This is a genomic window from uncultured Porticoccus sp. (assembly GCF_963975625.1).
Lineage (GTDB): Bacteria > Pseudomonadota > Gammaproteobacteria > Pseudomonadales > Porticoccaceae > Porticoccus.
This window is the reverse complement of record NZ_CAXBHS010000010.1, coordinates 57,554-115,224: the sequence shown is the minus strand read 5'-3', so window position 1 is coordinate 115,224 and position 57,671 is coordinate 57,554. Positions and strand designations below refer to the sequence as shown.

Genomic DNA, 57,671 nt, shown 5'->3' with positions numbered 1-57,671 from the left:
CCTCAGCCGAGAGAAGGGGCGCATAGCCAATTTCTTTTAGATACAGACTCGCCGCATCCAACACTTCTTTGTTCTGACTGTGAACAGGAATCGCTTCAGCCTCAATCGCTTCTTGATCGACTTCTTCAGGGTCGAGAAAATCATCATCGTCCGACACAAGCAGGCGTCCTTATTCAACAAAAATTCTTAATACGCAACAAGCACAACAACCTACGTTTCCGCCTAGATTAATTCAAGTAGAAACAACTCAACTAGATTAACGCGTTGTCTCTCATTAGGCCACGTCATCTTATCCCGAAACAATGCCCCCAATAAATATTCAGCATACATCAGTGCTTGTTAAATCATCATTTCCGTGGAAGAAAGTTCAGTGGATTGACCGGTTTACCTTTTTGGCGAATCTCAAAATAAAGTCTTTTACTATTCGCGGGATCTCCCCCCACTTCTGCAATTTTTTCACCCCCTTTAACCATTTGCCCCTCCTTAACAAAAATTTGCCGGGAATGTGCATAAGCACTGAGAAATTCCTCACTGTGCTTGACGATAATGAGCTCCCCATAACCACGCAGACCACTGCCTGAATAAACGACCACTCCGGGTGCCGCAGCCACTACTGCCGTGCCGGAATGACTCTCTATATCAATCCCCTTGAACAACTCTGTACTATTGAAGTATCGGACCACACGTCCTTGTGTAGGCCACTGCCAGCGCCAGACTGAAGGTAACGATTCAGGGAGCTTAGGGGCTGGCTTCGTCACTTTAACCGGCGACGGAGAAGCCTTTCTTTCTGTCGAGGCAGGAATAGCCGCTTTTTTTGGTTGTTTTTTTACCGGAGGGGCAGCACTGACAACCGGCGGGAGGCGATTGGTGTCCAACGTTAGACGCTGACCACGGTAAATGGTATAGGGTGGTGACAGCCCATTGGCGCGAGCAAGTTTTTCCAGGTCTTTTTCATATCGCCAGGCAATAGCAAAAAGCGTCTCGTCACTGGACACCACATGAAAGTTGATTTTCTGGCTGGGCGGTGGCGGTCGCTGGTCCACTGGTGCAGGCGGTGGGGCATGGCAGGACGACACCAGGAAAAATCCAACACAGAGGAGAAAAAAACGCAGTCTGATTCCTCGGCAAGACGGATAGATCGAACGCTCACTTCTCCCTCTAATGTCACACCTCTCGATTCAGAGTTTTTTGCGCTGCTGGCCACCAAGATATTCCAGGCCCAGAACCAAAAGCAAGCCCGCGACCATACAGAGTGTTGCCATCAATGTCTTTGGGTCCAAACCTGTCACACGGGCAAATTCTGCCGGCAGCAGCAATCGGGACGATAATATGGTTTCACGACCACGGCTATCAATAAGCACTTCCAGTGTCTCCCGCCAGGGCCAGACAATATACAGCGAGCCAAGAAGGAATCCGGTCAACAGGGCAATGGTGCACGAATGATAATGGCGCAAAAGCCAAGACAGGAAGCGAGAAAAAGCCATCAGACCTGTCACGCACCCCAGCATGAAAATCAATATAATCTGCCATTGAAAATCGCTGATGGCGTCAATCATGATGGGATACATACCCAGCAGCAGCAGGATAAAACTACCGGAAACACCCGGCAGGATCATCGCACAAATGGCAATGGTTCCCGCCATAAAAACCATCAGCCAGTCGGTGGACCCCTGGATCGGGGGCGTCAGAGAAATACCAAGGGCCATCAGGGTTCCCACCCATAAAAAAGTCCATTCCGGCCATCGCAGACGAGGCAACTGACGAAATATATAAACAATAGACGCGACAATTAGACCAAAGAAAAAGGACCAGACCAGGATGGGCTGACTCTCCAGAAGATGGCTAACCAGCGAGGCAAAAGATGCAATACTCAGTAAAATGCCACTGAACAGTGCCAGCAGGAAATTACCATTAATGGCTCGCCAAAATGCGGTGGGGCCTTCATTTTTCAGCAACTTCAGTGAGTGGAGATTAATCGAGCGGATTGAGTTCAGTAAGTCTTCATAAATACCGCTAATGAAGGCAATCGTTCCGCCGGAAACCCCGGGCACGACATCTGCGGCTCCCATCGCCATACCTTTCAGGAAAAGCAACAGCCAGCGCTTAAATAAAACCATCAAAAAACCCGGAAACGTTAACGGCTGAGGCCACTGAGCAAGGGTACAAACCGCACCTGTTCAACTACTCGCTCTTCAAAATTTCTGCTATCCCCTTGCCGAGTTATAACCCGTAATTCCTGAACCTCTCCAGAGCCAACGGGGATAACAAGAACACCGTCGGGGGCTAATTGATGTAACAGTTCATCGGGCACCTCGTTCGGGGCCGCCGCACTGAGAATGCCATCATAAGGCGCATTTTCAGGCCAGCCAAAACCACCGTCACTATGAGATAATCGCACATTTCTAAGCCCAAGCAGGCGCAACCGAGCCCGCGCTTTATCAATCAGCGGTTTAATTCGCTCAACACCGTAAACCTGGTCGACCAGCTGGGCAAGAATCGCTGTCTGGTAGCCGGAGCCAGTGCCGATCTCAAGCACCTTGCGACGCGGTCCCAAAGATAAAAGCAATTCCGTCATCAGCGCAACGATGTAGGGCTGTGAAAGCGTTTGCCCATAACCGATAGGAAGTGCCGTATCTTCATAGGCACGATGAGACAGGGCTTCGTCGAGAAATAAATGACGGGGGGTTACACGCATCACGTCCAGGACTTTCTGATTGGATATACCCTGCTCCTTGAGTCGCTGGATAAGGCGTTCGCGAGTCCGCTGAGAGGTCATACCAATGCCACCTAACTCAATCGAATTCACCCTTGTACCCCTGATAAAAATAAAATCGAACTATACCACAGCACTCAAATGGCGCCATTGCCGCAAATCGGTCGAAGTGTCACCAGCTCTCGCAATACCGAAGTGGCAAAACAACCCGAGGGCAGCTCAAATGACAGCTCGAGGTCAGTGTGATCATTACAGTTCAGCCATCGGTATTGCATATTGGAAGGCATTAACAGCAAGGACCTTCGCTCTTGCTGCAGTCCACTGTATTCCAGTGAATTCGTCCAATCAGCCCAGGAAGAGAGAACCTGATCTTCGAGCAACTGAACTGATTGAGGCGCTGCACTCCGTCCGCGCCCCCAGAGCGGGCCTTCAGGGACAGTTTCTCCGGGCATTGTCAACTTCCAATGTCCCGACCTCACCCTTTCAGCCAGCACCAAATTAAACAGGTAGGCACGGGCCGCCGACAGATAGATCCCGTCGATGGGAGATCGTTGTCTTCTGCGGCCACTGTGCTGCTTTTTATTAGAAGGGGTATCACCCCACACCGACAACAATCGATTGGCTTCGACAAGATTGCCAGCGGCCCAACCAAAACGCTGTTCGCCAAAATAATTCGGAACACCATTCACGACTTGCTGCAGGGAATGTTCCAGCGCAGAAACGTCCCCGTCAATTTGGCGCAACCGGATAACGAACTGATTGCCTGCATGTTGCCCCCGCCGCAACTTTTTAGGGTGGCGACGCTGCGCAAGTACCTGACAACCTTCCAGTACCGGTGGTTGCTCGAGGCTTTCCGGTAATTTCCCGGGGAGATGTACACTGAACCACTGCCGGGTCACAGCATGCCGGTCTTTCATACCACAGTGGCCTACAGCCATGTCATCAACACCAAAATACTTCGCCAGTAATCCGGCTACCCAGCGTGTGTTTTGACCCCGTTTTTCTACATAAAGGCAGAGATGCTCTCCCTCTCCCGACAAGTCAAAACCCAGTTGCTCCGTCACTTGAAAATCTTCGGGGACACTGCGAAACAGCGCGCTGGCAGAGGGCGGAGCAATAGCATAAGGGAATTCGAGGGAAAACTGTCGGTTGTTCATATTGTCTCGGGACACGGTTGGAGTGGCGGCAAGTTTACAGCCCACTCCCGGCAACACAAAGATAAATGGCAACGGTTTAAACATGCCTGAAGAGCGCGCGGGCCAACGGATTTGCACCGACGCGGTAAATTGTTTTACCAGCATCAATACGTTGACCCGGGTTTCTTGCTGAAGCAGCTGGTAATAAATGATGGTCCGGTAATAAAGCTCAATACTGGCCGTCGGCCAGTCATTTCTACCTATCACCTTGCTCTATATCAATCCTGGACGGTTGATCTGCCAACACTGTCAAGCAGGACCACTGCCTGGCAGCCAATCCCTTCGCCACGCCCCTCAAAACCGAGTTGCTCTGTAGTGGTGGCCTTGATATTTAACTGATCGCGATCACAATCCAGATCCTGGGTCAGATTGACAAGCATCGCCTCAAGATATGGCGACATTTTCGGGGCCTGGGCAATCAGGGTAATATCAGCATTGATCATGCGGTAGCCTTTTTCTGCCACCAGTGATTTAACCTGTCGCAGTAATCCGCGACTATCCGCATTGCAATAGCGGGAGTCAGAGTCGGGGAAGTGCTGCCCGATATCGCCGAGCGCCGAGGCACCCAGAAGTGCATCACACAATGCGTGAATCAGCACATCACCATCTGAATGCGCAATCAGTCCATGGTCAAAGGGAATAGTCACACCACCTACAATAATATGATCGCCCACTCCAAAGGCATGAACATCATAACCCTGACCGACTCTCATATCATGGCAACTCCAATTCGCCGGACTGCCTCGGAGACTCGCCCTGAAATTTAATAATTGCCTCAGCGATGGCCAGATCTTCGCGCCGGGTAATTTTGATGTTATCACGGCTACCCTCGACGACGAGAGGAGAATGGCCCAGTTTCTCAACCGCAGCCGCCTCATCTGTGGGCTGCCATTGTTGTCGATAAGCCGAGTTTAAACTCCAGCTGAGCAGACCATAACGAAACATTTGCGGTGTCTGAGCGAGCCACAAATCAGCGCGGCTGACAGTCGCACTTATACCCGCCTGCTGATCAACCCGCTTTACAGTGTCGCTGACCGGTACCGCCAGTATTCCACCAACAGTGTGCGTTTTGAGTGCATCCATCAACTTGTTGATATCCGTGACACGGATACAGGGTCTTGCCACATCGTGCACCAGCACCCAGTCGTCCACGTGTGCCTCGCGCTGGAGGCAGTCGAGGGCCAGCCTAACGGAATCCGGACGCTCTTTTCCCCCGTGCACTGTGCGGATACGGGGGTGCGAAAAGACGGGCAATCGCCGCCACTGGCTATCGGCTGGATTAATCGCTACGACGACAACCGACTGGTCAATCTGTAGTAGGCGTTCAAGAGTATGTTCGATTACCGTTTTGCCCGCCAGCAACTGGTATTGTTTTGGGAGTATCTCACCAAAGCGTCTACCCTGCCCTGCCGCTGGCACTACAATCCAGTTAGCGCTCATTTTACTGCCCCGACAGCAGGAACATAGGCTGGAGACAAAACCATTGGGAAGAAAAAAAATAATGAATCACTGATCTTCCTTTTCAACGACCATATAAAACGTTTCACCTTCTTTAATCATGCCAAGATCTTTTCTGGCTCGCTCTTCAATACTGTCAAAACCGTCTTTCAGGTTGGCAACCTCATTTTCCAAAATACTGTTTCTCAGTTGCAGCCCCTGATTTTCCTGACGCTGTTGTTCGACTTGACGCTGCAGCATCAACTTTTTAGAGAAACCGCCCTCACCCAACCACAATTGATATTGGAGAACGGCAAGAAGACCTGTGAGAACAATTAGGAGCCAGCGCATGACGGGATTCTACAGAACAAAATAAACGGCGTCAGCGGAAAGCTGTCCCAACCCAATGACAGCGGGCCAACCGAACTATTCAACCGGTTGCCAGTATGTGCCTTTTCCAAAGGCTATCCCGGCAAAACCATCTGACACAAAACTCAAGATTAACCAGTCATGCTGAAGGATCGCTCAGTAGATTAGGACGAGTCGACCTCATCCAGACGCAATCCAACCAGCACCGATTTGTCCTACGCTAAATTTGTGGGACAAATGGCGTAATGCTGAGCATGTCGGGAGTGAACTGGTAAGCTCAGTGCGGGCTGGAGACACAAAAAAGGGGTAGCCATTGGCCACCCCTTTTTTACTCAGTGTCCACTGATTCAGACTTTGAATTCTGCACGACCATTGTAAGGAGCCAGACTGCCTAGCTCAGCCTCTATACGCAACAAGCGGTTATACTTGGCCACCCGGTCAGAACGGCACAAAGAGCCGGTTTTGATCTGACCCGCTGCCGTGGCCACAGCCAGATCGGCAATAGTTGTATCCTCAGTTTCACCCGACCGATGAGAAATAACGGCAGAATATCCAGCATTTTTAGCCATTTTTATGGCGTCCAGCGTTTCGGTGAGTGACCCGATTTGATTGAACTTAATCAAAATGGAATTTGCCACACCCAGCTCAATACCTTTCTTCAGAATTTTGGTATTGGTCACGAACAAATCATCCCCGACCAGCTGTACACGACTGCCCAGTTTTTCTGTCTGGTATTTCCAGCCATCCCAATCTGATTCATCCTGACCATCCTCAATGGAGATTATCGGGTATTGATCACAGAGCTCCGCCAGAAAATCACTGAAGCCCTCGGCACTATAGCTTTTTCCCTCACCGGACAGGTTGTACTGACCATCCCGGTAGAATTCTGACGCGGCACAGTCCAGCGCCAGCGTAACATCGACACCCAGTTTGTAGCCCGCTGCCTGCACTGCCTCCTTGATAACGGCCAATGCTTCCGCATTCGATGAAAGATTCGGCGCAAAGCCGCCTTCATCACCAACCGCCGTATTCAAACCTTTGCTACTGAGGACTCTTTTGAGCGAATGAAATATCTCTGCGCCAACACGCAATGCTTCCTTGAAGGTTTTTGCCGATACCGGCTGTATCATAAATTCCTGAATATCCACGTTGTTATCGGCATGCTCTCCACCGTTCAGGATGTTCATCATCGGCACCGGCATGCTGTAGCAGCCGGCCGAACCATTCAATTCAGCAATGTGAGCATAGAGCGGCATGCCACGGGATACTGCCACCGCTTTAGCCGCCGCAAGTGACACGGCCAGAATGGCATTTGCACCGAATGTCGACTTGTTCTCGGTGCCATCCGCATCGATCATCAATTGGTCCAGCTCCCGTTGCTGGCAGGCATCTTTGCCCAGCAGTAAAGTACGGATAGGACCGTTAACATTCTCCACCGCCTTCAGCACGCCTTTACCCAGATAACGCGACTTGTCACCATCACGCAGCTCCAGCGCCTCCCTTGAACCGGTAGAGGCGCCGGACGGTGCACAGGCACTGCCAACACTGCCATCTTCCAGGATGACATCAGCCTCGATGGTAGGGTTGCCCCTGGAATCGAGCACTTCATAGGCGCGAATGTCAGAAATTTTAGTCATAGCTGTTTCCTCAAAAGATGACAACCGTAGTCAACACGTTCGACACGGGGATTAAACACACCGGGCGGTGCTAGACGATAGTCAGTTCAGGCTGTGATTTGATCAGATCATCAATGGCTTTTATTTGTTGTAAAAAAGGTTCAAGGGCATCCAGCGGCAATGCACTGGGACCATCACAGCGAGCCCGGTCCGGATCGGGGTGTGCTTCCAGAAATAAACCAGCCAGACCAACGGCAATACCGGCCCGCGCCAACTCGACAACCTGATGGCGACGGCCACCGGACGCAGCACCCATGGGGTCACGACACTGCAGGGCGTGCGTGACGTCAAAAATAATTGGCAATCCCTTAGCCACTTCTTTCATGGTACGAAAGCCCAGCATATCCACCACCAGGTTATCGTAACCAAATGTGGAACCCCGCTCGCACAGCATTACCTTATGATTGCCACACTCCTTGAATTTCTCGACGATATTGCCCATTTGCCCGGGGCTGAGAAATTGCGGTTTTTTGATATTGATCACAGCGCCTGTTGCCGCCATGGCTTTCACCAGATCCGTCTGCCGCGCCAGAAAAGCCGGCAACTGAAGAATGTCACAAACCTCCGCCACAGGAGCCGCCTGCGCAATCTCGTGAACATCGGTAATCAGGGGCACACCAAATGTTTCTTTAATTTCCTGAAATATCTTTAGTCCCTCATCGAGGCCGGGACCACGAAACGAGTGGATTGACGAACGGTTCGCCTTGTCAAATGAAGCCTTGAACACATAGGGAATACCCAGTTTTCGGGTAACGGCTACATAGGTCTCAGCGACACGCAAAGCGAGATCGCGGGATTCCAGTACATTCATGCCCCCAAACAGAACGAAAGGCCGGTTGTTTGCAACAGGGAACCCTCCCACCTCAAGGGAAACGCTGGATATACTCACAGGTCAGTTTTCTCCAGCATGGGTCAATGCCGCTTTTACAAAACTGCTGAACAATGGGTGACCATTGCGAGGTGTGGAAGTAAATTCCGGGTGGAACTGGCAGGCAAAAAACCACGGGTGTTCTGGAATCTCTATCGTTTCCACCAGGGTCTTGTTTTCAGACCAGCCACCGACCTGCATGCCGGCTTCCTGAAGTGTTTGTACATATTTGTTATTCACCTCGTAGCGGTGCCGGTGGCGCTCAAATATCACATCCGTCCCATAAATTTCCTGCGCCATACTACCGGGCACGAGATAACTGTTCTGGGCACCGAGCCGCATTGTGCCACCCAGATCTGAATCTTCATCACGCACCTCAACTTTCCCGTCAATGTCGATCCACTCTGTGATCAGACCGATAACCGGATGAGGCGTATCACGATCAAATTCCGTGCTGTTTGCTCTGGCCAGACCGCAGACATTGCGGGCAAACTCAATCATGGCCACCTGCATACCAAGACAGATACCCAGGTAGGGAATTTTGTGCTCCCGGGCATACCTGACGGCTTTGACTTTGCCCTCAACACCACGGATTCCGAAGCCACCTGGCACCAGTATGCCATTGACACCGGTCAGCAGCTCCAGGTCATTATCGAGATCCTCGGAATCAATGTAACGAACATTGACCTTGGTCTGGTTACGAATACCCGCATGAACCAACGACTCATTGAGAGACTTATAGGCGTCCAGAAGCTCCATATATTTGCCAACCATGGCAATGGTCACCTGATGTTTTGGATTAAGCTGATTCTCTACCACCCAATCCCAGGAACTGATATCAGCCTCGCTGTATTCCAGGTGAAGTTTCTCCATCACGATTTGATCGAGGCCGCGACGCTGTAAATCCCTGGGGATGGCATAAATCGTTCGCGCATCCAGCAACGGCACCACAGCTCTCTCTTCCACATTTGTGAAGAGAGAGATCTTTTTGCGCTGTCCTTCATCCAGCTCAACCTCGCACCGACACAGTAAAATATCCGGTGACAGGCCTATGGAGCGCAATTCTTTGACGGAGTGCTGGGTCGGTTTGGTTTTTGTTTCCCCCGCCGTTGCGATATAGGGTACCAGTGTCAGATGAATAAGGATCGAACGACTGGAACCCAGCTCCAGCTTCAACTGGCGAACGGCTTCAAGGAAGGGCTGTGATTCGATATCGCCGACCGTGCCACCAATTTCCACAATGGCAACATCGACACCTTCGCCACCGGCCAGCACCCTGCGTTTAATCTCATCCGTCACATGGGGGATGACCTGAACAGTACCCCCCAGGAAGTCGCCACGGCGTTCGCGACGCAGAATTGTTTCGTAGACTTTGCCGCTCGTGAAATTGTTGCGCTTGTTCATCTTGGAGGAGAGAAAGCGCTCGTAGTGACCTAGATCGAGATCTGTTTCAGCACCATCTTCGGTGACAAAAACCTCGCCGTGCTGAAACGGACTCATAGTGCCGGGATCGACATTGAGATAGGGATCGAGCTTCAGGATAGTGACACTGAGACCATGGGCCTCCAGAATCGAGCCCAGTGATGCCGAAGCGATACCCTTCCCCAAGGAAGATACAACACCGCCGGTAACAAAAATATAACGTGTCATTTAGACCCTTCCGAACATTTTGGATACTGCGTCAAGAATGCCGAACTCATACCAAGCAGAACAGGTATGCTTATGAAAAATAGAGCGATTTTTTATTCAATCAGGAGATGATTCAGAGTGACGCCCACCGGTTTCGAGATGGGGAATCAGACTACCAGAAACCCTTGAACCGCTCAATGAAATATTACGATCTGAAGTCCCACTGCACCGAGCAACCCCGCTCATCCGGGGACACCTGAAAGCCCTCGCAAACCCACAAATCTCCAACTGCCACTAATACATCATCGCGATAGAGCAGGGGTACCCGGCCACGCAACCAGGGCTCCAGACCATACTCCTGAAACAACTTCTTGAGTGTATTGGATGCGCCGCGCCCGACCGGCTTGCAGCGTTCACTACCATTGCGAAAACGCACTTCAAAGTTATCAATATCTGCCGTCAACCTGATTCCACGTCCCTGCTCCAGGCGAAAACTCAATGTGCTCTTATCTGGCAAGTCCAACGTGCCCCTGCCATCCCATTGAAGCGAGACTGGTAAATGGTCAGGGATATCGGGGTCCCCGGGCAGCAAAAAAAGACGGCGCTGGTACCGGCGCAACTGAATGCCCGCCCAGCTTACCAGCGGTTCGGCATCAGCTTTTGCAGGCAACAACTCGTGAAGTACAGCATCAATGATTTTATGACCCGGCTGTGCCAGATCATGTCGGCTCGCCCAGTGTCGCAACAGGTTTGCCTGGCGCAACTCATCAAAAGACATCAATGCCTCGAGACTGATACTCCACCCCAACCGCTCGCTGTGTTCATAGACGGCTATCAAATCCTGTGCTGCCAGCATATCGGATAACTGATCACTCTCACGGCACAATCGGGCGCTGTGGGCGACCCTTGTGGCATAATCCGGCCAGTGCTCAGCCAGAGCCGGGATCACTTTGTGGCGCAGAAAGTTGCGGTCAAAGGACACATCTTCATTGCTCTCATCTTCTATCCAGACCAATCCTTCAGTAAGGGCATATTGCTCCAGGTCCGATCGGGAAAAAGGTAACAGTGGTCTCAATAACTCTGCATTACCCAAGTGGCGCGAGGCAGGCATTCCGGCCAGACCTCTGGGCCCACTGCCTCGCAGCAGCCGATAGAGCACTGTTTCAACCTGGTCATCGGCATGGTGACCCAGCAGCAACAGGGAATCCTGTGGGAGAAGTTTTTCAAAAGCCCTATAGCGGGCAGTTCGGGCTGCCTCCTCAACACCCTGACCGCTCACAATGACAGAAGCCTGCTCGATGCTTAAGGTCACTCCGAGCCCGTCACAAACCTTCTGACAATGCTGTTCCCAGCTTTCCGCATTTGCCGATAACTGATGATTGACATGAATGGCACTGACCGCATTTTCCCCCAAAAGCCTGACGAGCGACACGAGTAGAACATGAGAATCGAGACCACCGCTATAACCTACATAGCAATGGCTGGCCCCGCGCAGCCTGGGCAAATAGGGAACAAGGAGGTCTGGGGTATAGGTCATGGTTGATATCTGTGGAAGTCAGTTCCCCACGTTAATGGCTAGCGTCAGCCAAGGCAAGGCTACCGGATATGGTACCACTGGCAATTTCGCCACAATCCTGTCTGGCAAATGAACGCTGTCAACGATAAGCGAGCTTGCTAGTCTATACTTTTACAGAGACGTAAATTTTTATATGGTTTACGTTGGGCTAGAGGTATTTCCCCATGTCTGCCAATTATTCACAAAAAGAAGAGAGCAAGCCCTCAAAAAAAGGGCGGAAACTCTACAAAGGCGAACTAACAGTCGAAGCACTGCGGGATGAAAATGATGCATTCCGCGGCACCGGGGGCATCAGCGAAGAAAGCCAGGCCTGGGGTTTCAAACCGGCGTTTTACGATATGGAAACTGCCACGGTTCACCCTTCAAAATTTCCCAACGGCAGCGAGGCACCCATGCATGTTCTGGATGGCCTGCCCGCCGAACTGATTGTTTCCCGCCAGAAAAATGGCAAGGTCAACTCAGTGAAACGCGGTGTAATTTCCGGCTTCGTCCAGAATAATCGTTTTTATACCCGAGAGCAGGCCGCCTTGGCCACTGCACAAATGCGTGATCGCACACAGATGCTGAGCAACCCGGAACAGCACAATCAACTGTTGTCGGTCTGGGAAAAATTTGTCGTCGACCAATCTTATCCCAGTGATTTTATCAGGCCGGTGGTCGAGGATTCCTGGCGCCGTTGCCAACAATCACATATTGATCCGGAGTTACAACATGCACCCTTGATTGGCGATAACAGTCTGCTTGAATATCGTCGTTTTCTACAGACAGATCTCATGCGTGCTGCCCAACCTATCATGAAACGTGCTTCGGAAGTGCTGTTTCGCTCGAACAGCCTTATCCTTCTGGCCGATTCAGAGGGACTCATTCTCGATATTCATGCGGATGACAATGTGCTGAGTCATGCCAGCGACATCAACTTGATTCAGGGTGGGGTCTGGGATGAAAAAACGGCGGGGACCAATGCGATCGGCACGGCATTGGCGGCGGCCGAACCTGTTCAGCTGTATGGTGCAGAACACTTCTGTGCAGGTATCAAGCACTGGACCTGCTCCGCAGATGTTATCAGGGATCCACACGATGGCCGGGTGTTGGGAGCAGTCGACTTATCCGGACTGACGGACAGCTATCAGAGCAATGCCCTGGATTTTGCCATTATGGCTGCGCGACTCATTGAGTCCAATCTGGCGAAGGAGTATTTTAAATCCCGCAACCACGTTATCGAAGCGACCAAGACCATGTTCTTGGGCTGGAAAACTGAAGGGTTACTGGCCTTTGATCGCCGGGGTCGGCTGGTAAAAGCTAACAACCAGGCACATACCACGCTAAAAATACTCGGAGCAGACCTGGTTCTCACGCCTCAATGCAGATTGCCTGCACTGGATCTCGAGATGCCGGATGCCCCCGCCCATACACCTTCCTGGCTCCTCGAACAGTTACGCCTTCCGATAGAATTGAGAGGGCAAAGGGTTGGCACACTGGTTGTACTCTCCGCCCACCACAAATAAGCGATACAACGCTCGAATCCACCAAGAGAAAGTTGCCCGATATAATGCATTGTATAGCGAATAATATTTTCAGGAGTTCCCGTAACTCATCAGCCTCTCGTAGCGTTTTTCCAGAAGAGCATCTATTGGGGTCTCCAATAGTTGATCAACTTGCTGGGATAACCGCTCCCTGAGCGTATTGGCCATGGCCTCAATATCCCGATGCGCGCCACCCATTGGCTCTGGGATGGTTTCATCAATGATGCCCAATTCCTGCAACACAGAGGATGTTACACCCATCGCTTCAGCGGCATCCGGGGCCTTGGCAGACGTTTTCCAAATAATATTGGCACACCCCTCGGGCGAGATCACAAAATATGTAGCGTATTGCAGCATGTTCAGGTAATCGCCAACACCAATCGCCAACGCACCACCAGAGCTGCCTTCACCGATAACCGTGCAGATAATCGGTGTTTTAAGGCGTGACATTACTGCAAGGTTTTGAGCGATCGCCTCACTGATACCGCGTTCTTCAGAGTCTATACCGGGGTATGCCCCCGGCGTGTCAATCAATGTCAGCACAGGCATTTTAAAGCGTTCAGCCATTTCCATCAGGCGCAATGCCTTGCGATAACCTTCCGGTTTTGGCATTCCGAAATTGCGATAGACTTTCTCTGTCACACCGCGACCCTTCTCCTCGCCAATAACCATTACCGGTTTGCCGTCGAGGCGGGCAACCCCCCCGACAATGGCTCTGTCATCGCCAAAGTGCCGATCACCATGCAACTCCTCAAACTCCGTAAAAATCCGACTGATGTAGTCCAGGGTATACGGGCGCTGGGGATGACGAGCCACCTGTACAATCTGCCAGGCCGACAGGTCGGAATAGATCTTCTCTGTCAACCGCCGGCTTTTGTCACGGAGTTTGGCTACCTCGTCGGTAATATTCAGCTCGTTGTCATTGCCAACCAGCTGCAACTCTTCAATCTTTGCTTCAAGTTCTGCAATGGGTTGCTCAAAATCGAGGTAATTGAGATTCATAGATTTTTTGTCCGTGGAATTGGATTACAGCCATCTCAGGGCAGACATAAGGCAATTGTAATGGCAGCGGGAAGTTATGCATACCCGGCTAGAATCGAAGATGAATGCCATTGTTACCCAACAATTCCCTTAATTTGTGCAACAAATCGTCCTCCGGCGATACCGCCCAGTGCTCCCCCAGCATAATTTCTCCCGAGGCGGTACTCGATTGATAGTTGATTCTCACCGGGCAGTTTCCATCACTGAACGGCAACATAATGTCGGCCAGCTGATCGAGACAGGTGCTGCCAAGTTTCTCCTGATTGATATCCAGGGAAATGGCTTTGAGGTAATTGACCCGGGCTTCGAAAAGGTTTCTGACATGATCAGCCCGCATTTTCAGGCCACCGGTGTAGTCGTCTTCAGCGACCTGACCTTCGACTACCAACAAAGCATCCTTCTCAATTTTATCGCGATGGGCCTTGTAGGCATCAGCGAAGATGGCCACCTCAATACGCCCACTGCGATCATCCAGTGTAATCACAGCCATGTTGTCTCCCCGTCGGGTTTTAATGACACGCATACCGACCACCAGACCGGCCACCAATTGGCTCTTCTTATCTGGTTTAAGATCGGCTATACGGCTGTGCACAAAATGCTTCAACTCTTCCAGGTATTCATCAACCGGGTGCCCGGTAAGATAGAGTCCCAGCGTTTCTTTCTCACTCCGCAGGCGCTCCTTGGCACTCAGCCCCCGCTGCTGCTGAAAGCTCTGATAGCCAATTTCCGGGGCACTTTCCCGGGGTGTGTCACCGAATAGGTCTGTCATGCCAGAATCGGTATTACGGGAATTTTGCTCAGCCATTTTCACAGCTTCTTCACTGGCTGCCAGCATCACTGCCCGGCGATAGCCGATCTCTCCCGTTGGTCCGATAGCGTCCAGAGCCCCGCACCGTATCAAAGCCTCCAGGGCTCGCTTATTGAGCTTGTGGCCATCAACGCGGGCACAGAAATCAAACAGGTCGCTGAACGGGCCGCCCTCCTCCCGCGCAGCTATAATGCTGTTGACTGGCCCCTCACCAAGCCCCTTGATGGCACCGAGCCCGTAGATCACTTCATTGTCATCAGAGACAGTAAAGGCAAATCGGCCGCGATTGACATCCGGTGGTAACACAACGAGATCCATCGCCCGACATTCATCAATCAAGGTCACCACTTTGTCGGTATTCTGCATATCGGCTGACAACACGGCCGCCATAAATTCTGCAGGATAATGGGCTTTCAGCCACGCCGTCTGGTAGGCCAGCAAAGCATAAGCGGCGGAGTGAGATTTGTTAAAACCGTAGCCGGCAAACTTTTCAACAAGGTCAAAAATCCTCACTGCAAGCTCGGGATCTATCCCCTGTTGGCGAGCACCCTCTTCGAAAATACTGCGCTGCTTGGCCATTTCTTCGGGTTTTTTCTTACCCATAGCGCGGCGCAACATATCAGCACCACCCAGCGTGTATCCAGCCAGTACCTGAGCGATCTGCATGACCTGTTCCTGGTAGACAATCACACCATAAGTCGGGCCCAGTACCGGCTTCAGCGACTCATGCTGAAATTTTGCATCCGGGTAGGCCACCTGAGCGCGACCGTGCTTGCGATTGATGAAATCATCCACCATACCGGACTGCAGTGGACCGGGCCTGAACAACGCTACCAACGCGACAACATCCTCAAAACAGTTAGGCTCCACCCGCTTGATCAGATCTTTCATTCCCCGGGATTCAAGCTGAAACACCGCGGTCGTTTCCGCACGGCGCATCAATCCATAGGTTGCCGCGTCATCCAGCGGAATGGCGTCAATCGCAATGGGGGGGGTACCGACCTTCGCCAGACGTTGATTGACCATTTTAATGGCCCCGTCAATAATGGTCAGTGTTCGCAAACCGAGAAAGTCAAATTTCACCAGACCCGCTTTCTCCACATCATCCTTGTCAAACTGGGTTACCAACCCCTCGCCGTTTTCATCGCAATACAGAGGCGCGAAATCTGTCAGGGTGGTTGGCGCGATCACAACACCGCCGGCATGCTTGCCCACATTGCGGGTTACACCTTCGAGCTGGAGCGCCATCTCCCAGATTTCCTGAGCTTCTTCATCACTTTCAAGAAACTCTCGCAGGACCTCCTCCTGAGCAATCGCTTTTTCCAGAGTCATTCCGATATCCGGCGGAATCATTTTTGATAGTTTATCTGCCAGGCCATAGGCCTTTCCCTGCACGCGCGCCACATCACGAACAACTGCTTTGGCCGCCATGGTGCCAAATGTGATGATCTGGGAAACCGCATCCCTGCCATAGCGATCCGCCACATAGGCGATCACCCGATCGCGATTATCCATACAGAAGTCAATATCAAAATCGGGCATCGATACCCGCTCGGGGTTGAGAAACCTCTCAAACAGTAGGTCGTATTCAAGCGGATCGAGATCGGTGATGCCCAGCGCGTAGGCCACCAGTGAACCAGCACCGGATCCCCGTCCCGGGCCGACTGGAATATCGTTATCTTTGGCCCACCGGATAAAATCCATGACAATGAGGAAATAGCCGGGAAAGCCCATCTGGATGATGATATCCAGTTCAAAGCGCAACCGGTCAAGATAGACTTGACGTTGAGACCGATAATCCGGAGCAGACGGGTCCAGCAGTCTGCCCAGACGTTTATCCAGGCCGTCGAAGGAGACCTTTTCGAAAAAACTGTCCTTCGTCATACCCTCTGGAATCGGGTAATCCGGCAAAAAGTGCTCACCCAGTTTTAAATCCAGTGTGCAACGTTTGGCAATCTCAACACTGTTTTCCAGTGCTTCCGGCAAATCGGAAAACAATTCGGCCATCTCTTCCGGTGAACGCAGGTATTGTCGATCACTGTAACGTCGCTCCCGGCGAGGATCACCGAGTACTCGGCCCTCGCCAATGCATACCCGCGCCTCATGGGCTTCAAAATGCTCACTGTCAAGAAAGCGGACATCATTCGTTGCCACCACAGGACACTGGTACGTTGTGGCAATGGGTAACAATTCATGGATAAAATTTTCCTCATCCGATCGACCGGTTCTGGTGAGCTCCAGGTAAAATCGATCCGGGAAATCGGCCAGCCAATCCTGCAGCAGCTCTTTGGCATAATCCGACTTACCTGAAAGTATGGCCTGGCCCACATCGCCCAGGCGACCTGACAGAACAATCAAGCCCTCACTTGCCTCACTAATCCACTGGCGTTCAACATAGGGGACGCCCCGGTGCTGCCCCTCCTGGAAGGCTCGTGAAATGAGCTTGGTCAGATTGCGGTAGCCCTGCTGATTCATTACCAGAAATGTGAGGTTGGCAGGCAAACCATCGGGAACCGGGTTGCTCATCTGCAAATCTGCTCCGCAAATGGGTTTAACTCCGACGGCCTGAGCGGCCTGATAAAACTTGACCAGTCCGTAAAAGTTGGTGACATCCGTCAATGCAATTGCGGGCATACCCAGCTTAACCACCTGTTGCACCAGCGGCTTGATCCTGACCATTCCGTCAACCAGCGAATATTCACTGTGCAGGCGGAGGTGCACAAACGATGTTTTCACGTTGGATATTCTCTCCTGTGTTTTGATCGGCACTGACTTCGAACTCTAATCATCTTCAGGAACCGGTTTTGCTGGCATTTGGTTTGCGCTTGGCAGTTTTGGGAATTCTGACCTTACGGATAACCTGTGCACCTGCCTCATCACACTGTTGAGTCGCCGCACAGCGCAGCTCATCCAGAGAGCGCTGCCAACAGTCCTCCATAAACTGGGGATCGGGCAGGATGTCCCTGTCTGACTGGAATGAGACGCTAATGCGACCATCGTAGCTCACGGCGTTGAACATCAGTGTCAGCCCTTCCACCAACGGCGCCAACGCAGACACATAGACCAGCTTCGCCCCACGCATATAAAGTGGACACTGTGGGCCCGGAACATTGGTCATGACACAGTTGCCGATCCCCGCCAGTTTTTTTCGCGACAAATGGCTGTGCGTGGCCATGCCAATACCCAGCGCCATGGTAAAGGATGGCATGTGCCGAGTAATGTCGGTCATATCTTTTGCTCCCTGTGCTTCCTCGAGAGCAGCACTGGTGGACGTATCCCATTGAATCGCTTCAAGCCTCTCCAGTGGGTCAACCACCTGCGTATGTAGCGGCGGTGTCATCACCGCCATGGTTTGTTTGCCTCTGTGGTCTTTTTTGTTCTGTCTGACCGGTACTATCGCGCGCAGGGAATGATACGGCAGCTCGTCTTTGTCTTGCAGGTAATGGTGCAATGCGCCCCCGCACAAGGCCAGCAATACATCATTGACGGTGGCACCATTAACTGCACGCTTGATGGAGCGAACATCCTCAAGGGAAAAATCCACACCACCGAATACCCGGTGAGGACTAACGTGATCTCGATTGAAACGGGTTTCAGGCCTAACAACCGTTTCCTTCGGCTCCATATCCTGTCTCAGGGTTTTCGCGAGCAGTTTTTTGCCAAATGCCGGTAACATGTTGACCAAATCAAAGCTGGTTTCAAAATTATGCCGGGTATTGTTCACCAGGGTATTGACCAGCAGCGTCCCCAATTTCGGCTTTGGCTGTGGTTTCCATTGCCGCTCTACCATTTCTCTACCCGGTTCCGGTGACTTGTCATGGAACAAGCCAGCCAGATCAATGGCCGCCGCACCGTCCACAGCACAGTGATGAATTTTGGTATAGATAGCGAACGAGCCCTTGGGCATTGAGGGAATATTGTCCAGACCTTCTATAACATACATCTCCCACAAGGGCCGGGACATATCCAGGGGCCGGGAGTGCAATCGGGCAGCGAGGATGCAGAATTGTCGCCAATCCCCAGGCTTTGGTAACGCAAGATGCCGAACATGGTATTCGAGATCAAAATTTTCATCATCCACCCAGTAGGGATGATCAACATCCAACGGCATTCTCATTAAGCGGGAGCGGAAGACGTGTGATATATCCAGGTGTTCCTCGATATGTTGCAATATACTTTTGAAACGAACCGTTCCGGTTTCAGCAGTGGATTGATCATAAATATAGAGCAACCCCAGATGTCCGGGTGTAGAGGGTGTCTCAGCGTAGAGATAAACCGAATCGTGACCACTTAACTGTTTCATTGAAATTCCCGTATTAAAGCCAATATATCAACTGGGGATTGACCAGCAGCGATAGTCATAGGGATTTTGCGGGCAGACAAGCACTTCTTTTGTAGGCTATTGCCACTTTCCAACCAAATAGGTGGCGGGCGTGGGCAGGCCTGCCTGGCTCTAGAAATAAAATTACGGTGGTTACCTACTTGCGTGCTGCCCCCTAGCATAGCAAAAAATCCCGCTTCGCAGAGTCCGACAGCCGATATCGATCTGGGAAGATTCACTGACGATCAGGTCAACACGCCCTGACGGGCTGACAATAAACTTTTTACCGGTTCAAAAGATTTTCGATGAATTAGGCAAGGGCCCAGCAAAGCAATAGCCTCGCGGTGCGCTCTGGTTCCGTATCCTTTATGGGAGGCAAAGCCGTACCCCGGAAAAGCTTGCTCCGCCAGACACATTTCAGCATCGCGACAGACCTTTGCCAATATAGATGCCGCGCTGATTGCCGGAACTTTATCATCGCCGCGGACAACCGCTTCAGCTGCATAACCCCAGTCTGGGAGCCGGTTTCCATCGACGGCCACATACTCAGGTCTCAGTGTCAGACCATCGACTGCCCGCACCATGGCCATCAGGGTAGCGCGAAGAATGTTGTATTGGTCAATCTCGTCCACAGAAGCTCTGGCGACATACCAGCTGAGCGCTTTTTCCCTGATCTCCTCAGCCAACTGATTTCGACGGGTAACAGAAAGCTTCTTGGAGTCGGCCAGACCAGCCACTGGCCTGCGGGGATCGAGAATCACGGCAGCCGTAACAACATCGCCTGCCAGTGGCCCTCGACCAACCTCATCGACCCCGGCCAGCAATTTCCCCTGATAACGAAGCTGGTAGCCAGTCATCGCCCGCGTTTCTCCAACAGGTCCACTAATGCCTGTGCCGCGGCTCGGTTGCCACCGTGGCGAAGCGTTTGGTGAAGCTCAGCAAATCGGTGTTGCAGCGCTAGAACTTTTTTCTCGTCCAGGAAATACGTCAACACGGCTTCGCTTAGATTATCCACAGTGGCCTTATCCTGAAGCAGCTCTGGCACCAGTGTTTCCGACGCAAGCAAATTCGGTAACGATACCCAGGGAACTTTCAGCATTCGGGAAACCAGTGCATACGTCCATTTACCCAGACGGTAACTCACTACCATGGGCTTGTTGAGCAACATTGCTTCTAATGTCGATGTGCCGGACGATAACAGCACCACATCTGCCGCGGCCATGGCCAGATGGGATTGGCCTTCGAGCAACGTGACCGACAGCGCAGGGTAATCATTCAGCAGGGCATTTAACTGTTCCAGACGGTCATGGCTGGCGGCGGGGACAACCAGGTGCAAACCGGGCAACTGCCGACGACAGCTTTGTGCCACCTCAAGGAACAGTCGACCCAGAGAATCGACTTCAGAGGCCCGGCTACCCGGCATCAATGTCAATATACGACCGGCTTCCGGAAGATTGAGCGTCTTGCGGGCCTGTATGCTGTCTGTAACGAGAGGGATTTCCTCGGCGAGGGGGTGGCCGACAAAAACCACCGGGACATCATGCTGTTGATAGAAGTCTGCTTCAAACGGCAGAAGTGTCAGCATTAAATCCACGGCACTGGCTATTTTTTTAACCCGACTCTGACGCCAGGCCCAAACGGAAGGGCTGACATAATGTGCCGTCAACAATCCCTGTTGCCTGAGTTTTTTTTCAAGCCCCAGGTTAAAGTCCGGAGAATCGATACCCACCACCAGATCAAATCGGTTGTTGGTAAAGTGTTGATAGAGATGGCGACGTATCCCGAGTAATTCAGGCAACCGTTTCAGTGGCTCAATGAAGCCCATAACTGACAGACGATCCATAGGGTATAAAGAGCGGAAACCCTCGAACAACATCTTATCACCACCAATGCCCTCAAATTGTGCATCCGGGTAGTGTAATTTTAGAGATCTGATGAGGCCCGCACCCAATTGATCGCCGGATGACTCCCCGGCAACCAGTCCAATTTTCAGGGGTGATGACATGGGCTAACGAAGAATACCGCGTGAAGAGGCGCGAACAGAGTCAACCAGTAGTTTTACCGCAGGCTGCTCCCTGGCCAGGCTGTTCAGTAAATCAATAGCTTCCTGCAGGCCATACCCCTGCCGGTAAAGAATTTTGAAACCCTGTTTGATGGCCGCAATCGCTGCCCTGTCAAAACCGCGCCGTTTGAGTCCTTCAACATTGATGGTTCTCGCCTCAGCTGGTGAACCAGCTGCCATGACATAGGCGGGCAGATCCTGAGTTAGGTAGGCGGCAGCACCGGTAAAGCTATGGGCACCAATGGACACGAACTGATGGATCAGCGCATACCCGGAAATAATCGCCCAGTCACCCACGTGAACATGTCCCGCCAAAGACGCATTATTGACCAGGATACAGTTGTCACCTACAACACAGTCGTGACCTATATGTACATAGGCCATCAACAGGTTATTGCTTCCAATTGAGGTTAGGCCCTTGTCCTGAATGGTACCCCGATGGATAGTCACGCCCTCCCGAATGATGTTGTTATCACCAATTTTTAGACGGGTCGGTTCACCTTTGTACTTCAGGTCAGGCGTATCTTCGCCAATCGTCGAGAACTGAAAAATTCGATTGTTTTCGCCAATCGTAGTCAGACCCCGAATCACCACATGGGAATGAATCACCGTGCCAGCCCCGATAATGGTATCGGGGCCAATCAAGGTCCAGGGGCCGACCTGAACGCCTTCACCCAACACAGCGGAGGGGTCAATAATGGCGCGGGGATCAATGAGAGACATAAGCTAATAGGTTTTCAGGGCGCATAAAATCGTCGCCTCGCAGGCCAGTTCACCGTCAACTGTTGCGCGGCATTTAAATCGCCAGATTGTCCGCTTGACGGAATCAACTTGGGCCTCAAGCATCAACCTGTCCCCTGGAATCACTTGCCGTTTAAAGCGGACCCCATCAACGCCAGCGAACAAATACAGTGCGTTGTCATCCGCATATTTATCCTCAGTTACGAACCCCAACACACCGGCAGCCTGAGCCATGGCTTCAATAATCATCACACCGGGAAAAATCGGGACGTTGGGAAAATGTCCGTTAAACACTTCTTCATTGGCGGTAATATTTTTGTAGGCAAGAATCCGCTTTCCTAGATCAAGCTCTACCACCCTGTCTATCAGTAGGAAGGGGTAACGGTGCGGCAACCGCTTCTTTATTTCAGTAATATCCATCAGCTTTTCTCAATATTCTACAGGGCGACAATAACAGTGGCGGCTATAATTTTTTTTCCAGCTTCCTGACTCGCTGAGCCAGGTCATCCAATTGGTTGAACCGAACTGCATTTTTTTTCCATTCACGGGTTTTACTAAACATTGTGCCGGATGAATATGAACCTGGCTCTAGGAGCGATTTTGTCAGTATGGTTCCACCGGTTAAATGGGAGCCGTCACAGAGTGTGATATGGCCCACACAACCGGCTCTGCCGGCAAAAGTACAGTTTTTTCCGATAATTGTACTGCCTGATATGCCGGTGAAGGCTGCCATGGCAGTATTTTCGCCCACCTGAACGTTATGAGCTATCTGAACGTGGTTATCTACAATAACACCATCTTTAATAACCGTATCAGCAAGTGCACCACGATCTATGGTAGTACAGGCACCTATTTCGACATTGTTGCCAATCACAACACCACCAAGCTGATGAATTTTGATCCAGCGCCCCTGATGTTGAGCAAAACCGAAACCATCCGCACCGATAACGGCACCACTGTGAACCGTCACAAAGTTACCCAAGACAACACTGTGATAGATACTGACATTAGCGGCAATTCGACAGTTTTCGCCAATCGCGACGTTGTTATCGATAATGGTACCGGCGCCAATCCGGGTGTTGGCACCGATCTTTACGCCTTCACCAATCACCGCTAACGGGCCAATCGATGCGCTTGGATCGATATTGGCACAGTCCGCCACAACAGCGCGGGGATGGATGCCCACGGCGGCAACCGGTGCGCGATCGAATAAGGCGGTTGCCAATGCATAACCGAGATAGGGGTTAGCTACAATCAGCATTTGGCCGGAATAGCATTCCGCCATTTCCGAACTCAGGATGACGACCCCGGCCTTTGTTCTCTCCAAGTCTTGGCGATAAGCGCTGTTGGCAAGAAACGCCAATTCATTCGCACTTGCCAGACGGAGTGTGTTGATACCGGAGATGCGGAAATCATTGTCGCCGCACATGTCGGCACCAATATGCTCGGCGATATCCTTAAGAGAATAACTGACTGTCACCCTCAAGAACCCTCTATTTGATAATCAACAGACTTACTTTGTCTTTTTATTCAAGCGATCGGTAAGCTTGTCAGTGATATCCAGTGAGGGAGCCGCAGTGACCACAGCCTCAGCGTTGATCAATAATACGATCCCTTCCTCATCGACGACTTCCTGGAGAGCCTCGGCAGCTTTTGGACGCAATTCCTGAACAATACTGTTCTGTAGATCTTTTTGGTCCGCCTTGATTTTTCGGGTTATCAGCTCCAGGTCGGCACGGTAGTATTCCATTTTCTTCTGTGCCTCTTCTGCTTGCTCCTGTGACCAAGTCATGCTTTTGCTGTCAACTTCCTGTTTCAGTGACTTCATGTCGGCAACCGTACTCTCATATTTTGCTTCAAGACCGGCGTAATCCGACTCACCCTGCTTCTGTTTCAGGCGGGCCTTGGCCACATCAGTGCCAAAGATTGCCCTGCCAAAATCCACAATGGCAATATTACCCTCCGCCGCATTGCCTTCAGCCGAAAATGCAGAGACGCTACACAGGGCGACGGTGATAATGAATAACTTTTTTACTAGGCGCACATCTATTCTCCATTCGTTTTAATTAAATTATCAGAAAGTCTGGCCAAGCTGAAACTGAAAGACTTCACGCTCGTCCTCTTCGCCAGCATTCAGCGGGAAGGCGATACTGGCCGTTATGGGCCCGAAGCCACTGATCCAGGTGCCGCCGATACCCACCGAGTAACGGAGTTCACCGACATCCGGTTCCTGACAGAAATCTTCATCTCTGTCACCGCAGTCAGTATCAAAAACATTACCCGCATCAAGGAAAACAGCCGCCTGCAAAGATCGCTGGTCCTTGATAAAGGGAACAGGGAACATGACCTCTACACCGCCAGCAACCAGTACGTTACCACCAAATGGGTCATCGTCCGTTTCACAGGTACTCAGGTCATTAGCATCTGCGCAATTGAAGGGATTTACCGAGATATCTCGTGGGCCAAGTGTATTGTTCTTGTAGCCGCGCACTGAACCATTACCACCCCCATAGTAATGTTTGAAGAACGGAAATACCGAGGTGCCACCATAGCTCTCACCGTAACCTACATCGGCCCGCACTCGCATGGTAAGTGAAGAAGTCAGTGAGCGGTAATGTTGCCCTGCATAGGATGCCTTGTAATATTCCAGATCACTTCCGGGAATAGCCAGCTCTCCAGTCACCCTGTGAGAGGTCCCCGTGGTTGCGAGCCTGCCACGGTTAAGGGTGGAATAACCCCAGGATAGGCTGGTCGTAAAAGTATTAAAATCCTCGCCGTTCCGGTCAATAAATTCCTTTACCCCTTCAGAGGCAAATGCCCCCTCATCAATTTTCAGGTTTTCGAAGCCAAGGCCAAAACCGACGCTTGAAATCTCGGATATGGGGTAACCAAACGTCAGGTTGCCACCAAAGCTGTCCGTGGTGAAACTGGACAGATTCACCTCACCATAATCGGTCTTGCGGTAAAAAACCCCAAACCCCGCAGAGATTCCATCCCGGGTAAAATAGGGGTCAGTGGCACTAAAAGAGAAGTTGGTGGAATATTGACTACGGTTGACACCTATTCCGACATTGTTGCCGGTACCGAGAAAATTGCGCTCCTGAATATTGCCACCGATCACCAAACCGTAGGTTTGGGCAAAACCCAGACTCGCGCCAATACTTCCCGACGGCTGCTCTTCTACCGTGTAAACCACATCAACCTGGTCATTCGTGCCCGGTACCTGCTGGGTATCTACGGTCACTTCTTTAAAAAAGCCGGTACGGTTCAGACGGGTTTTGGACTGCTCTATTTTCCTGGTCGAGGCAGATGCACCCTCCATCTGCCGCATCTCACGACGCAAGACTTCATCCATGGTTTTAGTGTTACCACGAAACTCAATCCGTCTCACATAGGCACGCTTACCGGGATTGACAAAGAATGTCACCGTTGCGGTTTTGTCATCCTCATTAATCTCTGGAGAACCGTTAACCTCTGCAAATGTGTAGCCCTCGTTACCCAAACGCTGGGTAATGAGCTCTGATGTATTGGTCATCGACACTTGGGAAAATGTCTGTTCTTCTTTCAGCATGACGAGACGGCGAATTTCAGTCTCGGACACAATCAGGTCACCGGCCAGCCTGATTTCATCCACCGTATAAATATCACCCTCATTGATATTCACTGTAATAAAGACCGATTTGCGATCCGGACTGATGGTGACTTGCGAGGATTCAATACTAAACTTCAAATAACCGCGATCAAGATACCAGGATTCAACCCGCTCAATATCACCAGCCAGTTTTTCTCTGGAGTATTTGTCATCGCCAAACATCCAGGAAAGCCAATTCGTGGTTTTCAGTTCGAACAACCCCAGCAACTGATCTTTTTCAAAAGCACGGTTACCAACAATGTTGATTTTTTTGATTGAAGCGACCTGGCCTTCGTCCACAACAATATTGATAGCAAGACGATTTCTTGGCATTTCCTGAAGATCAGTAGTCACTTTCGCGCCATATCTACCCTGTGACACATACTGACGTTCAAGCTCTTGGGACATCCCGTCAAGAATGGATTGGCGAAATATCTGCCCCTCGGCCAGACCATTATCCCGCAGTGCTTTTAGCAGTTCTTCTGTTGGTATGGCCTTGTTGCCTTCCATCGTTATTTGAGCGACAGCGGGTCGCTCCTTGACAGAAACAATCAGAATGCCACCATCTCGCGATATACGAATATCGTCAAAATAGCCCGTGCGAAAAAGCGCCCTCGTGGCACGGCGTACCGTATCGTCATCGACCAGATCGCCTACACTGAGCGGCATAGAAGCAAACACGGTGCCGGAAGATACCCGCTGCAAACCATCGATACGAATATCTTCGACCTGAAACACTTCTGCTCGAACCGAGACAGCCAGGAAAAAAAGGCACAACAATAGATAAAAGTGTTTCATTGGAGACTGATTTTCTCTCGATTCTTGTTGGTTACAGCAGCTACAGCCGCATCAGATCATTGTAGAGGGCGAGCAACATCAACCCAATCACTAGGAACATCCCAATCCGGAAGCCAATCATCTGGATTTTTTCGGACACCGGTTTCCCTTTTATTGCTTCTATCATGTAATACATCAGGTGCCCCCCATCCAGAACCGGGATGGGGAGCAAATTCAAAACACCCAGGCTAACACTGAGAAAGGCCAAAAATCCGAGATAGGCCGTAAACCCGTATTGGGCAGAAGCGCCCGCCACTTTAGCAATGGTGATGGGCCCACTCAAGTGTTTTGAGGAAATCAGTCCTGTCAGCATCTTTTTTACCGAGTCGAGTATCAACACAGACATATTCCATGTCTGCTCGACACCCCGACCGAGCGCCCCAAACAGGCCGTAATCAGTTTTTCTGACCATATGCTCAGGCCATTCCGGCATGCGGACGGACATACCCACCTGACCTATTGCCTTACCATCATCGTCATTGACCTGATTGGGCACCAGGTTCGTTGTAAAAATGTCCTCACCTCTCTGCACACTGAGCTCAATGGCAACAGCCGGTCTGGCCCGGACATAATTTACCCAACTGATCCAGTCGCCCATGACGGTACCATCGGCCTCTAATATTCTATCGCCGGCAACCAGACCCGCCTGATCTGCCGGACCACCGGAAGTAATTTCCTCGGCAACAGGAAGAATTGGAGGCGTGTAGAGCGTCAGCCCCAGTCCGCCGATAGGGTCTGGCTGATCGGCTTCCATCAACCAGGTTTCCAGCTGGCCTCGATACTCATAGGTCTGGATCGTATCAGGCTGTTTAGCCGTAAAGCTTATTGAACCCGTTTCACCGATCCGGCCGACCAACTGCTCATTCAGTGCTTGCCAGGTAGGCGTAGGCTTGCCATCGACTGCAACAATTTCCTGGCCCTGCTGCAAGCCCGCGCGCTCCGCCACTGAACCCGGGGTAACCGAATCAATAACTGGCGCCATACCGGTAACGCCCAGGCTGTATATCAACCAGTAGACCAGAATGGCCAGCACAAAATTCGCCGCTGGGCCGGCAATAACCACGGCCATCCGCTGCCAAACGCTCTTTTGAGTAAACGCATAGGGCAAGTCTTCAGCAGCCACATTACCCTCACGTTCATCCACCATCTTCACATAACCGCCGAGAGGCAACGCGGCAATGACAAACTCTGTACCCAATTTATCGTGCCAACGGACCAGCGGTGTGCCGAATCCGACGGAGAAACGCAATACCTTGACACCACAGCGGCGGGCTACCCAGAAATGGCCGAACTCATGAAAGGTGACCAGTATCCCAAGCGCCACCAACATGAAAAAAATTGTCTGGAGTAAATCCATTCTTGCTTCCTGAAATAGATGTTTTTTGCCATTTCTGTATGCTGGCAATTCTGCTTGCTGTAAACCTAATCACAGTACTAACGTGTTGAACGGATCAGTGTTAAGGCAACTTCTCGGGCTTTTGTGTCGAGCTGTTGGACATGCTCAAGAGAATCCAGTTCAGACACTTCATGCTTTTCAAGCGTATCGGCAACGATACGAGCAATATTGATGAACGAAAGCTGTCCCTGCAAAAATCCTTCGACTGCAATTTCGTTTGCAGCATTCAGGACTGTCGGAGCACTGCCCCCTTCTTTTGCCGCCTGTATTGCAAGCCCCAGACAGGGAAAGCGCTTTAAGTCTGGCGCCCCAAAATCCAGTCTGGCGGTAGCAATGATATCCAGGCTGGCAACCCCTGATTCAATACGTTCGGGCCAAGCCAACGCATGTGCTATTGGTGTACGCATGTCAGGATTACCCAATTGAGCAAGTACCGAACCGTCTACATATTCCACCATGGAGTGAATAACACTCTGCGGGTGAATAACAACATCAATGTCATTGGGCGAAAGACCGAATAACCAGCATGCCTCGATCAACTCCAGTCCTTTATTCATCATCGTCGCTGAATCTACGGAGATTTTCCTGCCCATCTGCCAATTGGGGTGTGCACAGGCCTGATCTGGGGTCACTGCTGCCAATTCATTCAGAGGCATACGGCGGAAAGGCCCACCAGAGGCAGTGAGTAGAACTTTCCTCACACCACATTGTTCAGATGGGTCATAACCCTTGGGTAAACACTGAAAAATGGCATTGTGCTCACTGTCGATTGGCAACAGGATGGCACCGGACTTCTGCACAGTATCCATGAATAACTGGCCGCCCATCACCAGCGACTCTTTATTGGCCAGAAGCACTTTTTTTCCGGCTCTGGCCGCTGCCAGGGTTGGCAATAATCCAGCGGCACCCACAATGGCAGCCATGACCACGTCAACCGCTTTGGCTGAAGAAACCTGGCAGAGTCCTTCCACCCCCCAGAGAACTTCAGTTCCGATCTTCCAACTGTGTAACTGTTCACGCAGTTGAGCAGCGGCATTTGCGTCAGCAACCACCGCAAAAGGCGGCTTGAAACGCCTGCACTGTTCAGCCAGCTCAGCAATCCGACTACTTCCACTCAATGCATAAACGCCGAACCGGTCGGGGTGTCTTGCCACAACATCAAGCGTGCTTACACCGATAGAACCTGTGGCACCGAGAATCGTCAGTTGCTGCATAGTGTCAAAACCAGCCATTACTGGATGCGCTTATTAACGCAAATACTGGCAAGGCGGCGGTCAGACTGTCAATCCGGTCAAGCAATCCGCCATGACCGGGAAGTATGTTGCCACTGTCTTTTATACCCCGGTGACGTTTAACCATACTTTCCAGCAAATCACCCAGGACAGACGAGAGCACCGTTGCCAGCACCGCAAACCCCAGTAACAGCCAGTGGCCAAACTCCAAACCAAAACCGACCCCTATCGCGATGACAATAGGTACATTTGCCAGAACACCGCCAAACAGCCCTTCCCAGGTTTTTTTGGGACTGACATGAGGAGACAAAGAATGCCTACCAAAACGACGCCCACTGAAGTAGGCGCCAATGTCGGCTGTTGCCACAAGCACTACGACGAGGCAAACAAGCCATGGGCCCTGGTCGAGATGAATGAGCATAACCGCAGCGACCCAGGTGGGAACCAACACGAGCAGCCCCATAATGGCCCTCATCCACCGGCTACCCCAGAGAATAGCGCTGGATGGATACCCCTGCACCCACAATAATGCGATGGCCCACCAGGGAACAGTGTATGCCAGGATTGTCTGGCCAGCATTAAAGTCCAGGGCTGATGCCGCAGGAAAATCAATCAGGAAGGCTGACAGCGATAACACGATCAATACGAGGCAGAGATAGGACAGTCGTCGCAACAGACAGGAAAACCCACTCAGGTTGGACCACTCCCAAGCACCATAACCAACGAGGCAGGCGATAGCCAGAGAGAAACCGGTCGGACTCAGCAAAAACAGTGCTACGAAAAAAACGACAGCGATGGCAATACCTGTGGTGATGCGCTGCCTAAGCATGTCGTTGGCCAACCTCTGACCCGGTTTCCCGTTTACCAAAACGTCGTTGCCGACGATGGTACTCATCAATGGCTCGGTCAAATGCCGGTCCGTCGAAATCCGGCCAGTAACAATCGGCAAAATAAAACTCAGTATAGGCCAAGTGCCACAACATAAAATTGCTGATTCGCTGCTCCCCCGCTGTCCGGATACAAAGATCCGGAGGTGGCAAATCTGTCAACGACATTTGCCTGTGCATCAACTGCTCGGTAATGTCTTCCGGCTTTAGCATACCCTGCTCAACCAAGCCCGCCAGTTTTCTGGCGGCCTCAGTAATCTCCCATCGACCACCATAATCAACCGCCAGCACCAATGTCTGCTTACCCGCCGAGGTCAATGCTTCACTTTCAGTAATCAAATTGTTTAACCGGGCACTGAAATTGTCACGGCGACCGATAAACCGCAGTTTGATACCCCGTTCAACCAGTTGCCGCACTTCTTTTTTTAGGTAGGAGGTTAATAGCGCCATCAGGGCGCGGACTTCAAGATCAGGGCGTTTCCAGTTCTCACTACTAAAAGCAAACAAAGTGATCACGTCAACGTTGTGTTTCTGACAGGCATCCAGCACATCGCGAACCCGGTTAACCCCGATTTCATGACCGGCGCTTCCGGGTAAGTCCCGCATGGCAGCCCAGCGATTATTACCATCCATGATAATAGCCACATGCCGCAACGGATGAACCTTTTCAGGTTCCTTGCTAGACGATTTCATACTTGAACAGACAGCGATCCAAAGATCAGACTTCCATCAAATCGACTTCTTTGGCGGCCAGCGCTTTATCCACCAATTGGATATACTTATCGGTTATTTTCTGAATACTCTCATTGGCACGCCGCTCATCGTCTTCACTGATATCTTTTTCCTTGAGCAAGTCTTTGATGTCAGACATCACGTCACGTCGAACATTGCGAATAGATACACGGGTCAATTCCGCCTCTGATCTGGCCTGCTTGGTAAAACCTTTGCGCGTTTCTTCCGTCAATGCCGGCATCGGTATCCGGATCAACTCGCCGGTGGTAGATGGGTTCAACCCCAGGTCAGACTTGATAATCGCCTTTTCAACCTCCGGCACCAGTGACTTTTCCCATACAGAAACAGACAAGGTACGTGCGTCCAGCACGTTGACATTACCAATTTGATTTAGTGGTGTCTCAACACCGTAATAAGACACGGTCAAACCATCCAGCAAGCTAGGATGGGCACGGCCCGTGCGAATTTTATTGAAGGCATGGCTCAGCGCTTCGACACTTTTCGCCATGCGCGATTCAGCATCCTTTTTTAGATCATCAATCATCAAAACTTTCCTCAATCAGGGTTCCCTCATCACTGCCGACCACAATGTTCAGCAGAGCGCCAGGCTTGGACATACGGAATACCCGCAGTGGCATATGATGCTCACGACACAGGCATATTGCCGTGAGATCCATTACCGCAAGCTTTTGCTCAATAACCTGGTCGTAAGTGAGACGACTGAACATTGTAGCCGCAGGGTCTTTCATTGGATCCGCAGAGTATACCCCGTCCACTTTCGTTGCCTTCAATACGATACCGGCATCAATCTCAATCCCCCTGAGACAAGCTGCAGAGTCCGTCGTAAAAAACGGGTTGCCTGTTCCGGCAGCAAAAATTACCACATCACCGCTTGTCAGGTAACGCATGGCCGTACGGCGATCATAATGCTCGACCACGCCACTCATTGGTATGGCTGACATAACCCGGGCAGATATATTATTTCGATCAAGGGCATCGCGCATCGCCAGACCGTTCATCATAGTGGCCAGCATACCCATGTGGTCACCAGTAACCCGCTCCATACCCGCTTCATGCAGCGCTGCACCGCGGAACAGATTACCACCGCCAATCACCAGCCCCACCTGAACGCCGATCCCTATTAACTGACCGATTTCAAGTGCCATGCGATCCAGCACTTTTGGGTCTATACCAAACCCTTCTTCGCCCATCAATTCCTCGCCGCTGAGTTTAAGAAGTATCCGTTTGTACTTTTTGTCTCTCGAACCGGGCATAGGAAATGTTCTCCATGGGTAAACTGACAGGGATCTATATGATAACGGGGGCCCTGGCCCCCGTCGTCGCCTTAATTACTTGGCAGAGCCGACCTGTGCTGCCACTTCTGCGGCAAAGTCAACTTCTTCTCGCTCGATCCCCTCTCCGACTTCAAAGCGGGTAAACGCGAGAACTTCAGCACCGGCATCCTTCAACAATTTGCCAACTTTCACATCGGGATCTTTGACAAAGGGCTGAGCAACCAAGCTGGACTCGGCAAGGAACTTGTTGATTCGGCCCTCGATCATCTTCTCGATAATTTCTTCTGGCTTACCGCTCTCTCTGGCTTGCACCGAAAAAATTTCGCGTTCTTTGGCCAGCAACTCCTCAGGCATGTCCTCAGGGTTTACCACTTGAGGGTTGACCGCAGCCACATGCATGGCAATGTCTTTTGCCAGCTCGGCACTCCCACCGGCAATGGACACCAACACACCAATACGGTTGTTATTGTGCACGTAACTGCCAACCACTGGGGCCTCTTGCAGAATCACCCGACGAACCGAGATGTTTTCGCCTATTTTCTGAACCAGCGCCTGACGAACCTCTTCCACGTCATTGGCCAGTGCAGCAGCATCCGTCTGCTTATCGGCAAAAGCTTTCTCGACCACCGAGCTGACAAATGACAGGAAGTTGTCATCGCGAGCGACAAAATCCGTTTCACTGTTGATCTCGACCAACACACCATAGCTGTTGTCATCGGCCACTTTAATGGCAACAACCCCTTCAGCGGCGGTACGACCGGCTTTTTTCGCAGCCTTCAGACCACTTGACTTACGCAGATCATCAATCGCTTTTTCGATATCCCCGTTTGCTTCCACCAGCGCTTTTTTACATTCCATCATGCCCAACCCAGTGCGCTCACGCAGCTCTTTCACCAGGGATGCAGAAATTGCTGACATCGGTTCATTCCTCTCAATCATTTTAATTAAATTGGAAAAGAGGGGCAGGCCCCTCTTTTTAACAGTGCCCGTAGATATAAAGCAGCTGTTTATTCGCCAGCTGATTCCGTAGTGGCCTCAGCTTCTACCACCTCGACAAATTCATCTTTATTGGTGGCGTTTGCTGACTGGGCCTTTCCCTCAAGAATTGCATCGGCAACAGCGCTGGTATAAAGCTTGATGGCACGAATGGCGTCATCATTACCAGGGATCACGTAATCCACGCCGTCCGGATTACTGTTGGTGTCAACGACACCAATGACGGGAATGCCCAGTTTATTGGCTTCCTGGATAGCAATGCGCTCGTGATCCACATCGATCACAAACAACATATCGGGCAAACCGCCCATATCCTTGATGCCACCGATAGAGCGCTCGAGCTTCTCCATGAGACGTGTTCTCATGAGTGCTTCTTTTTTAGTCAGCCTGTCGAATGTGCCATCCTGACTCTGAGTCTCCAGTTCACGGAAGCGGCGAATGGACGCACGGATTGTTTTGTAGTTGGTCAGCATGCCACCGAGCCAGCGATGACTGACATAGGGCATACCGGCGCGCTCGGCTTGTTCAACAATTGCCTTTTGTGCAGCACGCTTGGTACCAACCATCAGTACTTTATTGCCGTTGGCGGCAACTTGACGAACAATTTCCAGCGCATCGTTAAAGGCGGGAACCGTATGTTCAAGATTGAGAATATGAATTTTATTGCGGGCACCGAAAATGAATTTATCCATTTTGGGATTCCAGAAGCGGGTCTGGTGGCCAAAATGGACACCGGCCTGCAACATGTCACGCATGGTCACAGTAGTCATAATAATATCTTCCTGGTTAGGGTTAAACCTCCACATATCCCACCGGTCAACCCGTTTTGCGGGCACCCAGACCGATGTGTCGATACGTGTGTGTCGTTAGGATTGCGTTACGCCAAAAAACCATTGGCTTCAGGGCGGTGCGCTTTATACCACAAAAGGAGACTTTATTGAAGACGAAACCGCTATTTCAGGGGAATCTGCCACTGGTTGAGACAATCCGATACAATGCGCTGTTTTGATCCTTGGCAACGGAACAGATAACTATGGCAGTCACACTGAAAACCGCCGAAGAACTGGAGAAAATGCGCGTGGCAGGCCGACTGGCCGCCGAGGTGCTGGAAATGATAGAACCCTACGTGGTGGCCGGCGTCTCTACTGGGGAACTGGACAACATTTGCCACAATTACATGGTCAATGAACAACACACCATTCCCGCCCCGCTCAACTATCGCGGCTTTCCGAAATCCATCTGCACCTCGGTCAATCAGGTAGTCTGTCACGGGATACCTTCGACAAAGAAAGTGCTGAAAAACGGCGACATACTCAATATTGACATCACTGTGATAAAAGATGGTTACTTCGGCGATACCAGTAAAATGTTTTGCATTGGTGATGTACCGGAGCATGCCGTGCGCTTGATCAAAGTGACTCAGGAATGCCTTTACAAGGCGATCAATATTGTTCGCCCCGGCATCCGGCTGGGTGATATCGGTCATATCATTCAGCAACATGCCGAAGCCAACTATTACAGCGTTGTCCGAGATTACTGCGGACACGGAATTGGTACAGAGTTTCACCAGGACCCCCAAGTGCTTCACTTTGGCAAACCGGATACTGGCATGACGCTCCAGCAAGGGATGACATTTACCATTGAGCCGATGCTGAATGCTGGCAAACACCAAACCAAGCTGAAGAAAGACGGCTGGACGGTCGAAACCCGGGACGGCCGCTTATCCGCTCAATGGGAACATACGCTCGCAGTCACCGCTGATGGCGTTGAAGTACTCACGGCACGCACCGATGAGCAGTGGTAATGAACAGACACGTAAAACCACTACTTTTTTTTGACGAACGCCGTTTCCGGGAAGACCTCAATAATTGCAACCCCATTCCCGTCTTCAAGAATGCCATCGCCGCTGCCAACTCGCATTTCAATGCCCGGTTTCATGAGGGCGAACAAACCGCCAACCTGATTGCTGAACGCGCCGGTTTCATGGACCTTATCCTGCGACATGCCTGGGCACAATTCGATTGGGGAAAAAATATCTGTCTGATCGCAGTGGGTGGTTACGGCCGTGGCGAGCTCCACCCGCAGTCGGATATTGACCTGATGCTGCTGATCAGACGCGGCAACCCGAGACGCCACCAGCGCAGTATCGAAGGCTTTCTCACCTTTCTCTGGGATATTCAGCTGAAAATTGGTCACAGCGTGCGCTCTCTGTCGGAATGTGTTGCCGAAGCCCGGTTTGATATCACTATCGCCACCAACCTGATGGAAACCCGCACCATTGCCGGCGACGAAAAACTCCGTCTCGCCATGGTCAAAAAAACCGGCCCGAAGCGTATTTGGCCGGATAAGCAGTTTTTTCGTGCCAAATGGGATGAGCAGATCGAACGGCACAACAAGCACGGCAATACCGAATACAATCTGGAGCCCAACATCAAGGAGGCCCCCGGTGGCCTGCGCGACATTCAGATGATCAACTGGGTAGCCAAGCGACATTTTAATGTCGAGTCACTGGAAGAACTGGTTGGCAGGGATTTCCTCACACCGGAGGAATACCTGCAGCTGAAACGGGGCGAAGCTTTTTTGTGGAAAGTTCGCTACGGTTTACACCTCATCGCGGAACGCCCCGAAGAAAGGCTACAGTTCGACTATCAGCGTAAGCTGGCCGCAATGTTCGGATATCATGACAGCGAAGAGCGTCTCGGCGTAGAGAAATTCATGCAGCATTACTATCAGGTCGTACTCTCCATGCGGGAGCTAAACGATGTCATGTTGCAGTATCTCGATGAAGCGATTCTGCGAAAAGACAAGGCAAAGAATGTTTATGCACTGAATGATCGGTTCCAGGTTCGCGACAACCATATCGAAACACTCGGTGAGTACATTTTTGCCAAATACCCTTCTGCCCTGCTGGAGATTTTCTGCCTGCTGGGTGAGAACGACAAAATTCTGGGCATTCGCGCCGCCACAATCCGCCAGATCCGCCAGCACCGCAAACTGATCGGCGACGATTTTCGCAATGAACCGCAAAACAAGGCCCTGTTTCTTCGATTACTCCGCTGCCCTCATAAAATGAGCACTCAACTCCAACGCATGACCCGCTACGGCATTCTGGGACGATATTTGCCAGAGTTTGGGCAAATTATCGGTCAGACCCAGCACGATCTTTTTCACCGTTACCCGGTAGATGCGCATACCCTCCAGCTTATCAAGAATATGCGGTTGTTCGACCGACCGGAGGTGGCAGAAGAATTTCCCGTCGCCGCACATATTTATAAAAACCTGCCGAAACCTGAACTGGGTTTCATTGCCGGGCTTTACCACGACATTGCCAAGGGGCGAGGCGGAGATCACTCAGCGCTGGGCGCCATGGATGCCGCCGATTTTTGTCGCAGACACGGTTTGCCCAGCGAAGAGATAAAATTGATTGCCTGGCTGGTGGAACATCACTTGCTGATGTCAAACGCTTCACAGCGCACGGATATTTCCGACCCGGACGTTATTTATAAATTTGCCAAACTGGTCGGCAACCAACTGCAATTGGATTACCTGTTTGTTTTAACCGTCGCCGATATCACCGCCACCAACCCAACTCTCTGGAACGCCTGGAAAGCAGCGTTGATGCATCAACTCTACTCCGAGACCAAGCGAGCGTTACAACGAGGGCTGGAAAATCCGGTTGATCGAAGCGTTTGGGTGGACAGCAACCGACTGTCCGCCATTACCCAACTGGCCGAATTGGGGATTGACGAGGAAAGTGCCCGCGCAATCTGGGGAAATGTCGATGACGAGTTCTTCCTCAGGGAACGGGCCGATGATATTGCCACTTATACCGCAGCCATCGCCGCACAGGGCAACAGCTCGGACCCGGTTATTTTAATACAGGACGCCGGTGTAGAAGTGCCGATTGCCACGCAAATTTTTATTCATACCAAAGGGATCAATAACGTATTTCCTACCACTGCGGCTACGCTCGATCATCTTCAGCTAAACATCCAGGATGCCCGCCTGCATCGGGATACAGAAGGCCATACCTTTGACACTTTTTATGTGTTGAACGAGAACAACGAACCCTTCGGGCAAAAAACCGACATGCTGATCAAAATCCAGCGAACCCTCTCAGAAACCCTGAAAAACCCTACACCCGCCATGTTCAACGTGAACAGGCGAACACCCAGGCACCTCAAACACTTTACAATGCGTACCATCGCCAGCATCAGCAATGATATCGGGAAGAGTGCGACCATTCTGGAAGTTATCACGCCCGACCGTCCCGGGCTGCTCGCACATTTAGGCAGAATTTTTATGCAGTTTCGTCTGCGACTATTGAGCGCCAAAATTGCGACCCTTGGCGAGCGGGTGGAAGATGTATTTTCACTGGTCGATATGGACTATCAGCCACTTAGTGACGCGGCATTCTGCGAACAATTGCGCGATACCATTTGCCGGGAACTGGATGCGCGCAACAAGGAAGATATTGAAGGGGCCCCGTTGCAAAAGATGAAGCTGTGGCAATAGCAAACTGCACACTCACTCTGCCATCAACTGCTTACGATAAACCGATGATCGTATGAACATTGACCTTAACAAGCTACACCCCTACCCCTTTGAGAAACTCAATGCTCTCAAATCGGGCATTTCACCACCAGCAGTACTCACCCACATTGCGCTATCTATCGGTGAGCCAAAACACCCACCGCCGGAGTTCGTCAGGGAGACACTCGCCAATGCCCTGGATAAACTCTCGGCCTACCCACTGACCAAGGGCCTGCCGGAACTCCGTGGGACGATAGCCGAATGGCTGTGTCAACGCTTCAGTCTTCAGACAGTATGCCCAGAAACTCAGGTGCTACCGGTCAATGGCACCAGAGAAGCGCTGTTTGCCTTTGCCCAGGTGATCATAAACCGTAGTCACGAACCGGTGGTGATGAGCCCCAATCCGTTTTACCAGATCTACGAAGGGGCTGCCCTGCTCGCTGGCGCGAGGCTGCATTTTCTCAACTGCACAGAAGGCAATGCTTTTTGCCCGGACTGGGCATCCGTTTCACCGGAGATATGGCAGCAGTGCCAACTTATTTACATTTGCTCACCGGGCAACCCATCCGGCGCAGTGCTGGACATCGATACATTACAGTCACTAATTCAACTCGCAGATCAATACGATTTCACCATTGCCAGCGATGAATGTTATTCAGAGATTTACCCCGATGAAAATCACCCACCGATCGGTTTGCTGGAGGCTTGCGCACAAATGGGTCGTCACAACTATGATCGTTGCGTGGTCTTTCACAGTCTGTCAAAACGCTCCAATTTACCGGGCCTGAGATCCGGATTTGTCGCCGGTGACAGTCGTATCCTGGCAAATTTTTTGCGCTACCGCACCTATCACGGCTGTGCCATGCCAGTCCCGTCGCAACTGGCCAGTATTGCCGCCTGGCGCGATGAGCAGCATGTGCGCGACAACCGTCATCAATACCGGCAGAAATTTGCGATATTCAGAGAAATCCTCGAACCCGTACTGCCATTAAGCATGCCGGATGCCGGCTTTTATTTGTGGGCAGATACCCGCGCAGCAAACATTGGTAGCGATGAAGACTTTGCCAGGGAACTGTTCAGGCAACAGCATATTACTGTTCTGCCCGGCCGCTATCTGGCGCGCACAGCTGATGGCATCAATCCGGGAGAAAACAGAGTACGTATGGCGCTGGTGGCACCTCTGGAGGAATGCAGAGAAGCAGCCATGCGCATCCGCAGGTTTGTTGAAGCCGCTCAACAGAGGGGCTGAAACATGCTCAAAAAAGCTCGGGCAGGGTTTATCCGCCATAGGCTGGATGAACTGTATCCAAACCCGCCAATTCCCCTTGTCCACCAGGACGCCTTTACTCTGCTGATAGCCGTGCTTTTATCTGCTCAATGTACTGATGATCGGGTCAACCAGGTGACACCCACACTGTTTGCATTAGCCGATAATGCCCAGGCCATGAGCCAGGTTTCACAACGGCAGGTATATGACATTATCCGCCCCTGTGGTCTGGCACCCCAGAAGTCCAAAGCTATTGTAAACCTCTCGAAGATACTGGTGGATGAGTACGACGGAGAGGTACCTGAAGATATCGCAGCGCTGGAAACGCTGCCCGGCGTCGGCCACAAAACGGCCAGCGTGGTCATGTCCCAGGCCTTTGGCCACCCCGCTTTTCCGGTTGACACTCACATTCACCGTCTCGCCCAACGCTGGGGATTGAGCAACGGCAACAGCGTGGTGCAGACAGAAAAGGATCTGAAACGGTTGTTTCCCAGAGACAGTTGGAACGCTCTGCATCTACAGATCATTTATTACGGCCGCGAACATTGCCCCGCCCGCAGCTGCAATGGGCTGAGTTGCGACATCTGTAAAACCTGTTTTCCCAACCGGAAGCGACCCATCAAAACCCGCAAGGCCTGATCAAGATACAATCTTGTGCCAACGTTTGGTCAACCACGCGGCATAATGACCTGTACGACGCTTGAACAAGGACTCAGCCAGATCATCAGCATCCTGGAACAGTTGCCGCTGCCGCCGGGCAATTAGGGCCTGCAATGACTGTTCAGCGGAGGCCACCCTCGCCAACTGCACTTTTAATACGGTCAGGTCGTGATGGTCGCCCAACAGATCGCAGAGTGTCTCTAACGAATTCAGCTGTGCTTTGGGTGGTGGACAGAGCAGCGAGATCAGCCGTAGTTGATACCAATAATACTTGACGCATTTGCGCCAGTGGTGGCAATCATCGTCATCACCACTGTGCCGCGCCCGCTGCCAACTGCGTCGTGACGCAGCATAGCTTGTAACCAGAGCTTTGAGCAAAACATCTGCGTCCAGGGTCGGCTGCTCCGCCTGCTTGTACCGACGGAGAAACTGCCCCAATTGATCGGATACCAACTGTGACTGGATCATTGCCTGGGCTATCGTCTCCGGCTGTTGCAATACCAGCTGCCGCTCCAGTTGATCAAAGGTAAAGGTCGTGGTATCGACCAGCCCGTGATTGTCGGCACGCAGTGACAACAGGGTTTGACTCATGACCTCGGTATCGCGGAGGACAGACAGCCTGGCAGAGAGGTCGCGAAAGAATTGGTTGCCCTGGCGGAAGGTCACCTTATCCGCTGATTTCAGTAATCTGTAACAGGCACGCAGGCGTTTAAAGCATTTGCGCGCTTCGTGAATGCCTTCTAGCTGTTTTGAGGTCAGAGACCGCAGTTGTTCCCGCGCCAATCTCGTTTGCTGGAGGACGACACGGTTAAATTCTGCACTTAGATCCCCTTCCTGGAAAACAAAATTATCCATGAAAATCCGTAACTTTTCAGGCAATGCTCATCTAGCCCGGCCCCAATGAAATGGCTTTTCCGCTGACACTTTTTGGGAAACCAAAATAGCTCAACTCGGCCATGCCGGCGCCCAAATCCTGCCAATGGTTTACGTCAACCTGCATCAGGGCAATACCACAGGTGGGAATTTTATCGATCTGCATCAGGGTGAGAAAATTTACCAGATCAGTTATGGCCGGATTGTGACAAATCAGGGCAAACCTGTCGGCATCTCTGTCTAGAGATCGCAGCCAGGCCAGAATATCTTCGTAATTAAACGTGTACAGAGGCGTGACCACCTCCAGCTTCGCGTCACTCAACCCCAGACTGGGCATCAACCACTCAGCCGTTTCCATGGCCCTCACCGCCGGACTCGAGAAAACCCGCTTCAGAGAGACCGGCTCCTCCTGTAACCTGCGCCCCATCTCCGGGGCGTTCAACCGACCACGGCGATTAAGGGGCCGATCCAGATCCGGCAAGGTAGCATCTTTCCAGCTGGATTTGGCATGACGAATCAGTGCGATCGTCTTCATGGTGTTCTCCCGTGAATGCTTGGCCCAAGTTTGCTATCCTTCGCCGCTGCTTAAACCCGATTATGTATATTGATGCTTGATAACGCCAATTCATGACAACCACGTGACAAATCCTATGGCTGAACCCATTCTCTACGGCATCAAGAACTGCGATACCGTCAAAAAGGCACGACATTGGCTGGATGAACAACAGGTGAGCTATCGCTTCCACGACGTCCGCACCGACGGTCTGGACTCGCAAATGATCGAGCGCTGGATCACCACTGCCGGTTGGGAAAAAGTGCTCAACAAGGTGGGCACCACCTGGCGAAAACTGGACCCGGCTGTCAAAGAGCATGTCTCTGCAGACAATGTTGTCGACCTGCTTATGAAATACCCGACCATGATCAAACGCCCGGTGCTGGACCAGAACGGTACTATTACCGTCGGCTTTCGGCCAGATCAGTACACTTTACTTTTTAACCTGTAATCTTCCGGAGATATAACAACCAATGACACTCTACAGCTTTGGATTGGGCATCGGCACCCAGAATAACAACGGCGAATGGCTCGAGGTTTTCTACCCAAAACCCCTACTAAACCCCGGAGATACCTCCCTTACTGCAATTAAGACTGCGCTGGAAATCCAGGGTAAAAACCAGGTGATAACACTCACCGATGAGCAACTGGATACGCTTGCTGCAGCCTTCGCAACGACGGGAGAAGAAGAGCAATCGAGCATTGCCAGACAGTTTCAAAAGAGTTCTCGCCCGGTAGTGGCCACGCTGCTTGTCAGCGACGACGCCCCAGCCTCTGTCCCCGAGGGTTACCTGAAATTGCACCTGCTATCCCATCGCCTGGTAAAACCCAACACCACAAACCTGACCGGGCTCTTCGGCGTGTTGCGCAATGTTGCCTGGACCAATGAGGGTGCCATCGACATAGGGGACTTGCCCGCCCGACAGTTACAGGCTCGCCTGGCAGGCTCCCCTCTGTCTGTAGACAGTGTGGACAAGTTTCCCAAAATGGTGGATTACGTTGTCCCCGCAGGTGTTCGCATCGCCGACACGGCAAGGGTACGCCTCGGCGCTTATATCGGTGAAGGCACCACTATCATGCACGAGGGCTTCGTGAATTTTAACGCCGGTACCGAGGGTACCAGTATGGTAGAAGGCCGGATCTCTCAGGGTGTGTTCGTTAAATCCGGCTCAGATTTGGGCGGTGGCAGCTCTACCATGGGCACGCTCTCCGGTGGCGGCAATATCATTATCACTATTGGCAACCAGTGTCTGTTGGGCGCCAATTCAGGCTTGGGGATTCCCCTGGGTGACCGCTGTACCGTGGAAGCTGGGCTCTATATCACCGCCGGAACCAAAGTAAGCCTACTGGATGATCAGAACCAGTTGGTAGGACAAACCAAAGCCAGAGAACTGGCTGGCAAGGATGACCTGCTCTTCCGCCGAAATTCGGCGACTGGTGCCGTGGAATGCCTGACCAATAAATCTGCCGTAGAATTGAACGAGGCGTTGCACGTATCCAATTAGGATATCTGCCAGTCCGGTCGTCCTGTGGCGCTCCGGGCTGACTCCGCCACCATATGCTGCCTATGGGCAGACAATGCTAGTGGCCTGAGCTGTCCCAGCTCGTTAAACTTGTGATGACTGCCCCGGAGTATCACTGAATGACAACCCTTTCCCCCACTCTTGAACTGGCCTGTGAACTGATCAAACGTCGCTCCGTAACGCCGGCGGACGAGGGGTGCCAGCAACTGATGATTGAGCGCTTGGAGGCCATCGGTTTTTGTGTGGTCAGGCTACCCTTCGGCGATGTGGATAATTTTTGGGCCGTGCGCGGTGAAAGAGGCCCAACGCTCTGTTTCGCCGGACATACCGATGTAGTGCCCACGGGGCCAGAAGGTGACTGGCAACATCCGCCTTTCTCCCCCCACATTGAGAACGGCGTTCTCTACGGCCGGGGAGCTGCCGATATGAAGGGCTCACTCGCCGCGATGATTACGGCGGTAGAACATTTTGTTGCCACACAACCAGACCACCCCGGACAGATCGCTTTTTTGATCACCAGCGACGAAGAAGGTATCGCCACAAACGGCACGGTGAAGGTGGTGCAATGGCTACTGGACAACGATAAAATTCCTGATTGGTGCTTGGTGGGAGAACCGTCGAGCACCAAACGCGTAGGTGATGTGATCAAAAACGGGCGCCGCGGCTCGCTGGGAGCTGAGCTGATAGTCAGGGGCATCCAGGGGCATGTGGCCTATCCACAACTGGCGGATAACCCCATCCACAGGGTGGCTCCAGCACTGGCCGAACTCGCCACCGAAAGTTGGGACAACGGCAACGATTTTTTTCCTGCCACCAGTTTTCAAGTATCCAACATTCACTCCGGCACCGGTGCCACCAATGTGATTCCCGGGACCGTGCAGGTACTGTTCAACTTCCGCTTTTCGACCGAAGTGACCGTCGAGCAGCTTAAATCCCGCACTGAAATGATTTTAAAACAACATCAGCTTGACTATGAACTCCAGTGGCACCTCAGCGGGCAGCCCTTTCTGACCGAACGAGGGCCACTGGTAGAGGCTACGGTGGCCAGTATCCGAGAAATCACCGGCATTGAGGCGCAACTTTCGACAGCAGGAGGCACCTCTGATGGTCGCTTCATTGCCCCCCATGGCTGTCAGGTCGTCGAACTGGGACCCGTAAATGCCACGATTCACAAGGTCAACGAATGTGCCAGCATCGAGGATATTGACGCCCTCGAAAAAATTTATCGGCGTATTCTCGAGAAACTATTGACTTAAGGTCACTCTCGCACCCGGGATTATCCACTCTATACCCACACACTACCCACTACTCACTGCCGGCATCCGGGCTTTGAGCGGTCTGATACGCCTCACATATTCTCATTCACAGTGGATATTCGATGACGGTTTTTGTAGGGTGCCAGTCTTTGCATCGATCAATCACCAACAAGGACTGAAAATGCCGGATTTGAGTAACCTTTCCCACCGCCTGATGTTATTGGTCTGCATGCTACTCCCGGTAATGTCACTTGCAGGTGAGATCACTTTAAAAAACGGGGATATTATCCACGGCGAACTGGATTCATTGAATGAGAACCAAGTTATCTGGAAATCAGACATCTTCGGTCTGATCAAAATCCCCAAAAACCAGGTTACCGATTTCAATTCCTCCTCCAGGATGCCGTTAGTCACCAGTCCTGATGAAACAGCCACCAACTGCTCCCTGACAATGGAGGAGACTGTTACCGGCCACTGCGATGAGGGTACAAAACCATCACTACCCTTCATGACGCTTGTGGCCATGGAACCACCGAAGGCTTTTACTGGCGACGTTCGGTTTGGCTTCAACCGCAAAGACGGTAACACCAATACAGAGAATCTCGACTTCATTGTCAGGGCACAGTGGCTACAGGAACAGTTCAGACATGAAACCGAATTAATAGCAGAATCAGAGAAAACTGATGGCGTTGTGGTAGATGAGCACTACGAAACAAACTACCAGCTGAATTATGATTTTACCGAGCGATGGTTCAGCTACGGTCGTCTGGGCTATACAAAAAACCGCTTCAGTGCCATTGACGAGCAATATCAACTGGGTGCAGGCGCTGGTCGTCGCATCAACCTTGCCAACCAGATGAAACTGAATTTACAGCTCGGCGCGGCCTTTCTGGTTTCCCACTATGACGGATCGGACTCAGAAAAAGACCTGGCTGGGCGTTGGAGAATGCGCATGGATTGGCCCATACCCGGAACAGACATGATGTTTTTCCACGAGAATGAATTTTTCTGGGCTGTGGACGACTTCAATAACAATCAGACGGAAAGTAGTACCGGCATTAAAATACCACTGCTCGGCAATCTGTTCAGTGAACTTCGATATGATTTCGATTATGTCAATCAACCCGGTGATGGGCAAGAGAGGGCCGATGAAGAATGGGTCATTTCACTGGGCTATCAATGGTGACAGGTCAAACTCAGGGAAGTTTTTGCAGGGGGTAAACATCAAAACGGGTAGATTTTCCCTTGAGAGAATAGCCCGGTTCACAGCCATTCAGGACCGGGGCGTGCACGGGCCGCTTCACAACAACACGGTAACGCGCCTTACCGAGGGCCACTGACAATAACTCCCCGGCATCGTCTACCCCAACGAGCTGATGAAAAATCTGCATTTCTTTTTTCACTTTGCTGGACTTTTCTCTGGAGGGAAACATGGGATCGAGATAAATCACATCAGGGCATTGCTGATCTGTCAGTGTTTTCAGGTAATCGACCGAGTCCTGGCAGACTGTGTTAATACGCTGCAGAATCTCCGCCAACGGCGGATCTTCTTCCACCTCGTCACCAGCACGAGAAAGCCCGTCGGCAAGCAACGCATAAATAATGGGGTTTCGCTCAATCATGGTTACCTGCGCCCCCAGGGAAGCCAGAATGAAACCATCGCGGCCCAGACCTGCAGTCAAATCCAGCAACTTAGGATAGAATCCACTACGGTCGAGGCCAGTGGCCTTGGCGATGTCCTGCCCCCTGCCGCCACCATACAAACGACGATGGCGTGCTGCACCCAAGGCGAACTCGCATCGAACCGGCCCCGGCGCTTTTTTACCCAGTTGTTGTAGCGACAACCCGCCATCATCAACAACTAACATTAAGCACTCTTGTTCCATAGCTAGTGTCGGGGCCACAGACAGGAGTGGCAACGACAGCTCTCTGGAAAGCAAACCGGCCCGGTTTTCGAAGCCGGGCCGGGGCCAGACAGCAAGAAACAATTTTTTGTTACTGGGTAGGGACAAGCTCAAGCTCTACCCGACGGTTGGCTTGTCGCCCCTCTGCCGTATCATTGCTGGCAACGGGGTAACGGTAGCCATAGCCGGTAGTCCAAACACGTCCGCTCACAATTCCCTGGCTTATAAGCAACTGGCCTACACTGCCTGCACGCCGCTCACTCAAGGTCTGATTGTATTCAGCACTACCGGTTGAATCCGTGTGCCCTGCAATACGGATATTGGTTTTATCGAACTCTTTGAGAACGATGGCTACGGACTCCAGCGTGCCAAAGAACTCCGGACGAACTTCGTGACGATCCACACCAAAGGTGATACTGCTGGGCATGACAAGGCGGATGTTGTCACCCTCTCGAACAACCCGAACACCGGTCCCTTCCAGTTTTGCGCGAAGTGCGGCTTCCTGACGATCCATATAATAGCCAATACCACCGCCAACGGCCGCACCGGCTGCTGCGCCGGTCAGAACCCCTTTCTTGCGGTCCCCACTACTGGAGGTGGCTGCACCGATCAAAGCACCTGATACGGCTCCAATACCAGCCCCCTTCGCTGTGTTGCTGGTTTTCTGTTGTCCGGTGTAAGGGTCTGTGGACATACAAGCCGTCAGGGAGATAGCAAGAATGGCTAACAGAATTTTTTTCATGTCACTTCCTCATTAAAACGATAAAACGAACTGCACGTGGATACCTGAAACAATAAACTACTATATTCTTACTAACAGGCTAACAGGACAGGCAACGCGTTGAAATTTGTTGCCTTACTTTAATACAAGACGCGGTTCCCATCCCTATGAAAAAGCACATCCTCTTCGTTTTTGTGGTCATCGGCACACTGTTGAGTGGCTGCGAAAGATATACCTTCACCTTTAACGAACAACCTGTTCTAAAACCAACCGAATTGTTTTCCGGCTACAAAATTCAGGACCCGGCACTTGCTGTCTGTGTTGAACAGGCGATCAAAGACCTTGCCGTGACCCGTGCGAATCAGTTATCACAGCTCAACTGTTCTAACGCTGGTATTGCCAGCCTTTCCGGTCTTGAAATTTTCACGGGCCTTATTATCGTCAATCTGGCACAAAATCAGCTTACTTCTATAAAACCGTTACTCTATTTACCCAACCTCGATAGTATTTCTCTGGAAGGCAATACCTCTCTCGACTGCCCTGATGCGCAACTACTCTCACAGCAGGTAGAGGGACAGATTAAACTCCCGGCACATTGCTGACACCTAACGAATTGCAACAGGATCAGTTGACAACAAACGATAAATAGTTCTCCAAAGTTACCCACAAATTCTGTGGATAACTTTGTGTATTACTTTCGTAAAACTTCGATGAATCCACGCAAAATGGGGCGCTCAAACAAAATGGCTACTTTTTGATCATTACATAAACCCCTTATAAATCATCGAGTTAAGTAATTAAAAAACTTAAATCAATAACTTACAATAGATTCTAAACATTTACTTAAGGTTATTAGTGTAATTGTGGACAATGTAAAACTGATTGATACTGCTTTTGGAGGGCTGACCAGCTTTTCTGCGTTGCCGGGCATGTAACTGCAGTCAGTCAACAACACGGCTTTCCGGCAAAATCGTATTCATACTCGGGACAGTGCCAGCCAATCAACACCGTCGTTCTGGCAGGCATAGTGGATAGAAAACAGATCAGATGGCAGGTTGCTCATCATTGCCTGCACCGCAGCCAGAGAATTGTTCTGCTCACTGATATGACCCAATACCAGCTGTTGCAGCTGGCACGTCTGGATGTTTTGTAACAAATCGAGCGATTGCCGATTGTTCAAATGTCCCCAATCACCGGCAATACGCTTTTTCAACGACGGTGGGTAGGTTCCGTTAGCCAGCATAGCAACATCGTGGTTACACTCGAGGAACAAACCGTGACAACCTTCGAAATGCTCTATGACATGGGCCGTGATACTTCCCAAGTCTGTTAGCACCCCCAGAGACAAGTTGTCGCCACTTCGTACGACGTACTGGACAGGTTCTCTGGCGTCATGGGGCACAGCGACAGGCGTCACAGCAAGATCGCCAATAACAAAATCCAAGTGACTGTCTATCAGTTTTAGATCAATACCGGAGAAAAGTGAAAAGGACAAGGCTCGGTGGGTCCCCGCCGTCATATAGACCGTCAATCCGTACTTCCTGGCCAATGGAAGGACGCCTCGGATGTGATCCCCATGCTCATGGGTCACCAGAATGGCGTTGAGGTCACTGGGTTGTGTACCCAGCCTTTCAAGGCGCTTTTCCGTTTCCTTGATTGAAAACCCACAATCAATCAACAACCGGGTTGAGCCGACATCCACAATCGTAGCGTTACCCCTGCTGCCGCTCCCAAGTGAAGCAAACCGCATAATCAGCTCAAATTGCCGCGGATTACCTTGAGCAATTTAATAGCGAGTGAGCGCTCCAGCTTAGCCCTGCTCTTATCAGCTATCCGCACCTCCACTGTCTGCTCATTGCGAACCAACTCGACCCAATACTCGACAGGGGGCACTTTTTCGACTTTATTGCCAAGATTGAGGACCCATTCCTTGAGCGTCTGCCCCTGCTCTTCAGCAACAATTTCCTGAAACTCAACCTGTAATCTACCCGCTGAACGATTCTGATCGATGATAGTGTAACCGCCCCGGGAGAGCGAGTTGAGCAGGGATGCCCAGGCCCTGTCATAGTTGAGATTCATCTTGATGTAGGGATCAGTATCTGCGGAAGAGACGACCTCAACCTGCTCCTGACCACCGATCGTCTGGGCCAGCAGTGAAACGCTGCCACTGTTAATTTCACTGGCGAGAGAGTTGGAAACGATCTCGACAAATTCCAACTCCCGGGAGTCATCCATCGACTTTGCGGGCCAGGAACCGGCATCGCCTTCCTTGCCAATAGGTGCAGACATCTGCAGGAGGCTGACTTCTGTACTGTTAACACCGATGCCAGGAACTATTTTAAAGCGAAAACGGTGGCTCTTGTCTTCATCGTCCTTGAATTGCAGCCAACCCGTTTCAATAATACCACTACTGGCATCTACCCGGGTCGTGGGGACACTACTGCGCGAGAGAATATTCCTGATTCTTGGCCAAACTTCTTCAGCAGGCTTGTTAATCGCTATCCATCGGCTACCTGAGAATGTCTCAATTTTTACCGTTTCTTCAAAAACATTTTCCGAGAGCGGCTGTGGCCTGGGAACAACAAAATATTCTGAGCCAGCCCCGGCATCAGGAACTGCAGGAACATCGTAAAGCTGACCGATTGCACCTGAGCTTTTGCCCTCGGGCACAATCATGGGAGGGACTTCCTCTGAGAGCAGATAATCATTACTTTTGTCGCGAACAAGATTATTTCCACAACCGGCCATTGCCAGTAACGCCATAATCACTGATAGCTTTTTCAGTGTTGCCTTCATCCAGTGAACTCCGAATTGACTGTTTGTATACCGCTCAGCAGATCAGCCTGCTCAAGAGCTCTGGTAACTTTTAAATGATAGGCCGCAGACAACTCAGTGAGCGGGAGACGTATGGCATGCTCCATCAAACCCATTTCCGCTACAGCCCATTTGACCGGGATGGGGTTGGATTCGACAAACATCGCTTCATGAACAGGAATAAGTCGCTTGTTGATTTCACGTGCTGCATCCACCTCGCCGGCGAGTGCCAAACGACACATCTCAGCCATTAGCTTGGGGGCAACATTGGCCGTAACAGAGATGTCACCATGGCCACCCCTCAGAATCAATTCCAGCGCAGTGAAGTCATCACCCGAATAAATGGCAAAATCCTCAGGGCAGCTACTAACCAACTGGTTAACACGATCCAGGTCACCGGTGGCCTCTTTAATACCGACAATATTGGGGATTTCGGCAAGCCTTGCAACAGTGGCGGGAAGCATATCACAGGCCGTACGACCGGGCACATTGTAGAGAATCTGTGGAATATCCACGGCTTCTGCAATTGCTTTGTGGTGAAGATAGAGGCCTTCCTGGGTGGGTTTGTTGTAATAGGGCGTTACCAGCAGGCAGGCATCTGCACCGATCTGTTGTGCTCGATGGGTCCACTCTATGGCTTCTCTGGTCGAGTTTGCACCAGTGCCAGCAATCACGGGGACCCGACCATCGGCGTCTTCGACAATCGCAGCGATGGTCGCCATATGCTCCTGCACATCGAGTGTCGGGGATTCGCCGGTGGTACCCACAGCGACAATCGCATTGGTCCCCTGGGCAATATGCCACTCCACCAAACGTTTCAGACAATCCCAGTCAACTTCCTGATTATCGCGAAACATGGGCGTAACCAGAGCAACAATACTGCCGGTGATCATCGGAGGAGCCTCAAAATAGCCAAGAAAAATAGAACGCGTAATGGTACTGACCAGCAACCTGGGGCACAAGCGTTATGAAAAAATTAGACACCGGCTTCAGGGTTAATAACAGAAGACCGGGAGGGTTTGATCCAACCAGCCAGAGAAGCAACCGGTATATCAGACCATTGGGCACGACAGTGTTCCCCATCCTGGCTATGCTTTATGGTTTCCGGCCCATCATCCATCATTTCCAGTTTCGTCTGGTCTGGGCAGACTCTGTTATTTGCTACTTTTTGGATAGGGTCTTGACTCGCCGGGCGGGCGGGTTTTAAAGCGCCGGTGAATCCACATATACTGATCCGGTTGCTCTAGAATCATCTTCTCAACCTGCCGGTTAACCGTTTCGGCGTCTGCCAGATCATCACCTGTCGGAAAATCCTGTAAGGGCGGATGCACTTTAATCAGATATCCCCGACCATCGGGCAACCTCACCTGAGAGAAAGGCAGCACAAGAGCGTTGCCGGTTTTGGCAAAACGCGCAGTAGCCGTGACCGTGGCTGCCGGAACACCAAAGAATCGGGCAAACACACTCTGTTTGCGTCCATAATCCTGATCGGGTGCGTACCAGATAATCCTGCCCTGGCGAAGGGCCTTGAACATACCGCGAATGTCTTCCCGGGGATAAACCACCCCCAGCGGGTCTCTTACCCGACGTCCTTTGCTCTGCACATAGTCATACACAGGATTTTTATGGGGGCGGTACATGCCATCAATAGAGTGTTTCGCAGATAAAGCAGATGCGCCGATTTCAAGCGTGGTGAAGTGAATGGCCATCAGTAGCGCCCCCCTCCCCTGCAGGCCATCAATATGCTCCAGACCCTCAAAGGTAATCAACTTATTAAGCCGTTGTGTGGACCACCACCAGGCCATACCAATTTCAAAAAAAGCAATACCGTAGCTGATAAAATTAGCCCGCAGCAACGTCAGGCGCTGCGATTCTTCCATTTCGGGAAAGCACCATCGCAGGTTGATGTCTGCAACTTCTCGACGATAGCGGCTTCGCCAGAACATTATCCGGCCGATGCACCCTCCCAACCAAAGCAACACCGGATACGGAAGGACCACCAACAAACGCCAGCAACCCAGACTTAACCAAGTCAGCCAATAACGGGGGTGGAGAAAGCGCCACTTGAAATCGTGGTTATTAATCATGTCAATTACTGGTCAAAAGGGATAGCCATTATAAAGACGTTGACGTGTAAAACCATGCGTGGGGTGCGGGTTGAAGCGGAAAACACTAGCCCCTGAAGCGGGCATCGAGCTGATCAACCAACTCGGCCCAATCGGCATCGTCACTGATGGCCTCCTCCAGAAACGCTCTCTGAGCCTTATTCCAGAACAAGGCTTCAGCCAATCTCGTTTCAGGGGGCAACGGCTGGTGTAGGGCAATAAAAAGCTCGATGGCGGCTGCGGTGGAGGGCAGCCCCAACTGCTCAAAGAGGGTAGATAAGGAGTGAACGCTGGTATCCATACATGTCTTATAGGCGTTGCCGGAACTATTGGCAATGTTACTTGAAGCAATTTACCCCCACCTGATATTGCAACAGCAGACCACGCTGAGACGCCATTGGCAACAACGACCTTATATAACACCTCTACAAATACCCGCCATTTGACTGCGTTGGCCAGCAAACACTCAGATTAATCCACTGATGGGAACCGCCGGGTCGACATCAGCCTCGTAATCTACGCTGTCAATATCGAAGCCAAAGAGCTTGAGAAACTCATGTTTATAGCCCTTTATATCGGTCAGCTCAGCCATATTTTCATTGGTGACTTTCAGCCAGTCATCGCCAACCCGGTGTTGTATTTCCGGGCGGAGTTCACGTTCGTCCACCCGAATTCGGCCTTCGCTGTCCATGCGTGGAGAGCCGCTGTAAAGACATTCAGTGTAGAGACGATATAGCTGTTCAATACAGCCTTCGTGACTGCCATCTTCCTTCATCGCCTTGAACAGCAGCGCCAGATAAAGCGGCATGATCGGGATCGCAGAGCTGGCCTGCGTCACCACTGCCTTGAGTACCGCTACCCGAGCATCGCCACCGACGTTCGCCAGTTTTTCACGGATCCCCACAACCTTACTGTCCAGGTCTTTTTTAGCCTGGCCAATCGTACCGTGCCAATACAGATCCCAGGTGACTTTTTCACCCACATAGGTAAATGCTGCCGTTTTCGCTCCAGAGGCCAACACATCAGCCTCTAGCAGCGCATCTATCCACATTTGCCAATCCTCACCACCCATAACCGCTACGGTGTTGGCAATCTCCTGTTCTGTGGCCGCTTCCAGCGAAAATTCCTGAACTTCTTCCTTATCCGTGTTGATACCCCGCAAGGTTACATTCTTGCCGATGGGCTTCAGGGTTGAATTGAATACCTCGCCCGTCTTCGGGTGCTGTCGCCGGGGAGAGGCCAGACTATAGATCACCAGATCCACCTGCCCCAGATCGGCTTTGATCGTATCAATGGTCTTTTGCTTTATTTCATCGGAAAACGCATCTCCATTGATGCTTTTCGCGTAGATACCCTGCTCGTCCGCAAACTTGTGAAAAGCTGCCGAGTTATACCAACCGGCTGAGGCGGGCTTTTTCTCACCACCCTCCTTCTCAAAAAAGATGCCAAGTGTTGAGGCTCCGCAGCCAAATGCTGCCGTGATTCGGGCGGCCAGACCATACCCTGTGGAAGCGCCTATCACCAGCACCCGCTTGGGACCATCTACCGGTCCCTGACGCTTGATGTAATCAATCTGTTCTTTGACATTTGCCTCACAGCCAACCGGGTGGCTGGTAATACACATAAAACCGCGAACTCTCGGTTTAATAATCATTGCCTATCTCCACAGGAACCCCGAGGGGCGTCAGTTAAAATAACGCCGCAATGATACCCCGAAGGCAGCAGTGCTCCAAGAAACCTCCCGGAATGCGTATTAAAGGAATTGCCCCACTGGTACTATCCCGTTAAATTGGACGTTGAAACCCGCTTATACCGGAGATTACTGGTTATGACCTACTATGAAGAGCTCGCAAAACTGGTCTTGCGCATCGCTGTCGGGCTGCTCGTTTTATTACACGGCATTGCCAAGATCCTTAATCCGGATTCACTGGGCTTTATTGGTAGCAAGCTGACAGAGTTTGGCATGCCGTCAGAGATTGCCTATGCCGTCTATCTCGGCGAGGTATTAGGTCCGCTGATGATTATTTTCGGTTACTTCGCCAGAGCCGGGGCGCTGTTGGTCATTGGCAATATGTTGGTGGCTATCTTGTTAGTCCATGCCGGCGAGCTTTTCCAGCTAACCAGTCATGGTGGCTGGGCGCTGGAACTACAGGGCCTCTATCTTTTAGCCGCACTGGCTATCGCGCTACAGGGCAGCGGCAAGTACGCCATTCGCCCGGACTGATCCTTCAGGGTGCAGATAACACAAGGTTGCCTGTATCTGAGGGTTATCGATCTGTTAGAATTAAACGTTTCCAGACCCTCTGGTAGATGTGAGCAAAAAAGCCCCAAACCATTCCAATAACACTACCTGCCCGCTGACAGGACTCATAACCATGAAACTCGCAGACAAAGTTCTCGCCGTTAACAATGATCTCCCTATTCGCACTGATGCGCCTGTGCACAGTGGCAAGGTACGCTCAGTCTACTGGCTTACAGAAAAAGACAGTCTCAGACTGATAGAGCAACAGGGTTATGATGTGGCGCCCGATGCACCACTTGCCATCATGGTAATCAGTGATCGTATTTCTGCATTTGACTGCATCTGGCATGGCGAAGGCGGCATGCATGGCGTTCCCGGCAAGGGGGCCGCACTGAATGCCATTTCGAACCACTGGTTCAGGTTATTTCGCGAGAATGGTCTGGCAGACAGCCACATTCTGGATATCCCACATCCTTTGGTCTGGATTGTACAAAAAGCCCAACCGGTCATGATCGAGGCTATCTGTCGCCAATACATTACCGGCTCCATGTGGCGTGCATATGCCAAGGGAGAGAGGAAGTTCTGCGGCATCCAGTTGCCGGACAATCTGAAAAAAGACCAGAAACTGCCAGAATTACTGATTACGCCATCCACCAAAGGCATACTGACGGGTTTACCGGGTATTCCAGAAGCGGATGATGTGAACATCACCCGACATGATATTGAAAGAAACCATGCAGCCTTCAATTTTCGCAGTATTGACGATATCGATCTCTACGAAAACCTGTTGCGGGAGGGTTTCGATGTCATCAGCCGTGAATTGGCTGCACTGGACCAGATTTTTGTGGATACCAAATTTGAATTTGGCTATGTCAAAGACAAAACCGGTACCGAAAAGCTGATTTACATGGACGAGGTTGGCACTCCTGACTCCTCCCGCATCTGGGACGGTCAGAGCTATCGAAACGGCGAAGTGGTCGAAAACTCAAAAGAAAGTTTCCGGCAATTGCTGCTCAACCACTTCCCGGATCCCGACATCCTACTCAACAAAGACCGGATGACCGAACGCCAGGCGCTGGCCAGAAACAACGAGCTGCCCGCAGATGTTTTGCTGGAGGTTTCCAAAACGTATGTTTCGATTGCCGAAAAGATCATCGGGGGAAAACTACACCTACCTGACCGGCCGAAAGCGGAAATCATGGATATCCTCAGTAGCCGATACGATCTCATTGTCTAATCTTAGCTATGTGATTTCCTGGCCAATCAGTCTGCAGCCGAGGTTGAACGCCCTTTGGTTCTACCTTCCAATGGTAAAGTACCTAGCTCTGTCAAAGACGAAGGACTATCCAGGACCCCCAAGTCCAGCACTGGCGAGGCATCGATATATTCAGCATCCATCATTTGAGCGACTCGCTGCAACGCAGAAACAATCATGGCCTGCTCCCAGTCACTGAGATTGGCATACTGGCGCGAAAAATGCTGCTGCAAGGGTGTGGGAGCATTCTTCAAGACAAGAACTGCCCTCTCTGTCAAAAAAGCATGCACTTTACGTTTGTCTGTCGATGACCGGACACGGTAAACCAGTTGTCGCTTCTCGAGTCGATCAATAATGGTAGTTACCGTCGCCTGACTCAGACTGATTTCGGCGGCCAGCTCACCAATAGTCACCTGCCCCCGGTCACGAATCGCCTGCAGTAACAAAATTTGCGGCACAGTCAGACCGGACGTTTTAGCCAAGCGTTTGGAATAAAGGTCTGTCGCCCTGATAACCCGCCGCAGTGCAACCAAGACATGTTCGATAGAACCACCTCTCATAATCAATTTATACCGCCCTGTTATGGAATACACCCACTCTGTCGCCCGCCCCCAGGGCGGCACCAAACTGGACATTTTAATGCTTTCGAGTATAATGTTTAGAGCTCTAATTATATAGTTTAATTATTTTTAGACATAAGGAAGTCATTGCTGGCTTCCAAGTAAAATGAACAACTTTCACAAGAAAATATTATTTGAGCTATAACTTTTATTAACAACGGGAATTTTGTCACTTCTTATGGACCGTAAAATAACACTTCGTCCACCAACGCCGGAGGACGGCGTGCGGGTACACCAACTGGTTGCCCAGTGTCCTCCTCTCGACCCTAACTCCATCTACTGCAATCTGCTGCAATGTACTCATTTTTCAGGTACATCTGTGGCAGCAGACATTGAAGGAGAACTGGTCGGTTTTATCTCGGGTTATCGCCCACCACAAAAAACCAGCACACTGTTTATCTGGCAGGTCGCTGTCGGCGAAAAAGCGCGTGGTCAAGGTCTCGCCTCTCGGATGTTAGTGAATATTCTCACCCGCGATGAGTGCAAAGAGGTCAACCATCTTGAGACCACTATCACTGAAGACAATCAAGCTTCCTGGGCATTGTTCCAGGGACTGGCGGACAAATTACAAGCCCCTCTGACCCAGTCTCCACAATTTGACCGTGAATTGCATTTTGCCGGTCAACATGACACAGAGGTATTGGTCAGAATCGGCCCTTTTAAGCAGCCCGTGACCACTGAAGCCTAATTCCAGAAAAGAACTAATTGAGGAAATCATGAAAATTTTTGATGAAATTGAATCTGAAGTACGCAGTTACGCTAGAGCCTTCCCACGTTTATTCAACAAAGCTCAAGGCGAATTTATCTATGATGAAGACGGCAATCAATATCTGGACTTTCTGGCCGGAGCAGGCTCCCTGAATTATGGGCATAACCACCCGGTGTTCAAGGAAAAACTCCTGGAATATATTGAGCGGGACGGCATCACCCAGGGTCTTGATTTACATACTCAAGCCAAAGGTGAATTTCTGGAAAGCTTTAACGAGAATATTCTGAAACCCCGGGATTTAAACTACATAGTTATGTTTACCGGCCCAACCGGGACCAATGCAGTAGAGGCCTCACTCAAGATTGCGCGGAAATATACGGGACGCGAGAACATTATCTCGTTCACTAATGGTTGGCACGGCCAGACACTCGGCGCTCTGGCCATCACCGGCAACTCAACCCACCGCGGCGGTGCTGGTATAACACTGCCAGGCGCCACAAGAATGCCCTATGACGGCTATTTAGGTGATGATTTTGATACCACCAACTTATTGGACAAAGTCTTGTCAGATTCCAGCAGTGGTGTCGACAAGCCCGCAGCCGTTATCGTCGAAACAGTTCAAGGCGAGGGCGGCATCAATGCTGCGTCGATGACCTGGCTGAGAAGCCTGTCAGAAATCTGCAAACGCCATGACGTGTTGTTGATTATCGATGATATTCAGGCTGGCTGTGGTCGCACCGGTACATTTTTCAGTTTTGAAGAGGCCGGCATATATCCTGACATTGTCACTTTATCCAAGTCATTGAGTGGTTATGGCCTGCCATTCTCTGTGGTTCTGATGAAACCGGAGATTGATGAATGGAAGCCGGGCGAGCACAACGGCACTTTCCGAGGTAATAACCACGCATTCGTCACTGCCAAAGCGGCCATCGATCACTTTTGGAAAGATGACAAATTTGCCAAGGAGATTCAGAAAAAGGGCCATTACATTGCTGATCGAGTGGACAAGATCGTCAACCAGTACGGTGAGGGAAACTTCAACTCTCACGGCCGTGGTATGTTCAGGGGTATCAATTGTGTCAACGGTGAACTGGCTGAGCAGATTACCCGGCGGTGTTTCCAGAAAGGATTGATTATTGAAACCAGCGGTGCGGATGATCATGTAGTCAAGTTCCTCTGCCCACTGACAATCCGTCAGGAAAACCTGGAAAAAGGCATCGATATTCTTGAGGAAGCAATCAAGGAAGTTTGTGCCAAGGCAGACTCGATCCCCGAGGAAAAAGATTTTTTCGAAGGCGACTATTCGGTCAGTGATGAAGTTGACAAGGGCACGCCGAAAAGAACCGGGTCCAACCCGATTTCAGCCTGATAGATACCGGGGGCCTGTCTCCAGTCAATACAGGGTATGCATATATCTGGCGGGGTCTGTCCCGCCTCGTTACAGACAGCAGAGGTCACGATGATAGTCAGACAACTTCAGCAAGCAGAAAAAACCTCTCGCAGAATCGTCTCTCCCGACGGCAACTGGGCAAGTACACGGATGCTACTCAAAGATGATCAGATGGGATTTTCTTTCCACATTACAACAATTTATGCCGGAGCCGATTTCCGTATGCACTACCAGAACCACCTGGAATCTGTTTACTGCATATCTGGAGAGGGTGAAGTGG

56 protein-coding genes (2 of these 56 running past the window's edge) are annotated in these 57,671 nt (G+C 51.2%); 15 read left to right on the top strand and 41 right to left on the bottom strand.

Annotated elements, in window-relative coordinates; genetic code table 11:
* The 12 genes from rpoS to tilS form a co-directional block, all read right to left on the bottom strand.
* A protein-coding gene (gene rpoS, locus AACZ64_RS10370; protein WP_293615634.1) for an RNA polymerase sigma factor RpoS crosses the window boundary here: on the bottom strand, positions 1–157 show its start. The gene continues 773 nt to the left of window position 1, outside the view; 157 of the gene's 930 nt are visible here — the first part of the coding sequence; its start codon is at positions 155–157; its stop codon lies beyond the left edge, outside the window.
* Positions 158–347: 190 nt separating this feature from the next.
* Positions 348–995 (bottom strand): peptidoglycan DD-metalloendopeptidase family protein, encoded by a 648-nt coding sequence (locus AACZ64_RS10365; RefSeq protein ID WP_293615702.1) that lies wholly within the window; start codon positions 993–995, stop codon positions 348–350.
* A gap of 183 nt (positions 996–1,178) precedes the next feature.
* The gene (locus AACZ64_RS10360; RefSeq protein ID WP_293615633.1) at positions 1,179–2,117 is read right to left on the bottom strand and encodes a DUF368 domain-containing protein; all 939 of its coding nucleotides are present in this window, start codon (positions 2,115–2,117) and stop codon (positions 1,179–1,181) included.
* A gap of 17 nt (positions 2,118–2,134) precedes the next feature.
* The gene (locus AACZ64_RS10355; protein ID WP_293615632.1) at positions 2,135–2,806 is read right to left on the bottom strand and encodes a protein-L-isoaspartate(D-aspartate) O-methyltransferase; all 672 of its coding nucleotides are present in this window, start codon (positions 2,804–2,806) and stop codon (positions 2,135–2,137) included.
* A 44-nt stretch (positions 2,807–2,850) separates the two neighbouring features.
* Positions 2,851–4,116: a tRNA pseudouridine(13) synthase TruD gene (locus tag AACZ64_RS10350; protein WP_293615631.1), complete on the bottom strand. Its 1,266-nt coding sequence runs from the start codon at positions 4,114–4,116 to the stop codon at positions 2,851–2,853.
* Between the two features lie 11 nt (positions 4,117–4,127).
* Positions 4,128–4,622, bottom strand: coding sequence for a 2-C-methyl-D-erythritol 2,4-cyclodiphosphate synthase (gene ispF / locus AACZ64_RS10345; RefSeq protein ID WP_293615630.1), 495 nt, complete (start codon positions 4,620–4,622; stop codon positions 4,128–4,130).
* A 1-nt stretch (position 4,623) separates the two neighbouring features.
* The gene (ispD, locus tag AACZ64_RS10340; RefSeq protein ID WP_293615629.1) at positions 4,624–5,349 is read right to left on the bottom strand and encodes a 2-C-methyl-D-erythritol 4-phosphate cytidylyltransferase; all 726 of its coding nucleotides are present in this window, start codon (positions 5,347–5,349) and stop codon (positions 4,624–4,626) included.
* A gap of 66 nt (positions 5,350–5,415) precedes the next feature.
* On the bottom strand, positions 5,416–5,697 hold the full coding sequence (gene ftsB, locus AACZ64_RS10335) for a cell division protein FtsB (protein WP_036860112.1): 282 nt from the start codon (positions 5,695–5,697) through the stop codon (positions 5,416–5,418).
* A 365-nt stretch (positions 5,698–6,062) separates the two neighbouring features.
* Positions 6,063–7,352 carry a phosphopyruvate hydratase gene (eno, locus tag AACZ64_RS10330; RefSeq protein WP_293615628.1) on the bottom strand — a complete coding sequence of 430 codons (1,290 nt, stop codon included), beginning with the start codon at positions 7,350–7,352 and terminating at the stop codon, positions 6,063–6,065.
* A gap of 70 nt (positions 7,353–7,422) precedes the next feature.
* Positions 7,423–8,274 (bottom strand): 3-deoxy-8-phosphooctulonate synthase, encoded by an 852-nt coding sequence (gene kdsA / locus AACZ64_RS10325; RefSeq protein WP_293615701.1) that lies wholly within the window; start codon positions 8,272–8,274, stop codon positions 7,423–7,425.
* Positions 8,275–8,283: 9 nt separating this feature from the next.
* Positions 8,284–9,909 (bottom strand): CTP synthase, encoded by a 1,626-nt coding sequence (locus AACZ64_RS10320; protein ID WP_293615627.1) that lies wholly within the window; start codon positions 9,907–9,909, stop codon positions 8,284–8,286.
* A 184-nt stretch (positions 9,910–10,093) separates the two neighbouring features.
* Complete coding sequence (tilS, locus tag AACZ64_RS10315) at positions 10,094–11,425, bottom strand: tRNA lysidine(34) synthetase TilS (protein ID WP_293615626.1); 1,332 nt, start codon at positions 11,423–11,425, stop codon at positions 10,094–10,096.
* 203 nt (positions 11,426–11,628) lie between these two features.
* Here tilS and AACZ64_RS10310 point away from each other — a divergent pair, with 203 nt between their 5' ends.
* Positions 11,629–12,969, top strand: a complete 1,341-nt coding sequence (locus tag AACZ64_RS10310) for a GAF domain-containing protein (protein ID WP_293615625.1) — start codon at positions 11,629–11,631, stop codon at positions 12,967–12,969.
* A gap of 69 nt (positions 12,970–13,038) precedes the next feature.
* On the opposite strand, the gene AACZ64_RS10305 is transcribed toward AACZ64_RS10310, so the two are convergent.
* The 18 genes from AACZ64_RS10305 to rpsB all read right to left on the bottom strand — a co-directional run bounded on the left by AACZ64_RS10305 (position 13,039) and on the right by rpsB (position 33,736).
* Positions 13,039–13,989, bottom strand: a complete 951-nt coding sequence (locus tag AACZ64_RS10305) for an acetyl-CoA carboxylase carboxyltransferase subunit alpha (RefSeq protein ID WP_293615624.1) — start codon at positions 13,987–13,989, stop codon at positions 13,039–13,041.
* Between the two features lie 88 nt (positions 13,990–14,077).
* Entirely contained in the window at positions 14,078–17,572 is a 3,495-nt protein-coding gene (dnaE, locus tag AACZ64_RS10300; protein WP_339640019.1) for a DNA polymerase III subunit alpha, read from the bottom strand.
* A gap of 55 nt (positions 17,573–17,627) precedes the next feature.
* A complete protein-coding gene (locus tag AACZ64_RS10295; RefSeq protein WP_339640017.1) occupies positions 17,628–19,139 on the bottom strand; it encodes a wax ester/triacylglycerol synthase family O-acyltransferase in 1,512 nt (503 codons plus the stop codon).
* A 263-nt stretch (positions 19,140–19,402) separates the two neighbouring features.
* Complete coding sequence (gene rnhB, locus AACZ64_RS10290; RefSeq protein WP_293615621.1) at positions 19,403–20,014, bottom strand: ribonuclease HII; 612 nt, start codon at positions 20,012–20,014, stop codon at positions 19,403–19,405.
* Positions 20,011–21,162 carry a lipid-A-disaccharide synthase gene (gene lpxB, locus AACZ64_RS10285; RefSeq protein WP_293615620.1) on the bottom strand — a complete coding sequence of 384 codons (1,152 nt, stop codon included), beginning with the start codon at positions 21,160–21,162 and terminating at the stop codon, positions 20,011–20,013. The genes rnhB and lpxB overlap by 4 nt, the downstream gene beginning before the upstream one ends.
* 3 nt (positions 21,163–21,165) lie before the next feature.
* Positions 21,166–21,942: an acyl-ACP--UDP-N-acetylglucosamine O-acyltransferase gene (gene lpxA / locus AACZ64_RS10280; RefSeq protein ID WP_293615619.1), complete on the bottom strand. Its 777-nt coding sequence runs from the start codon at positions 21,940–21,942 to the stop codon at positions 21,166–21,168.
* Between the two features lie 3 nt (positions 21,943–21,945).
* The gene (fabZ, locus tag AACZ64_RS10275; protein ID WP_293615700.1) at positions 21,946–22,383 is read right to left on the bottom strand and encodes a 3-hydroxyacyl-ACP dehydratase FabZ; all 438 of its coding nucleotides are present in this window, start codon (positions 22,381–22,383) and stop codon (positions 21,946–21,948) included.
* A gap of 40 nt (positions 22,384–22,423) precedes the next feature.
* Entirely contained in the window at positions 22,424–23,440 is a 1,017-nt protein-coding gene (lpxD, locus tag AACZ64_RS10270) for a UDP-3-O-(3-hydroxymyristoyl)glucosamine N-acyltransferase (protein WP_293615618.1), read from the bottom strand.
* Between the two features lie 33 nt (positions 23,441–23,473).
* Positions 23,474–24,004: an OmpH family outer membrane protein gene (locus AACZ64_RS10265; protein ID WP_293615617.1), complete on the bottom strand. Its 531-nt coding sequence runs from the start codon at positions 24,002–24,004 to the stop codon at positions 23,474–23,476.
* Between the two features lie 30 nt (positions 24,005–24,034).
* Positions 24,035–26,389, bottom strand: a complete 2,355-nt coding sequence (bamA, locus tag AACZ64_RS10260) for an outer membrane protein assembly factor BamA (protein ID WP_293615616.1) — start codon at positions 26,387–26,389, stop codon at positions 24,035–24,037.
* Between the two features lie 40 nt (positions 26,390–26,429).
* On the bottom strand, positions 26,430–27,785 hold the full coding sequence (rseP, locus tag AACZ64_RS10255) for an RIP metalloprotease RseP (RefSeq protein WP_339640012.1): 1,356 nt from the start codon (positions 27,783–27,785) through the stop codon (positions 26,430–26,432).
* 77 nt (positions 27,786–27,862) lie between these two features.
* Positions 27,863–29,056: a 1-deoxy-D-xylulose-5-phosphate reductoisomerase gene (gene ispC / locus AACZ64_RS10250; RefSeq protein ID WP_293615257.1), complete on the bottom strand. Its 1,194-nt coding sequence runs from the start codon at positions 29,054–29,056 to the stop codon at positions 27,863–27,865.
* Entirely contained in the window at positions 29,043–29,885 is an 843-nt protein-coding gene (locus tag AACZ64_RS10245) for a phosphatidate cytidylyltransferase (RefSeq protein WP_293615256.1), read from the bottom strand. Before AACZ64_RS10245 ends, ispC begins: the two co-directional genes overlap by 14 nt.
* Complete coding sequence (gene uppS, locus AACZ64_RS10240; protein WP_293615255.1) at positions 29,878–30,636, bottom strand: polyprenyl diphosphate synthase; 759 nt, start codon at positions 30,634–30,636, stop codon at positions 29,878–29,880. Before uppS ends, AACZ64_RS10245 begins: the two co-directional genes overlap by 8 nt.
* Before the next feature lie 25 nt (positions 30,637–30,661).
* On the bottom strand, positions 30,662–31,219 hold the full coding sequence (gene frr / locus AACZ64_RS10235) for a ribosome recycling factor (protein ID WP_293615261.1): 558 nt from the start codon (positions 31,217–31,219) through the stop codon (positions 30,662–30,664).
* On the bottom strand, positions 31,212–31,949 hold the full coding sequence (pyrH, locus tag AACZ64_RS10230) for a UMP kinase (protein WP_293615254.1): 738 nt from the start codon (positions 31,947–31,949) through the stop codon (positions 31,212–31,214). The genes frr and pyrH overlap by 8 nt, the downstream gene beginning before the upstream one ends.
* A 75-nt stretch (positions 31,950–32,024) precedes the next feature.
* Positions 32,025–32,888 carry a translation elongation factor Ts gene (tsf, locus tag AACZ64_RS10225; protein ID WP_293615253.1) on the bottom strand — a complete coding sequence of 288 codons (864 nt, stop codon included), beginning with the start codon at positions 32,886–32,888 and terminating at the stop codon, positions 32,025–32,027.
* Positions 32,889–32,977: 89 nt separating this feature from the next.
* Entirely contained in the window at positions 32,978–33,736 is a 759-nt protein-coding gene (rpsB, locus tag AACZ64_RS10220) for a 30S ribosomal protein S2 (protein WP_293615252.1), read from the bottom strand.
* Between the two features lie 263 nt (positions 33,737–33,999).
* On the opposite strand from rpsB, the gene map reads away from it, so the two are divergent.
* Genes map through nth form a run of 4 tightly spaced genes read left to right on the top strand, consistent with a single transcriptional unit; the run spans position 34,000 to position 39,405 of the window.
* Positions 34,000–34,770, top strand: a complete 771-nt coding sequence (gene map / locus AACZ64_RS10215; protein ID WP_339640008.1) for a type I methionyl aminopeptidase — start codon at positions 34,000–34,002, stop codon at positions 34,768–34,770.
* Complete coding sequence (gene glnD / locus AACZ64_RS10210) at positions 34,770–37,481, top strand: [protein-PII] uridylyltransferase (protein ID WP_339640007.1); 2,712 nt, start codon at positions 34,770–34,772, stop codon at positions 37,479–37,481. Before map ends, glnD begins: the two co-directional genes overlap by 1 nt.
* Positions 37,482–37,533: 52 nt before the next feature.
* Positions 37,534–38,748 carry a succinyldiaminopimelate transaminase gene (gene dapC, locus AACZ64_RS10205; protein ID WP_293615249.1) on the top strand — a complete coding sequence of 405 codons (1,215 nt, stop codon included), beginning with the start codon at positions 37,534–37,536 and terminating at the stop codon, positions 38,746–38,748.
* A gap of 3 nt (positions 38,749–38,751) precedes the next feature.
* A complete protein-coding gene (nth, locus tag AACZ64_RS10200; protein WP_293615248.1) occupies positions 38,752–39,405 on the top strand; it encodes an endonuclease III in 654 nt (217 codons plus the stop codon).
* Here nth and AACZ64_RS10195 read toward each other — a convergent pair whose 3' ends face one another.
* A complete protein-coding gene (locus tag AACZ64_RS10195) occupies positions 39,406–40,281 on the bottom strand; it encodes a CHAD domain-containing protein (protein WP_293615247.1) in 876 nt (291 codons plus the stop codon). It lies immediately after the preceding gene.
* A gap of 31 nt (positions 40,282–40,312) precedes the next feature.
* The gene (locus AACZ64_RS10190; RefSeq protein ID WP_293615246.1) at positions 40,313–40,834 is read right to left on the bottom strand and encodes a histidine phosphatase family protein; all 522 of its coding nucleotides are present in this window, start codon (positions 40,832–40,834) and stop codon (positions 40,313–40,315) included.
* Between the two features lie 115 nt (positions 40,835–40,949).
* Here AACZ64_RS10190 and AACZ64_RS10185 point away from each other — a divergent pair, with 115 nt between their 5' ends.
* The 4 genes from AACZ64_RS10185 to AACZ64_RS10170 all read left to right on the top strand — a co-directional run bounded on the left by AACZ64_RS10185 (position 40,950) and on the right by AACZ64_RS10170 (position 44,817).
* Positions 40,950–41,303 (top strand): ArsC family reductase, encoded by a 354-nt coding sequence (locus AACZ64_RS10185; protein ID WP_293615245.1) that lies wholly within the window; start codon positions 40,950–40,952, stop codon positions 41,301–41,303.
* 22 nt (positions 41,304–41,325) lie between these two features.
* A complete protein-coding gene (gene dapD / locus AACZ64_RS10180) occupies positions 41,326–42,357 on the top strand; it encodes a 2,3,4,5-tetrahydropyridine-2,6-dicarboxylate N-succinyltransferase (RefSeq protein WP_293615244.1) in 1,032 nt (343 codons plus the stop codon).
* 137 nt (positions 42,358–42,494) lie between these two features.
* On the top strand, positions 42,495–43,631 hold the full coding sequence (dapE, locus tag AACZ64_RS10175; protein ID WP_293615243.1) for a succinyl-diaminopimelate desuccinylase: 1,137 nt from the start codon (positions 42,495–42,497) through the stop codon (positions 43,629–43,631).
* Positions 43,632–43,812: 181 nt separating this feature from the next.
* Positions 43,813–44,817 carry a DUF481 domain-containing protein gene (locus AACZ64_RS10170; protein ID WP_339640003.1) on the top strand — a complete coding sequence of 335 codons (1,005 nt, stop codon included), beginning with the start codon at positions 43,813–43,815 and terminating at the stop codon, positions 44,815–44,817.
* A gap of 10 nt (positions 44,818–44,827) precedes the next feature.
* Here the strand turns inward: AACZ64_RS10170 and AACZ64_RS10165 are convergent, their stop codons facing one another.
* Both AACZ64_RS10165 and AACZ64_RS10160 read right to left on the bottom strand, forming a co-directional pair.
* Positions 44,828–45,571: a class I SAM-dependent methyltransferase gene (locus AACZ64_RS10165; protein WP_339640026.1), complete on the bottom strand. Its 744-nt coding sequence runs from the start codon at positions 45,569–45,571 to the stop codon at positions 44,828–44,830.
* A gap of 55 nt (positions 45,572–45,626) precedes the next feature.
* A complete protein-coding gene (locus tag AACZ64_RS10160) occupies positions 45,627–46,277 on the bottom strand; it encodes an OmpA family protein (protein WP_339640001.1) in 651 nt (216 codons plus the stop codon).
* A 146-nt stretch (positions 46,278–46,423) separates the two neighbouring features.
* Between AACZ64_RS10160 and AACZ64_RS10155 the strand changes: the two genes are divergently transcribed.
* On the top strand, positions 46,424–46,858 hold the full coding sequence (locus tag AACZ64_RS10155; protein WP_339639999.1) for a hypothetical protein: 435 nt from the start codon (positions 46,424–46,426) through the stop codon (positions 46,856–46,858).
* Positions 46,859–47,232: 374 nt separating this feature from the next.
* Here the strand turns inward: AACZ64_RS10155 and AACZ64_RS10150 are convergent, their stop codons facing one another.
* The 6 genes from AACZ64_RS10150 to fabV form a co-directional block, all read right to left on the bottom strand.
* The gene (locus AACZ64_RS10150) at positions 47,233–48,006 is read right to left on the bottom strand and encodes an MBL fold metallo-hydrolase (protein ID WP_339639997.1); all 774 of its coding nucleotides are present in this window, start codon (positions 48,004–48,006) and stop codon (positions 47,233–47,235) included.
* A gap of 2 nt (positions 48,007–48,008) precedes the next feature.
* On the bottom strand, positions 48,009–49,052 hold the full coding sequence (bamC, locus tag AACZ64_RS10145) for an outer membrane protein assembly factor BamC (protein WP_339639995.1): 1,044 nt from the start codon (positions 49,050–49,052) through the stop codon (positions 48,009–48,011).
* Positions 49,049–49,963 (bottom strand): 4-hydroxy-tetrahydrodipicolinate synthase, encoded by a 915-nt coding sequence (gene dapA / locus AACZ64_RS10140; protein ID WP_339639994.1) that lies wholly within the window; start codon positions 49,961–49,963, stop codon positions 49,049–49,051. The genes bamC and dapA overlap by 4 nt, the downstream gene beginning before the upstream one ends.
* Before the next feature lie 261 nt (positions 49,964–50,224).
* Positions 50,225–51,157 carry an LpxL/LpxP family Kdo(2)-lipid IV(A) lauroyl/palmitoleoyl acyltransferase gene (gene lpxL, locus AACZ64_RS10135; protein ID WP_293615238.1) on the bottom strand — a complete coding sequence of 311 codons (933 nt, stop codon included), beginning with the start codon at positions 51,155–51,157 and terminating at the stop codon, positions 50,225–50,227.
* Positions 51,158–51,242: 85 nt separating this feature from the next.
* Positions 51,243–51,476, bottom strand: coding sequence for a DUF2789 domain-containing protein (locus AACZ64_RS10130; RefSeq protein ID WP_293615236.1), 234 nt, complete (start codon positions 51,474–51,476; stop codon positions 51,243–51,245).
* 165 nt (positions 51,477–51,641) lie between these two features.
* Complete coding sequence (gene fabV / locus AACZ64_RS10125; protein WP_293615235.1) at positions 51,642–52,829, bottom strand: enoyl-ACP reductase FabV; 1,188 nt, start codon at positions 52,827–52,829, stop codon at positions 51,642–51,644.
* A 174-nt stretch (positions 52,830–53,003) separates the two neighbouring features.
* Between fabV and AACZ64_RS10120 the strand changes: the two genes are divergently transcribed.
* Together AACZ64_RS10120 and AACZ64_RS10115 are read left to right on the top strand one after the other, a co-directional pair.
* Positions 53,004–53,399 carry a DoxX family protein gene (locus AACZ64_RS10120; protein WP_272981058.1) on the top strand — a complete coding sequence of 132 codons (396 nt, stop codon included), beginning with the start codon at positions 53,004–53,006 and terminating at the stop codon, positions 53,397–53,399.
* Between the two features lie 151 nt (positions 53,400–53,550).
* A complete protein-coding gene (locus AACZ64_RS10115; protein WP_293615234.1) occupies positions 53,551–54,654 on the top strand; it encodes a phosphoribosylaminoimidazolesuccinocarboxamide synthase in 1,104 nt (367 codons plus the stop codon).
* 26 nt (positions 54,655–54,680) lie between these two features.
* Here the strand turns inward: AACZ64_RS10115 and AACZ64_RS10110 are convergent, their stop codons facing one another.
* On the bottom strand, positions 54,681–55,232 hold the full coding sequence (locus tag AACZ64_RS10110) for a MarR family transcriptional regulator (RefSeq protein ID WP_293615233.1): 552 nt from the start codon (positions 55,230–55,232) through the stop codon (positions 54,681–54,683).
* Positions 55,233–55,470: 238 nt separating this feature from the next.
* Here AACZ64_RS10110 and ectA point away from each other — a divergent pair, with 238 nt between their 5' ends.
* The 3 genes from ectA to AACZ64_RS10095 all read left to right on the top strand — a co-directional run.
* Entirely contained in the window at positions 55,471–55,980 is a 510-nt protein-coding gene (ectA, locus tag AACZ64_RS10105; protein ID WP_293615231.1) for a diaminobutyrate acetyltransferase, read from the top strand.
* Positions 55,981–56,008: 28 nt separating this feature from the next.
* Complete coding sequence (gene ectB / locus AACZ64_RS10100; RefSeq protein ID WP_293615230.1) at positions 56,009–57,370, top strand: diaminobutyrate--2-oxoglutarate transaminase; 1,362 nt, start codon at positions 56,009–56,011, stop codon at positions 57,368–57,370.
* Between the two features lie 90 nt (positions 57,371–57,460).
* On the top strand, positions 57,461–57,671 hold the 5' portion of the coding sequence (locus AACZ64_RS10095) for an ectoine synthase (protein ID WP_293615229.1). Its footprint extends 194 nt past the window's final position; the window shows 211 of its 405 coding nt (coding positions 1–211); it begins with the start codon at positions 57,461–57,463; its stop codon lies beyond the right edge, outside the window.

Excerpts from the sequence above, each read along its gene's own strand:
- AACZ64_RS10360 (WP_293615633.1), bottom strand. The coding sequence starts at position 2,117 with ATGGTTTTATTTAAGCGCTGGCTGTTGCTTTTCCTGAAAGGTATGGCG.
- ispF (WP_293615630.1), bottom strand. The coding sequence starts at position 4,622 with ATGAGAGTCGGTCAGGGTTATGATGTTCATGCCTTTGGAGTGGGCGAT.
- ispD (WP_293615629.1), bottom strand. The coding sequence starts at position 5,349 with ATGAGCGCTAACTGGATTGTAGTGCCAGCGGCAGGGCAGGGTAGACGC.
- ftsB (WP_036860112.1), bottom strand. The coding sequence starts at position 5,697 with ATGCGCTGGCTCCTAATTGTTCTCACAGGTCTTCTTGCCGTTCTCCAA.
- eno (WP_293615628.1), bottom strand. The coding sequence starts at position 7,352 with ATGACTAAAATTTCTGACATTCGCGCCTATGAAGTGCTCGATTCCAGG.
- AACZ64_RS10320 (WP_293615627.1), bottom strand. The coding sequence starts at position 9,909 with ATGACACGTTATATTTTTGTTACCGGCGGTGTTGTATCTTCCTTGGGG.
- tilS (WP_293615626.1), bottom strand. The coding sequence starts at position 11,425 with ATGACCTATACCCCAGACCTCCTTGTTCCCTATTTGCCCAGGCTGCGC.
- AACZ64_RS10310 (WP_293615625.1), top strand. The coding sequence starts at position 11,629 with ATGTCTGCCAATTATTCACAAAAAGAAGAGAGCAAGCCCTCAAAAAAA.
- AACZ64_RS10305 (WP_293615624.1), bottom strand. The coding sequence starts at position 13,989 with ATGAATCTCAATTACCTCGATTTTGAGCAACCCATTGCAGAACTTGAA.
- AACZ64_RS10295 (WP_339640017.1), bottom strand. The coding sequence starts at position 19,139 with ATGAAACAGTTAAGTGGTCACGATTCGGTTTATCTCTACGCTGAGACA.
- rnhB (WP_293615621.1), bottom strand. The coding sequence starts at position 20,014 with ATGACTGGCTACCAGCTTCGTTATCAGGGGAAATTGCTGGCCGGGGTC.
- lpxB (WP_293615620.1), bottom strand. The coding sequence starts at position 21,162 with ATGTCATCACCCCTGAAAATTGGACTGGTTGCCGGGGAGTCATCCGGC.
- lpxA (WP_293615619.1), bottom strand. The coding sequence starts at position 21,942 with ATGTCTCTCATTGATCCCCGCGCCATTATTGACCCCTCCGCTGTGTTG.
- bamA (WP_293615616.1), bottom strand. The coding sequence starts at position 26,389 with ATGAAACACTTTTATCTATTGTTGTGCCTTTTTTTCCTGGCTGTCTCG.
- rseP (WP_339640012.1), bottom strand. The coding sequence starts at position 27,785 with ATGGATTTACTCCAGACAATTTTTTTCATGTTGGTGGCGCTTGGGATA.
- ispC (WP_293615257.1), bottom strand. The coding sequence starts at position 29,056 with ATGGCTGGTTTTGACACTATGCAGCAACTGACGATTCTCGGTGCCACA.
- AACZ64_RS10245 (WP_293615256.1), bottom strand. The coding sequence starts at position 29,885 with ATGCTTAGGCAGCGCATCACCACAGGTATTGCCATCGCTGTCGTTTTT.
- uppS (WP_293615255.1), bottom strand. The coding sequence starts at position 30,636 with ATGAAATCGTCTAGCAAGGAACCTGAAAAGGTTCATCCGTTGCGGCAT.
- frr (WP_293615261.1), bottom strand. The coding sequence starts at position 31,219 with ATGATTGATGATCTAAAAAAGGATGCTGAATCGCGCATGGCGAAAAGT.
- pyrH (WP_293615254.1), bottom strand. The coding sequence starts at position 31,949 with ATGCCCGGTTCGAGAGACAAAAAGTACAAACGGATACTTCTTAAACTC.
- tsf (WP_293615253.1), bottom strand. The coding sequence starts at position 32,888 with ATGTCAGCAATTTCTGCATCCCTGGTGAAAGAGCTGCGTGAGCGCACT.
- rpsB (WP_293615252.1), bottom strand. The coding sequence starts at position 33,736 with ATGACTACTGTGACCATGCGTGACATGTTGCAGGCCGGTGTCCATTTT.
- map (WP_339640008.1), top strand. The coding sequence starts at position 34,000 with ATGGCAGTCACACTGAAAACCGCCGAAGAACTGGAGAAAATGCGCGTG.
- glnD (WP_339640007.1), top strand. The coding sequence starts at position 34,770 with ATGAACAGACACGTAAAACCACTACTTTTTTTTGACGAACGCCGTTTC.
- dapC (WP_293615249.1), top strand. The coding sequence starts at position 37,534 with ATGAACATTGACCTTAACAAGCTACACCCCTACCCCTTTGAGAAACTC.
- nth (WP_293615248.1), top strand. The coding sequence starts at position 38,752 with ATGCTCAAAAAAGCTCGGGCAGGGTTTATCCGCCATAGGCTGGATGAA.
- AACZ64_RS10195 (WP_293615247.1), bottom strand. The coding sequence starts at position 40,281 with ATGGATAATTTTGTTTTCCAGGAAGGGGATCTAAGTGCAGAATTTAAC.
- AACZ64_RS10190 (WP_293615246.1), bottom strand. The coding sequence starts at position 40,834 with ATGAAGACGATCGCACTGATTCGTCATGCCAAATCCAGCTGGAAAGAT.
- AACZ64_RS10185 (WP_293615245.1), top strand. The coding sequence starts at position 40,950 with ATGGCTGAACCCATTCTCTACGGCATCAAGAACTGCGATACCGTCAAA.
- dapD (WP_293615244.1), top strand. The coding sequence starts at position 41,326 with ATGACACTCTACAGCTTTGGATTGGGCATCGGCACCCAGAATAACAAC.
- dapE (WP_293615243.1), top strand. The coding sequence starts at position 42,495 with ATGACAACCCTTTCCCCCACTCTTGAACTGGCCTGTGAACTGATCAAA.
- AACZ64_RS10170 (WP_339640003.1), top strand. The coding sequence starts at position 43,813 with ATGCCGGATTTGAGTAACCTTTCCCACCGCCTGATGTTATTGGTCTGC.
- AACZ64_RS10160 (WP_339640001.1), bottom strand. The coding sequence starts at position 46,277 with ATGAAAAAAATTCTGTTAGCCATTCTTGCTATCTCCCTGACGGCTTGT.
- AACZ64_RS10155 (WP_339639999.1), top strand. The coding sequence starts at position 46,424 with ATGAAAAAGCACATCCTCTTCGTTTTTGTGGTCATCGGCACACTGTTG.
- AACZ64_RS10150 (WP_339639997.1), bottom strand. The coding sequence starts at position 48,006 with ATGCGGTTTGCTTCACTTGGGAGCGGCAGCAGGGGTAACGCTACGATT.
- bamC (WP_339639995.1), bottom strand. The coding sequence starts at position 49,052 with ATGAAGGCAACACTGAAAAAGCTATCAGTGATTATGGCGTTACTGGCA.
- dapA (WP_339639994.1), bottom strand. The coding sequence starts at position 49,963 with ATGATCACCGGCAGTATTGTTGCTCTGGTTACGCCCATGTTTCGCGAT.
- lpxL (WP_293615238.1), bottom strand. The coding sequence starts at position 51,157 with ATGATTAATAACCACGATTTCAAGTGGCGCTTTCTCCACCCCCGTTAT.
- AACZ64_RS10130 (WP_293615236.1), bottom strand. The coding sequence starts at position 51,476 with ATGGATACCAGCGTTCACTCCTTATCTACCCTCTTTGAGCAGTTGGGG.
- fabV (WP_293615235.1), bottom strand. The coding sequence starts at position 52,829 with ATGATTATTAAACCGAGAGTTCGCGGTTTTATGTGTATTACCAGCCAC.
- AACZ64_RS10120 (WP_272981058.1), top strand. The coding sequence starts at position 53,004 with ATGACCTACTATGAAGAGCTCGCAAAACTGGTCTTGCGCATCGCTGTC.
- AACZ64_RS10115 (WP_293615234.1), top strand. The coding sequence starts at position 53,551 with ATGAAACTCGCAGACAAAGTTCTCGCCGTTAACAATGATCTCCCTATT.
- AACZ64_RS10110 (WP_293615233.1), bottom strand. The coding sequence starts at position 55,232 with ATGAGAGGTGGTTCTATCGAACATGTCTTGGTTGCACTGCGGCGGGTT.
- ectA (WP_293615231.1), top strand. The coding sequence starts at position 55,471 with ATGGACCGTAAAATAACACTTCGTCCACCAACGCCGGAGGACGGCGTG.
- ectB (WP_293615230.1), top strand. The coding sequence starts at position 56,009 with ATGAAAATTTTTGATGAAATTGAATCTGAAGTACGCAGTTACGCTAGA.